Source organism: Sphingosinicella rhizophila, assembly GCF_032378825.1.
Lineage (GTDB): Bacteria > Pseudomonadota > Alphaproteobacteria > Sphingomonadales > Sphingomonadaceae > Allosphingosinicella > Allosphingosinicella rhizophila.
The window spans coordinates 338,822-396,492 of the sequence record NZ_JAVUPU010000003.1; the positions used below are offsets into that span (position 1 = coordinate 338,822).

The window sequence follows — 57,671 nt, forward strand, 5'->3', positions numbered from 1 at the left end:
CGATCATCAACATCACGACCGGGCAGCCGCATTTCGGGACTCCGGAGGAAGTGATCGAGGCGCGCCTCGCCGCACCGTTGAAGTTCGCGCCCGAAATGTGCTCGTTCAACATGGGTCCGATGAATCCGGCGCCATGGGTGCTTCAGCAAAGGCTGGAGGGCAAGATCAAGTTCGACTGGGAGCGGAGCTTCATGGCCGCTTCCAAACAGATGACCATGATCAACACTTATGCGCTGATGGAACGCATCGCCAAGGAATTGGGCGAGGAGCGCGGCATCGTGTTCGAATATGAATGTTTCGACATCGGCCATCTTTATGCTCTTGCGCTGATCGCGGACCGCGGCTGGGTGAAGCCCCCTTTCTTCGTGCAGTCGATTTTCGGCTTCCTGGGCGGTCTTGGCACGGAAGCGGACCATCTCGTGCACATGCGCCAGACGGCCGACCGCCTGTTCGGTGACGATTATGCCTGGTCGGTGCTCGCCGCCGGCAGGGAGCAGATCCGCATGACCACGTTGGGCGCCGCGATGGGAAGTCACGTCCGTGTCGGCATGGAGGACAGTCTCTGGGCGGGAAAGGGCGAACTCGCCCGCTCCAGCGCCGATCAGGTCGTCAGGATCCGGACGATCCTCGAACAGCTGAGCCTTGAGCCGGCCAGCCCGGACGAGGCCCGCGCGATCCTGGGTACCAAGGGCGCCCATAATGTCGGCTTTTGAGCGCGTCCGCGACGACTGAAGGAGTCCCCGTGCTGAAATTGTGCGCGAGCATGAATTTCCTGTTCACCGAATTGCCGCCGGGCGACAGGCCCGCGGCGGCCGCGGCGGCGGGCTTCGACGGCATCGAATTTCAGGATTTCTCCATCGAGGAGCCCGCAGTCCTCGCGGAGGCGGCCGGCGCAGCGGGCGTGAGGATCGTCCTGATCAATGTGCCGCTGGGCGACCTCCTGGACGGCGGCGCGGGCCTGTCCGGCGTGCCCGGCCGGCAGCGCGATTTCGCCGATGCCCTTGCGGCGACCCATGAGGCAGCGCTGATCCTGAAACCGGCCTTTATCAATGTCGGCGCGTTCCGGGCGGGCGCGGCCGGGACGCAGGCTTCGCTGCCTTTGTATCTGGAGAATATCGACAAGGCGGCGGCCATGTTTCGGGACATCGGCGCCGTCCCGCTGATCGAGCCGATGAACGGTCACGATATTCCGGGCATCTTTCCCGAGAATTTGGATCTGGCATGCCGGCTCGTCCGCGAACATTGTCCGCGCGGCGCCGGACTCCTGCTCGACACATATCATGCGGCAAGGCGAGGGGACGATGCCGCGAAAGCCTTCGCGTCCCACAGGGATGTCATCCGCCACATTCAGATATCCGACTTTCCGGCCCGCAACGAACCCGGAACGGGCGCGATCGATTTTCCCGAATTCTTTTCCGTCCTGAGGGACGCCGGATATTCCGGCTTCGTCAGCGCCGAATATCGTCCCTCTGCGTCGAGCGAGCAAAGCCTGGATTGGATGCAGCAGGCAGTCCCCGCCCGATAAAGGCGGGTCGCAACGCACGGCATCCAGGGTCCGGGCCCTGGTGGAAGCGGTGCATCCAGGCTTGGCTTTCCATTACCTCCGGGTCCTCAGATGGATTTCATCCGACTTGAAATCATTTTCATGGGTCCTGCCAGGGAGCGCCCAGAAGATTGTCGCTCCAGCCTTGCTTGGGCCCTTTCAATATGGTCGCCCGGAAGGGGTTGGATCCGGCCCTCAGCAAAATCTCCGCCTCGTAGGCATAGGCGTCGTTGCTGTACAATATCATGTTGCGCAGCATGTCTTTCAGTTCCACGACCAGAATGACGCTTGCGTCGGTCCCTCCGAATTTCTTGCGGGCGACATCTATGTCGGTGCTCCATGACGTCGCATCGGCGAACGTGTCGCGCTTGAGCACATGCGATTCGTAATCGTGTCCGGTTCCCATCGATTCGACCCATCCGTCGACACTTCTTCGGTAGATCTTGAGTTTTCGTTTGCTTCCCTCGTTCATATTCTCGGGTTTGCCGCCAGGCTTGTTGATGCCGCGGTAAAGCCAGATCGGCTGCCCCCCATTTTCCTCAAGCAGATCTTGGACGATATCGTCATATTCGTGGCCGAATTCCTTTCGTTTCCTCGCCGCTTCGGCCTCGACCATTCGGTCGAAAATCGCTTTCTTGAGCTTTTGGAGTTCCAGATTGTTGCCATGCGCAGCATTGCGGCGGTGGGCGGGCCTGTTGCCGCCCGGACGGCATTCGCTTCCCGAACTGCTATTGTGGACCCAAATGGCCGCCGCCTCGGCATTGGATCCGGCAGGCGCAGCGAAATAGCTGACCCAGTCATCGACGGAAAAATTATAGGCGGTAAAGCTTGAACCTGGAGCTGCCCGCTCGGTGCTGATCCGAACCACCTGGGCGGTATCACCGCGCGCCAGCAGCAGATTTTCCCCGGTACGAAGATCTTCCAGATCTACCCATGCTCGGCGATCTTCCGACCAGACGGGATGCGTGGGTGTTCCCACCAGTTTGAGCGGATCGCCGTCTTCGGTCTTTCCGTCGCCACCACCGCCATCGTGCCTGCCGCTTTCGCGAAGCCGGTAATAGAGGTGCGTGAACGTGACCGGCTTGGTCACGAATGTGCGGGTAACCTTCCGATACCCGGATGTTCCGGTTCGCTCGTCGCGCGAATAGACCAGATCCCCGACTTTGACCGTCTGGATGTCCTTCCAGCCGCCTTTGACGAGGATCCGGGTGTCGGCGGCAAAGCAGAGCGGGCAATGCTTGATCGACGATTCCTCAAAGCTTCCGCTGTCGTTTCGCTTGATGGCGGAACCGCCCGTGCCGGCGTCGGCAAATCTGGTTGCCGGCGGCGCGCGGTAGGTCGAATAGACGTTCATCGCCTTCGCGGCGACGCGCGAAATGGTGAAGCCCGCCGTCATGCCGATCGTGCCGAAGACGGCCGATTGCTTCATATTGTCGCCCAGCGCCTCCATGAAAGGCCGGTCGAACCAGGCATGATCGATCAATGTTCCGAAACCGACATCGGCTGCGTAGTCGGCGGCCAGCGACGTCCAGATGTTGCCGCCACCGACCGCGAGCCCCACGCGCGCGCCGGTCGCGGAGATCAGGAAGGTCGTCGCTGCCTGCTCCAGGTCATAGCCCGATTGGGTGTAGAGCGATGTCCCCCAATCCATGCCCAGGCCGATCGTGCCGAATGCCAGCGCCGGCCATGATGTGATGGTGAATGGCAGCGTTGCCATGCCCGCCATCAGGACGAACGAGCGGTTTTGGAAGCGCGTTATCGATTCACGATATTTGTCCTTCGATATATCGCGGTCGAGCACGTAATTGCGGTGGAAGTCGAAGATCGGCTGCCCCGTGGCCGCATCGAATTGAAGGCCGGCGAAGCCGTCGATGCGGATGCGATCGCTCCTGAAGGGCGCGCGCGTATTGGTCCCGGTGATCAGGATGGCGTCACCCGGGGGCGATTCCGATGCTCCGGGCCTGTCGCGTCCGGGCGGATCTTCCGATGCGATGCTGTGGGGATCGCCCTTGCCGTCCGTGAGGAGCGCGATCGATCCGCCGAAGCCTTCATGCAGATAATAAGTGTCCAAGGCCCCGCCGGGCGCCTCGTCGCGGCGTCGGTCCATTCTGATCAGGTCGTCGGCGCCGGTGCCATGATAATAGCGGGCAAGCAGGACTTCCGATGGGTTGTCGGGGTGACCGGTCAGCGTCTCGGCAATCGTGGCGGTGCCGTCGTAGATATAGCGGACGTCGGGAATATAGGTCGGACCCCATTGGACGAGGCCGCTGCTCCGTCCCGGCTGCCGGTTCTCGATCGCCACGCGACGGCCGAGCGGATCATAGGCGAATGTCGCCCATTGCTCGAAGCGATAGGGCTGCCAGCGGTCGCGGACCATCGTCAGCCGGTTGCGGTGGTCATAGGCGTAAAGGAAGCGGTCGTCCGCGAGCAGGTTTCCGTTCCGGTCGTAGTGGAATTCCTGCTTGTGGGCGTAGCGTCCTTGTTCGGCCAGCGCCTTGGCATCGGCAAGCGAGGGATCGATGTTGCCGGCAACATCCGCATTGACCCTCGAATAGGTGGAAGCGACGCGCCCCGCCCCGTTATAGGCGAGCGCGTCCGACTGCAGGTGCAGGATCTTCCCGGCATTGCGATCCTGGGGGGCAAGATCGTCGCGCAGATATTCGACGACGGTGGCTGGCCGGCCCGTCGCATCATAGTCGCGCAATACGCCGGACGTCATCGAAACGGCGGGCCTGCCCGGATGGGCCACGGCCGCCTGGCTGGTTATCGTGCTGATCGGGCGCTTTCTGGCATCGAGTTTCACCTGGGTCGTGAACAACTGTTCTGGCTCGTTCCTCAGGCTGAGAGTCTGGGTGATGGCTGTCGGCATCGCACCGTCGTAACTTGCCCGGCCGGTCCAATGGGTCCGGTAGCTACTCGGGCCCGCGCCATGCATCACGAAGATGTTGCTGAGCCTTTGTCTGGAGTCATAGACATAGCTGCTGGTGACGAAATTGCCGTAGTGGCGGGCGTTCAGATAGCCCTTGCCGGAATAGTCGAAGCGGGCGATCGAATCCCTGCCGCCGGCTCTGATCGCGACGACCCGGCCGGCTTCGTCCATTTCCCTCGTGATTGCGACGCGTCCCGCAATTTCGGGATAGGTCAGGGTCTGGCTGGCCTGGTCTGCGCTGACCCGGCTCTGCACGATCTGCGTGTTGCCCCGATAGGTCTGCCGATCCTCGACAATGTTGCCGAGTCCGTCATATTTGTGCTGCACGCTGATACCGCCGCTGGAAGCATGGGTCAGGCGTCCCAGCCCGTCATAGCGATATTCCTCCTGACTGAAGCCGCGATAGCCCGAATGGGTGGTGCCGCCCGCATTGATCCCGATTGTCGCCGGCTTGATCGAGATGGTCGTGGGATTGCCCCCGCCGTCGAAGTCGCGCTCGATTACCGTGCCGTTAGGATCCGTGGTCCTCACCTTGTAGCCGGCGGCGTTGAGCTGGTGGCGGATGGTCCGCCCGGCCTTGTTGTCGGTATAGGAAAGCAGCCCGCCCAGCGGGTCATATTGCCAGCTTTCATCCCGGAAGGGAGAGACTGCCCGAGCCAATAATCCCCCCGCCGTGTACGAATAGGTTTCGGTCTGGCCGCCGGCCTGGCTGGTCAGCCGCCTGCCATTGCCGTCGTAAGTCTGGCTGGTGAGTGCACCGGATTCGTCGATCGTGCCGCGAACATTGCCGAGACTGTCAAAGAGATGCTTGCTAGTTCCATCCGGCCCGGTCTGCTGGATCATGCGACCGAGCTGGTCGGTCATGAAAGTCCAGGTTCGCGTCACATTCTCTTCGGACCAGGCTGGGGCGCCGATCCGATAGCTCCGCGCCTTCCAGCTTTCGATGAGGCCGGACCTGCTGCCGGCGGCATCATATTGATGGCGGGTTATGGTGCCGGTGGGATCGGTCGTCGCCACCAGCCGGCCGGCGCCGTCATAGGCATAAGCGGCACTGCCCTTGCCCGGTCCATTTTTTTCCTCGAGATCCAGCGCCGAATTGTAGATCCATTGCTCCTCCACGGCGCCCGGGCTCGTCAGCAGGTGCCGGCGGCGGGATATCAATTGGCCCAGCTCGTCATAGGCGAGTTCGGTCTTCAGCAATGGCACATTGTCTTGCCGAGGCCCATCGCTCTGGCCGCTGTCGCCGCTGACATCGAGCCTGATGACATTGCCGGCTTTGTCCCTTTCGAACGTGACCAGGGCTCCTGCACCGGTGACCTTGCTCTTGGTTCGATCGAAGCCGTCATATTCATATTGTTCGTGCTGGGAATCGGGCCCGAAATAGGCCGTCATGTTCCCGTTGTCGTCGTAGCGATATTCCCTGGTGACCTGCCCCGCCGTCCCGGGCGCGTCGACCTGCTGCATGATCAGTCCGCGCGCATCATAGGTGATATTGCTGGTGACGGTTCCGGTCCCGCCGATTGCGGGCTGGGTGAGTGACACGATGTTGCCGAGCCCGTCATAGCTTCGCGTCAGGGAATGCTGGACGCCGGGACCCTGGCTGCGCGCGGTCGTCTGGCGATCCAATATATCGTAGGCGAAATTCTCCACCAGCACCGCCTCGCGGCCTGCGGCGGGTTTGGGGCCGTTCGCGACGCGGCTGTCGAAATTGTCCTTGATCTCGACGGTGCGCCGGGTGAGCTGTCCGTTTAGGTCATAATCATAAGTCGCCTTGTTGGCGAAGCCGGTGCTGTCCACGACCATCTCGGTCATCAAGTCGCGCAGATCGAAGGTGAAAGTATCGACGCGACCGCCCGGCATCGTCTTGCTCAGCACGTTCCCGCGCGTATCGACACTAAAGGTCGTGGTGCCCGCGGGCGTCGTCATCCGCGTCAGATAGCCGGCGCGATCATAGGCGTAGGTTGTGGTCCGGTTGCCGGGAGCCGTCTCCTCGATCAGAAGTCCATTGGAGGAAAAGGCGAAAACGCGCTTGAGCCCGGAGAGCGCCGGAGCGCCGGGGCGGCTGATGTCCGGCAGCTCGGTGGCATAGGCATTGCCATTGTAACCATTGCCCCTGTCATAGGCATAAGCGTAACCGGTCCTCGTACCGCGTTCGTCGATTTTCTGGTCGAGCTGGTTGTAAAGATCGTCATAGCCATAGCTTACCGACGCGGTCCCGCCGTCGCTCGAACGCCAGGTGATGCCGTTCAAATTCCCCTTCTGCAGATTGTTCATGTAGGTGACGTCGCGTTCCACCCAGTCGCGTATGGGACCGAGTGCCACTGGCCTGTTCCCCCCTTCGTAGGTGAAGGCGATGGCGTTGCCGCGCGGATATTGGATCCGGGTGATCTGTCCGTCCGGATTGTGATCGAACTTGTGGATCCAGGGTCCGGAGGAAAAGCGGTGCTGACCGGTTAGCGTCATCTCCTGGCGGACGGGGACGCCCGCCAGGCGCCTCAGCTTGAAGGCGATACGGTTCCCATTGGGGTCGACGACCTGCGCCTGGGAGACCTGGCGCCCGCCGGTATAGCTGAGGCGGTAAGTGCCGGTGCCCCATTGCTGGCTGGTCACTTGCTTGTTCTGTTCGTCCCAGCTGTTGACGAGATAGGGGCCGCCGCCGGCGGCCGCCTCCCTGGGCGCGGTCAGCGTTGCCAGCAGATAATCGCCGCCGCCGGTATAGCTATATTTGCGTTCGAGCCGCCGGCCATATCCAAGCGCAACGGATTGGAGCACGGGCTCCCGTCCGTTCTGGTAATTGAATTTCACCGTGCGTTTGGTTTCTTCCTCGGTGATGGACTCGAAGCGTGGGATGGGAAGCTCGCCATTGATCGTGGCACCGCGGATATTGGTGGCGATGGGTGCCTTGTCCCCCAGGTCGATGGTCTTGAACGTATATTTGCGGCCGGCCGTGTCGATCACCTCGGACAGCATCGGATTGTGGGTGAGCGGATTGAGATTGCCCAGGTATCGCAGCTCCATCCGGTTGTTGTGGCGATCGATCACGTAGATCATCTGCCCGTGGCAGTTGAAGACGTAGAGCATGCCGTTCTTTTCCCGCAGGACGTAGAAGATGCGCTGCGTGGAATCGACGTTCACATGCCTGCGGAACGGATGCTCCTCGCCGGGAAGCAGGATGTATCGCTGGATTTCATGGAAGGCGCCCGGAGGAGACAGATAGGCGGTTACCAGCGCCCGGAATTCGCCGCCATAATTGCGGACCTTGCGGGTGTCGGTGCTGAGGCCGGTATAGTCGTCCGCGCGTCCATGTCCGTCGTAGAAAACGAGGCGCGGCGTATCGACGTGGAGCCGTTCGAAGAGCAGATGTTCCGGCGTCTCGCCACTGCCATGCGCCACGATCCGCTTGTTGATGCCCAGATCCCATTTGTGGCCGATGATCCCGCCAGAAACCGTTTCCTCGACATTGCTGCGGTAATGCTGGCTGATCTGAACCGGGAAACCGACCGACTGCGTGTAGAGATCGGCCTCATCATGGGCAAAGGATCCGTCGTGGAGCAGCACGCCTTGCGCCGCCTTTGCCTCGTCCTGCAGCGCCGCCTGTTCCTTTGCCGGCTTCAGCCAGTCGAGCGGCTTGGGAAAGAAGACCAGTTCCCCTTCGATCCGGCAGCATAGCGCCGGTTCCTCGTCAATCTCCTCGCCGTAGATCGTCGGAGGCCTGGGCGTAGAGTGGATCGGATCGACGGGAAGATCGCGCGGATCATCCTCTTCCTCCCGTGCCTTGGTTTCGCCGAGCTCGCGGATCTGCGACGTCAAATCGGGTATGCGTGGCCCGCGCTCTCTGGTTGGAACGGCGATGACGCCGTCGGAAGGGGGCTCGGCCGCGTCCCGAACCTGGGTCCGGATGCGGTTGGCTTCCCAGCTGCTGGAAGGGCGATCACGCGGTGCCGGATTCGGACGGTCGCGCGGCGTGCTCGAAGGCGGTTGCTCCTCCTCCGGTGTCGAGGTTGGCTGCTCTTGCTCCGGAGTCGAGTGCGGCGGTTCCTCCTCGGGCACGGACCGGGGAGGCAGTTCTTCCTCCGTTGCCGAAGAAGGCGGCCCTTCTTCCCTGGGCATAGAGGCACGCGGTCGCTCCTCCTCGGGTTGCGAGGACGGCAAATCTTCCTTGGGTCCGGAGGCCCCGCCATGGTGCGGCGGCGACTTGGAAGATTTGGCCGGAGCAGGCTTGGATGGCGGCGGCGTCACGCTCCTCGGCGGCAATTCCTCGGCGGGGATGGTTTCCTCCGGCGGCATCACTTCGCTCGGCGGGAGCTGGGGAGGCACCACCTCTCGAGACCGGATCGCCTGCGTGGAGGGGTTCTCGGTCGACGATGTATCCGTCCGGAGAGGTATCTCCTCGGGGAGATATTCTTCCTCTTGAATGGTCTCGCGCGGCTGGCCGTTGGCAGGATGTAATGTGGTTGCGCTCCCCGCGACGAGTGCCAAAGCGAGTCCGGCGGAGAGGCCAGGCCGCATCATTTCGGTGCGCGCGTCATCGGGAGCGCGGCGCGCCTGCCGGAATCACGAGATCCCCGCGCGCCGCTGCGGCGCTGCCGTCGACGGAAGTGAAGTTCGCGCGTGCGATCCGCGCTTCGACGCCGGTTACTGTCAGGGTGCCGACCCGGTAGCGTTCCTCGCTCAGGATCTGACCAGTCGCGGGATCCGTAAGCACTTTCGCGACCCGTTCGACGTGAAGCCGATCCCCGGCGACTACACCCGCTTCCTGGCCAAGGTTTATGATCACCCCCGAACCCTCGGCTTCTACGACCCTTCCCTCCCACGACGTCGCTGCAAGCACCGTCGCGATCTGCACCACGGCGTCATGGAGCGCGCGCCGCGTCGCCTCGCCCAAAGGAGTCTTCGAGAATTGATCTCCCCCCAATGCAATGCCCTTATAGCCGCCGGAAAGGGCAATGCCGCTTTGGGTCACCTTCGAAGAGACCACGAAGGATTTCAGAATCTTCCCGGTGCGGCTGTCGACGATCCGCAGGTCCAGGCCCACTTTGCCCGTCTTGCGGGACGTCCCGAGGCCGCCGATCATGCCTTTCCTCGATCCCCCGATGCTGAACCCGCCGCCACTTCGGGGCGAGCCGAAGTCCGTCACCGATCCCACGATGATATAATGTGCGGGGGTCATCCGTTCGCGGCTCGGCGTGCCGCCGGCAACCTTCGAAGCTTGCAGCTGCTGTTCGTTGAGAATCCCGGTCAGCGTGCCTCGCTCGACCATCACGAACCGGTCCGTATTCGCGAGAGCGGTCGTCAGCATCGCGCTGACGCCGGCACCGACATTCCAATTTTCCGAAGCCTCGAACCCGCCATTCGCCTCGATTTCGCCTACGGCGACGGTGCGCTTCGGGCCAGGCACCACCGGGATCGGAGCAGCCGAAGCGGCGGGTTGGGCATAAACTGTTTGCGGAAGCAAGGGCGAGGCGAGGGCAATAACAATCCCGATCAGGGAAGTTCTCGCTCCGCATGCTGTGTGTCTCATCCCGCGTTTCCCGGTCGAGTGAAACGCATCACACGCCGGCGGCGAAGCCAGCCAGCAGCAGAGACATTTGCATGGAAAATCCGCACAATAGCAAGGAGATTATTTCGGGTTCGAAATGCCGGCTATTTCTCGAAATCCGCCCAGGCACTTAGCAGGAACTTGTTGGGAAATATTCGCTCGGCCCTTCCCACCCAATGGATCACCTCTTGCCAAGAAGTGCCGAGATCCGACGCCACGATCCAGGGAATCGCCACGCGTCGAAGGCCCGGGCGAGGGCATCCGCGAACCGCGCTCCTCATCTGTTTGTCGAGCGGGATATAGAAGTCCTCAGCCTCAGCCTTAGGTATTGCGCGTTGCGTTCCCCGTAATTGCCAGCACAATCTCCCTCGAGAAATCGACGCATTGGGGGATGACCACATGGATTTTCGCGACATCGACGGACCGACCCGCCGGGAAATGATCGGCGGGGCTGCGGCGCTGGGCGCGGGCGCGGCGCTGGTGCAGCCCGCGGCCTTGTTCGCCGAGGCCGGGTCGCTGGCCGACATCCGCAAGGCTGCGGAGGCGGGCAAGGAGGCCTCGATCAAGCGGATCAGGGACTGGATCGCCCTTCCTTCGATCGCCGCCGAAGACCGCAACATGCCCGAAGGCGCGGCATATTTCGCCCAGCTTGCCAGGGATGCGGGCTTTTCCAACGTCGAGGTCGTTCCCACCGATGGCCATCCCGGCGTTTTCGGCACGCTGGACGTCGGCGCGCCGCGTACGCTCGGCCTCTATTTCATGTACGACGTCAAGCAATATGACCCGGCTGAATGGTCCTCGCCACCGCTCGAAGGCAGGCTGGGCGAGCGCGAGGGGCTCGGCACCGTCATGCTTGGACGCGGCTCGGCCAACCATAAGGGGCCTGAAGCGACTTTCCTCGCCGCGCTTCATGCGATCCGCGCTGCCGGGCGCAAGCTTCCGGTCAACCTCGTCTTGATCTGCGAAGGCGAAGAGGAGATCGGATCGCCGCACATCCACCAGCTCGTCACCAAGCCGAACGTGCTAGCGGCGTTCCGCAAGTGCGACGGCGTCTTCATGCCCACCTGCCTGCAGGATCTGGAAGGCGGGGCGACGATCGAGCTGGGCGCCAAGGGCATAATCGAATTGGAACTGGTCGCCAGCGGCGAGAAATGGGGCCGCGGGCCGAAGAAGGATATCCATTCCAGCCTCAAGGCCATCGTCGATTCACCCGCCTGGCGCCTCGTGCAGGCCTTGCAGACCCTGGTGACGCCCGACGGCAACAAGCCCGCCATCGACGGCTGGTTCGAGAATGTCCGGCTTCTCACCGAAAACGAAAAGAAGATGATCCGGGAGGGCATCAAGCACACCAACGAAGCGCGGATGAAGGAGAATCTTGGCGTACCCCACTGGGTCGACGACCTTTCCCTTGAGGATGCGATGGTCCGTCTGATGCAGGATCCGACGGTCAATATCGAAGGGCTCGTCGCGGGCTATACGGGTCCCGGCGGGAAGACGATCCTGCCCGGCCGCGCGGTCGCCAAGCTCGATTTCCGGCTCGTTCCCAACCAGACGCGCGCCGAGGCCGTCAAGAAGCTGCGGGCGCATCTCGACAAGCGTGGTTTCAAGGACGTGGAGATGAACGTCAGCGGCGGCTATGACCCGACCGAAACGGACCCGAACAGCCGCTTGATCCGGGCCGAAATCGCCACCTACAAGAAATTGGGCGTGCGGCCGAACATCAGCGTCCGCCTGGCGGGCAGCTGGCCGGGTGGCAGCTTCACCCAGCCACCGGTGTCCCAGCCGGTCGGCCGCTTCGGACTGGGCACCGGCGGCAATGCCCATGCTCCGGACGAATATCTACTTATCGATTCGACCAATCCCAAGGTCGCCGGCATCGTCGATGCGACCATGGGCTATGCCGAATTCCTCTACACCTTCGCGTCCATAAAATAACGGAGGGGCCTTGTTCGCCGGTGCGGTTCGGCGTCGGCGACCCTCTTCATGACAGAGCCAATGGAAGGACGTAAAATAGTGCCGTTTTCACGCAGACAGATGCTTGGTGGCGCCTTGGCGGCGACGGCGGCGGCGCCCTTCATCAGCCGGCCGATCCGCGCCCAGACTTCCGCTTATCCGGCACGCACCTATCCCAGGCAGGTCGTCGATCTCGTCCAGGAATCGCTGGTGATCGATATGCTGGGCCCCATCAAGATCGATATCGGCCCGGCGCCGATGACGGAGAAGATGGCCGCTGATTTCCGCGCGAGCGGGATCTCCGCATTCAATCATGGGGTGGGGATTGCCGGCACCGACGCCCGCGACCAGGTGCTCAGCTTCTTCGCGCTTTGGCAGCATTATCTCCTGGTGAATTCGCACGTCTTCACCGGCGTCGACAAGATGGCGGACATCGTCCGCGCCAAGCGGGACGGCAAATGCGCCGTGATCATGGGGGTTCAGAATAGCGAGCATTTCCTGAAGGCCGACGACGTCAAATTCTTCTACGATCTCGGCCAGCGCTGCTCGCAGCTCACCTATAATTCGCAGACCCGGATCGGGTCGGGCTCGACCGAACGGGTCGATGGCGGCATCACCGATTTCGGGATTTCGATCGTCGAGGCAATGCACAAGGTCGGCATGCTCGTCGACGTCTCGCACTGCGGGGATCGCACTACGCTCGATGCGATCGCCATCTCGAAAAAGCCGATCGCGATCACCCACAGCAATTGCCGCGCGCTCAACGATCATCCGCGGCTGAAGACCGACGAGGCGATCAAGGCCCTTGCCGCCAAAGGCGGGGTGATGGGGATCAGCGGCGTACGCAATTTCGTCACCAGCAAGGACCCGACCACGGTGGCGAATATCGTCGACCATATCGATCATGCCGTGAAGCTGGCCGGTATCGATCATGTCGGCATTGGCAGCGACGCCGATTTGAACGGCTATGACGACATGCCGCCGGAAGTGCAGAAGGCGATGCGCGCCAGCCTGAAATCGAGCTATGCCTTCCGCGACAAACTGGACACGGACGGCTTCGATCATCCGCTGAAGATCTACGACCTCACCGAAGAGCTGCTGAGGCGCAATTATTCGAACGCGAACATCAAGGCGATCCTCGGCGGAAACTTCCAGCGATTGCTGACGTCCACCTGGGGCGGCTGATCGTCGGCCGCGCTGACGATGGCGGCTTCGGTCAGGCCGATTCGAGCGGCTGCCGGCGCGCGCGAGCGCGCAGGACGAAGAGCAGGGTCACGGGGATCAGCAGCAAGGCGGGCAGCACCAATATGCCCGTCTGGTAGCTGCCGGTCGCATCGTGCAGGGCGCCCCAGCCGATCGGCGCGAGGAACGATCCGAACATGCCAATGGTGATGATGGAAGCAAAGGCGACGCCGGCAAGACGGCCGCGGAAGAGATCGCCGGGGATGGCCCAGATCACGCCCTGGAGCGCGAAATTGGCGAGCGAAGCGAGGACATAGGCGGTCAGCGCCATCGCCGGCCCGTCGGCCATGGCAAGCAGGAGATATCCGGACGCACCGACGCCGATCAGCAACGCCGCCTGCCGGATACGATCCCGGCGCAGATCGGAATACCAGCTGCTTGCGAGCATGGCCGGCACGCCGAGCAAGGCGGTGGCACTGACGACATAGCCGATCCCCGTGGCGTCCAACCCGGTTTCCAGTTTCAGGATGGTCGGCGCCGAGAAATGAAAGGCATAATGTGAGCCGAGGAGGATGAAATTGGCCGCGCCGAGGATGAACACCCAAGGGTGGAGCATGGCGCCGAAGACCTCCTTCATCCGCAGCGCGTGCGTTTCAATGACAACCCGCGCCTCGAGCCAGTTGCGCTCGGCCTCGGTCAGCCAGTTCGCTTCGCGGGGTCGGTCGGTGAGGCGGAACCAGACGATGATGCCGAGCAAGATGGTCGGAAAGCCTTCCAGCAGGAACAGCCATTGCCAGCCGCCCAGGCCGCCCACTTCGTCCAGATTGTCCAGGATCAGTCCGGACATGCCGGCCATAACGGCGGTGGAGAGAGGCAGTGCGACGTAGAAGCCGCTGATTGCGCGGCCGCGATAGGCGCCGGGAAACCAGCGGCTGAGGAAATAGACCGCGCCAGGGAAGAAGCCCGCCTCGGCGGCACCGAGCAGCAGCCGCAATGCGTAAAATTGCCAAGGCTCCTCGACGAACATCATCGCGGTCGAGATCGCGCCCCAGCTAACGAGGATGCGGGCGATCCAGCGCCGGGCGCCGACCCGCATGAGGACCAGGTTCGACGGCACTTCGCACAAGGCGTAAGTGAGAAAGAACAAGCCTGCGCCCAGGCCGTAGACGGCCGCGCTGAACTGAAGATCCTCGTTCATCTGAAGCGCAGCGAAGCTGACGTTCAGGCGGTCGATATAAGCCAAAGCGTAGCCAAGGCCGAGCAGAGGGAGCAGCCGCCAGGCCGCTTTCCTCAGGGCGCTTCGTCCGACTTCGTCGGGAGCGCCATCCGCATTCTGGTCGATGGGATTCGCCGTCATGGCCGGACGGGCGCGGCAAGATGGATGCCTGCGCTGTTCGTGATGCTCACGAAGGGATCATCCCGGCCAGCAAAGATCCTATTTCCAGACCGCTGTTGCGACGCGGAGGAAATTCTCCCCCATGAGTCCGCGAAGCGCATCTTCCGAATATCCCTTGGCGATCAGCTGCTCGAGCAGTTCCGGCACCGCCGTCGGGCTGAGGAAGCCCCATGGCAGCTCGGGCATGCCGATTTTCTTGGAAACCTTGCCGTCGTAAAAGTCGAACAGCTGCTGACAATGGGCGGGCGTCATATAGTCCAGTCCGAAGGCGACGTGCTCCGGCCCGACCAGCTGGACGACATAGTCGATGTTTCGGACGACGGTTTCGACCGTCACCTGATGGGGCTCGCCTATGAACTGTCCCACGCCATTTATGCCGATGAAGCCGCCGGTTTCGGCGCAGGCCTTGATCTGGTCGTCCCGGATGTTGCGGGGATGGTCGAACAAGACGCGTGGATTGGAATGGGAGAAGATGCAGGGCTGCGTCGATGCCGCCATCGCGTCCATGGTCGTACGATAGCCGGAATGCGAACAATCGACGATCATGCCGACATGGTTCATCTCGGCAACGACGTCCCGGCCGAACGCCGACAGGCCGATGTCATTCTTCTGGGCCTCGATGCACCCGGTGCCGACATTGTTCTGGAAATTATACGCCATGAGCATCCAGCGCACGCCGAGCTGGTAATATGCGCCAATATTCGCAAGGTCGCGGCCGACCGGTTCGGTGCCCTGGAAATGGAAGCCGACGCCGATCTTGCCGGACGCCTTTGCCGCCCGGATATCGTCGACCCCGTCGACCAGCATGATGTCGTCGGAATAGCGGCCGATATTGTAGCGCATCTTGGCGAGGCCGGGATAGATCTGGGCTGGCGATGCTTCGTAATCCGTCGCCATAGTGAAGGAGACGAAGGAAAAGCCCGCTCGGTGGCGAGACAGGATCTCCGCTTCGAGGTCGGCCGGCGGCGCCGGCGCCAGCAGGTCGCACAATATCCCGTTCGCCAGCGACGGGATGTCGGCCAGGGTCGGGGGTTTCGATGCGGGGCTGGCAGTCATCATCTCTCCGCGCTTGCGCTTTTCATTCCCCGCCGGCGGTTGCGATGCCGGCACCTTACATTTCCTCATTTATGTTGAGGGCATCGCCGTCTGAGCAAACCAGTTTTGCTGGCTGTTGCCGTAGTTATTCTCACCAGCCCTGAACAAGATCTCCTGCGTCCGCCCCGTCGCCCACTTCGCCTGCATCGCTCTGATCATGGCGCGCGGCCGGAGCCGCGCCAGGCCCAGGTGCAGTAATTCTGGGTCTGGGCAGCAGGAATATTGATGTTGTGACTCGGGCAGGACCTTGTCATCACTTCATCTGATCGGTGGCGCAGAACCCGGCCGCAGGGCACGAAAAAGCATGCGCTCGAAATCGGCTTGAATGCCGGCGCCATCGGAGGGGAGGGCCTATGACGGAGCGACCGGCGCGATCGATTCTTCCCACCTTCTTCGCTCTGACGATCGCATTTTGTGCATTGCCCTGGGCGCTGATCATTTACAGCGGAGACGTGGGCGGCGGCGGTGCCGGCTATGTTTATGCATTGATGTGGGGTCCGGGATTGGCCGCCATCGCCACAATCTGGCTGAAGAAGCGCGACATCGGCCTGCTCGGCCTGGGCTGGGGCAGGAGCCGTTATCCCTTGCTGGGATATCTGATACCGATCGGATATTCGGCCGTCGCCTATATCCTGATCTGGCTGACCGGTCTGGGCGGTTTTCCCAATATGGAGAATATCGGCAAGCTTGCGGCGGGCCTGGGCTGGGGCATTACGGATCCGGCCCTGTTCATTCCTCTTTTCATCCTGTTCATCGGCACGACCTCGATGCTGACGGGTATCGCCTCCGGCCTTGGCGAAGAAATCGGCTGGCGCGGGTTCATGGCGCCGCAATTGGTGCAGCGCTTCGGCTTCACCAGCGCCGGCCTTCTCGGCGGACTCGTCTGGGCGGCTTGGCATTTTCCGCTGATTCTCTTCGCCAATTACAATTTCGGTGCGCCGGCCTGGTATTCCATTTTCTGCTTCACGATCATGGTGACCTTCGTCGGTTTCATCATGCAGTGGCTGCGCCTTGAGTCCGGAAGCGTGTGGCCGGCCGCGATCATGCATGGCAGCCACAACGTCTTCATCCAGACGATTTTCACGCCGCTCACTTTCGCGCGCGGCGATCAGACCGCCTATGCGATCGACGAATTCGGCTTCATGCTTCCGATCGTCACCGGCGTCGTCGCTTTCTATCTCTGGACCAAGCGCGACCATGCCGTCGCTGCCATGAACGAACGAATCGCGCGGACGGGAAATCCATGAACCGTTGCCGACCGCGATCGAACTGAACCCGATACCAAGATTTTCGCCGCGGGACGATCGGACCGGCGGACGTGACAGAGGAGAAGAGCCGTGAACGCAAGGCAGTTGAGACATTGGGTCATCGCCCTCCTGTTCGCTTTCTCTTCGGCAGGTGCGGGCGGCTTCGCTTTCGCGCAAACACGGTCTGCGCCGCCCGACGATACGGTCAGCCTCAAGGACATTCCCGAAAGTTTCGAGAATAAGGCGCCCGAAGCGGATTTCATCAAGCGCGTGGAAATGGTGCCGATGCGCGATGGCGTGAAGCTCTATACCGTCATTTTCATTCCGAAGGGTGCGCGCAACACGCCGATCATCCTGACCCGCACGCCTTATGATGCGGCCGGCCGTTCCAGCCGCTCCGTCAGTCCCTCGATGCTGGAAACGCTGCCGCTCGGTGACGAGGAGATCGTGGAACAAGGCTATATCCGCGTGTACCAGGACGTTCGCGGCAAATATGGGTCGGAGGGGGATTATGTCCTGACCTGGCCGTTGCGCGGCCCGCTCAATCCGACATCGAACGATCACAGCACCGACGCCTGGGACACGATCGACTGGCTGGTCAAGAACGTGCCGGAATCGAATGGCCGTGTCGGTATGATCGGCTCTTCCTACGAAGGATTCACCGCCATCATGGCGCTGTTCGATCCGCACCCGGCGCTGCGGGCGGTGGTTCCGGAAAGCCCGCTCGTCGATGCCTGGATGGGCGACGACTGGTTTCACTACGGCGCTTTCCGCAACATCATGCTGGGCTATATCCAGATGCAGACGGCGCAGCGCGGCCACGGCGCCGTGACGCCCAGCTACATCTACGACAAATATGAAGAGATGCTTCGTGCCGGATCGACCGGCGATTATCTGCGCGCGCATGGGCTCGACAAGCTGCCCTGGATCAAGCGGCTGCTCGCCCACCCGGCTTATGACGGCTTCTGGCAGGGCCAGGCGCTCGACAAATTGCTCGCCGCGCGTCCCTCGACGGTTCCGACGCTTTGGGAACAGGGCCTTTGGGACCAGGAGGATATGTGGGGCGCCAACCAGAGCTGGCGGGCGCTGACGGCGGCTGGCCATGGTGCCAACAACTGGCTGGTTCTTGGTCCATGGTCGCACAGCCAGATCAACGGCAAAGGCTATTCGCTCGGACCGCTCTCGTGGGAAGGCGACACCGCGAAACAGTATCGCCGCGATATGGTGATGCCGTTTTTCAACCAATTTCTGCGTGACGGGCCGCCGGCCAATCTCGCTCGGGTGACGGTCTACAATACTGGCAAGAACGAATGGGAGCATTTCGACGACTGGCCGGTGGCATGCCAGAGCGGCTGCGCCACGCCGATGACGCCCCTCTATCTCAAGGCCGATTACGCGCTGTCCTTCGATCGCCCGACGGAAGCCAAGGCCAGCGACAAATATGTGAGCGATCCCGCCAAGCCGGTGCCGTTCCTGCCGCGCCCGGTCCTCGATCCTTTCTTCGGATATGGCAGCACCGGGGAAGGCTATAAGCCCTGGAGCAAATGGCTCGTCGAGGACCAGAGGTTCGTCGACAGCCGCCCCGACGTGCTGGTCTATGAAACCCCGGTGCTGGACAAGGAGGTCCATGTGCAGGGCATTCCGATCGCGGACATTCTTGCGGCGACGACCGGCACCGACGGCGACTTCGTCGTCAAGCTGATCGATGTCTATCCCGCGCAATATCCGTCCAATCCGTCGATGGGCGGATATCAGCTGTCAATCTCTCAGGACATTTTCCGCGGCCGCTATCGGAAGAGCTTCGAACATCCGAGCGCCATTCCCGCCAATGTGGCGCAACGCTATCGCTTCGAACTGCCCAATGTGAACCACGTCTTCAAACCGGGCCACAGGATCATGGTCCATATCCAGTCGTCGCAATTCCCGCTTTATGATCGCAATCCGCAAACCTTCGTGCCCAACATTTTCAACGCGAAGCCCGGCGATTATCGTCCGGCGACCATTTCGATCCTTCGGTCCCGGGAGCAATCCTCGGCGGTCTGGCTGCCGGTGGTGAAGCCCTAAACATTTGAATGGAGCCTGATTCACGCCTCGGTGGAAGCGCGAAGCGCTTCCACCTCAAACGACCAGGCTCCAGCGGCTGGTCGTTAAGGTGGACCAGGCTCTATTGGAATGCCGGCGTTTCACAATTGGAGAAAAGGACCGGTTCGGACGATGGTCAGGCGGCCCGGCGCGCCTTTCCCTGACCGGCATCGTCGATCGAACCGATGCCGGGACCTTCATCGTCCCCGGCAGATGCCGTCTCGTCGCCATCGAGGGCGGCGCCCGCTTCCGCCGTCACCCAATCGACGAACGAAGCGGCCGCATCGGATAGCGGGACGGCCGATTTGGTGAGGAGATGGAACTGGTTCGGGGAGCGCACCCGGCACGGGGACAATAGCTGCAATTCTCCGCGGCGAAGATGGCCGTGGATCAGCGAACTGTGTCCGATCATGAAGCCACGGCCCTGGACGGTCGCATCGATCACCATCGAATAGAGGGAGAAGATTTCCGTCCTTAGTTCGGCGGGCCGAGATATGCCTGCCCCACCTAGCCAGTGATCCAGATCGTCGGCCCAGAACGAATCGACCATCTGCGCCGCACCCTCGATCAGGCCGTCGGGGCCCAGGCGCGACTCGGCAAGCAACGCCGGGCTGGCGACCGCGACGAGCTCGTCGACGAAAAGCTGCCGGCTCGTGCAGCCGGGATAAGGCGGCTTGCCGTGACGCAACGCGACGTCGAACTGCGAGGTTCGCAGGTCCACGATATTGCCGTCGGCCCAGATCTCGACCGAAATATGGGGGTGCAGCGCATAGAATGCGTTCATACGCGGACCCAGCCAAAGCTGGGCAAGCGCCGGCATGGCGGTCAATCGAACGATCTGGCTGCCGCCGGCCGACGCGACCTCCCGGGTCGCGCAGTTGAGAATGTCGAGTGCCGGGAGGACCTGTTGCGCATAGCGCCGGCCGATGGCCGTCAGTTCGACGCCCTGCGGATGGCGCGTGAACAGTTCCAGGCCGAAATAGGCTTCGAGCGACTTGATCCGCTGGCTGACCGCGCCCGGCGATACGCAAAGCCGCTCCGCAGCCATAGAGAAGCTCTCCGTGCTGGCGGTTTCAGCGAAGACCCGGATCCAGTCGAGGCTTGGTAGCGCCCGTCGCATCAGCCTCCATGTCCTCCCCGCCTGCAATCCGCCACGCCGATACTCCAATACGCTCGTGGCCGTCGACTCGCCGACGGCTGAAGTGGAAACTAACATAGGATCGCCGGATGCCAAAGGCATCGGGTGGCCGGGCCGTCCGCATCGGCAGGCTGGCGGCGGCTTCGGCAGGCCCTGACCATTAGAAGTTCTGCACCTTCCCCCCGAATAAGTGATTTGCACGGAAGGTGATTTTTCGGGCTTTGTCCGGCGCAGATTCGAAAGGCCTCCTCACGCTATGAAGACCGAAGACCACATATTCTCCAGCGCGCAGCGCAGCCCGGGGTCGGAAACGGCGCCGACCATAGCCGAACTCACCCGCAATCTGATCCGCTACGGCTCGAAATTCCTGCCCTGCATCGTCGAGCGCGCCTCCGGCGCGATGCTCTATGACGAACAGGGCAAGGCCTTCCTGGATTTCACCTCCGGCCAGATGAGCGCCATCCTCGGTCATGCCCATCCGGAAATCGTTGCGACGATGGCGGAGGCCGCGCGCGAGCCGGTCCATCTTTACTCCGGACTGCTCAGTCGCCCGGTGCTCGAGCTGGCGGAAGTGCTCGCGGAGTTGCTGGGCCCCAAGCTCACCAAGGCCCTGATGCTGAGCACCGGGGCGGAATCCAACGAGGCGGCATTGCGCCTCGCCAAACTCTATACTGGCGGGCATGAGGTCGTTGCCTTCGACCATGCGTGGCATGGCATGACTGGCGCCACCTTTCCGACCACCTTCTCGGCCAAGCGTCGCGGCTATGGCCCGCCGATGCCGGGCGTGATGGCGATCCCGACGCCCTACGTCTATCGTCGCCCCGAATGGGCCGGCGAGAATTTCGAGCTCGACATGCTGGATTTCGCCTTCGACCTCGTCGACCGGCAGAGCGTCGGCTCGCTCGCGGCGGTCCTGGTCGAGCCGATCCTCAGCTCGGGCGGCGTGATCGAACCGCCGCTCGGCTATCTCGCCCGATTGCAGGAAAAGTGCCGCGAACGCGGCATGCTGCTGATCGCCGATGAAGCCCAGACCGGGCTGGGGCGTACGGGGGCGATGTTCGCCTGCGAACATCATGGCATCGTTCCGGACATCATCACGCTGTCCAAGACGCTCGGCGCCGGGCTGCCGCTGGCGGCCACCATCACCACGCCGGAGATCGAGGAAAAATGCCATGAACGCGGCTTCCTCTTCTACACCACCCACGTTTCCGACCCGTTCCCTGCCCGGATCGGACTGAAGGCGGTCGAGATCATCCTGCGCGACCAATTGACGGATCATGCGGCGCGCATGGGCGAGCGCCTCGACGCGGGCCTGCGCGCCCTGCAGCAGAATCACGAATGTATCGGCGATGTCCGGGGCAGGGGATTGCTGGCGGGCATAGAATTCGTCGGCGACCGCCAGACCAAGCGCGCCGTGCCCGCTTTCGGTGCTGCGGTGTCGAGGCGCTGCTTCGAACTCGGGATGAACATCAATATCGTCCAATTGCCCGGAATGGGTGGGGTGATGCGGATGGCGCCACCGCTGACGATCACGCCGCAGGAGATCGATCTGGGCGTCGAGATTATCGGCCGTGCCATCGGTGACTGCCTGGACGCGGGGCTGCTGGACAAAAGATGAAGCCTCACAGGATCGAAGACCGGAGTCCAATTCCGAAGCACTGCGCCGATCTGTGCGTAGCGCGGGCGGATGGATTTGTCCTAATGCGGCGGTTTCGCAGCAGCGTGACCGCAACTCATCGGAGCCCCCATCATCATGTCTGACGGAAATATAGCAACGACTTCCGGTTCGAGCGTCTCTGGAACCGAAGCAGGCCCGCCCACCGCGATCAGGGTGCTCGTCGCCAAGCTCGGCCTGGATGGTCACGATCGCGGCGCGAAGGTCGTCGCGCGCGTCTTGCGGGATGCCGGCATGGAGGTGATCTATTCCGGGCTCTACAAATCGCCCGCTCAGGTAGTCAACGCCGCCATCCAGGAGGATGTCGACGTGATCGGGGTGAGCTTGCTTTCGGGATCGCACGTGCCGCTGTTTCGCGAGCTGTGCCGGTGCCTGCGCGAGCAGGACGCCGAGCATATATTCGTCGTGGCAGGGGGAGTGATTCCGGCCCAGGATTACGAAGCTCTGATGGAATGCGGGGTCGACGTGATCGTCCCGCAGGAAGCCAGGTCGGACCTGATCGTCACCACGATCACGGATCTGGTCGCCGCGCGCGGGCGCATATGACCGCGGTTGCGCGCATGAACAGGTCGGCACGCGCATCCTACAAGCCTTCGATGGACCTGGTCCCGGAGGTGCTGGCGGGATCGCGCAATGCCATCGCCAGGATGATCACCCGGGCCGAGGCCGGCTATGCGGAGGCTGTCGAGGCCCTGGCCCAACTCTACAAACATGCCGGCAAGGCCCATATCATCGGCATCACGGGCGTGCCCGGAGCCGGCAAGTCCACCCTGGTTTCGACCCTGATCAAGTCCTTCACTTCGGCCGGTCACAAGGTCGGTGTCATCGCGGTCGATCCCAGCAGCCCCTATTCGGGCGGTGCGATCCTGGGCGATCGCGTGCGGATGAACGATTCCGCCGAAGCCAATCATGCCTTCGTGCGCAGCATGGCGACGCGCGGGCATCTCGGCGGCCTTTCCCGCTCCACCCTGGAAGCGGTCGATATCCTCGACGCCGCCGGCTATTCGCCGATCATCATCGAAACGGTCGGCGTCGGTCAGGACGAAGTGGAGATCGTCACCGCCGCTCATACCGTGGTCGTCCTGTCCGCGCCCGGCCTGGGCGACGATATCCAGGCGATCAAGGCCGGTATCCTTGAGATTGCGGATATCCACGTGGTCAGCAAGTCGGACAAGCCGGAGGCCGCAGCGACGGTCTCGGCGTTGAAGGGCATGATGGCGCTCGGGGGTCATGCCGGGCACCAGGCCTGGGACCCGCCCATCATCCCCGTAAGCTCGGTGTCGGGCGAGCGGATGGAGGAGCTGAAGGCGGAAATCTTTCGGCATCGCGAGCATCTGGCGACCAGCGGCGAGCTGGCCGACCGGCTCCGCAAGACGTGCCGGACCCGGATATTGGGCGTCGCCAAACACCTGTTCCAGCAGAAATTCAACGCAGGTCCCGGCGGCGTGGAGAAGGAGCTTCAGTTGGTCGTGGAGCGTGTGCACGATCCGCGCACCGCGGCGATCGCATTGCTCGGGTGGGAAAGTGGAAACGAAGAATGAAGACGCCATATTCGGAAGAGGCAATTGCGGACATCCTGCGCAAGCAGGCGGAATGGGAGGAAAATGAGCTCGCCGCCGCCCTGAACGGCAGGCCTGAGGAGCGGGAGGTCTACGAAACCGAATCCGGGATAAAGCTCAAGCGCGTCTATACGGCCGCCGACGTCGCGGACATTCCGGCTGACGAGCTCGGCTTCCCCGGCGCCTTTCCCTTCACCCGCGGCGCCTATCCCACCATGTATCGCGGCCGGCCCTGGACGATCCGGCAGGTGGCCGGATTCGGCAATCCCGAAGCGACCAACAATCGTTACAAATATATGATCGCGACCGGCCAGACCGGCCTGTCGACCGACTTCGATCTCCCGACTTTGCTCGGCCTCGATTCCGACGATCCGATGGCATTTGGCGAAGTGGGCCGCGTCGGGGTCGCGATCGACACGATCGAAGATGTCGATCGGCTGTTCGACGGGATCGACCTCGAACAGATTTCCGTTTCGCTGACCATCAATCCCTCCGCCTGGGTCATTTACGCGATGTTCGTCGCCGTGGCCGAGCAGCGCGGCTGCGACCTCCATAAGCTCAACGGCACCCTCCAGGCCGATCCGCTCAAGGAATATGTCGCCCAGAAGGAGTGGATCTATCCGGTCAAGCCCGCCGTCAGGCTGCTCCGCGATCTCATCATGTACAGCACCGAGGCCACGCCGAAGATCAACCCGATCAGCCTCAGCGGCTATCATCTGTCCGATGTCGGCGGGAACGCGATCCAGGAAATCGCCTTCATCATGGCCTTCACCATCGCTTATTGCGAGCAGGTGATCGATGCCGGCATGGATATCGACGATTTCGCCCCGCGCCTGTCATTCTTCTTCATCAGCCACCAGGATTTCTTCGAACAGATCTGCAAGTTCCGGGCGGCGCGTCGCGTCTACGCCAAGATCATGTCGGAGCGGTTCGGTGCGAAGAAGCCGGAATCAATGCGGCTTCGCGTGCACGTCCAGACGGCAGCGATGAGCCTGACCAAGGTCGAACATCACAACAATCTGATGAGAACGGCGATCCAGGCGCTCGGCGCGGTCCTGGCCGGATGCCAGAGCATGCACACCAACGGCCTGGACGAAGCCTTCGCGATCCCGACGGAGGAGGCGATGAAGCTTGCCATCCGCACCCAGCAGATCATTCGCGACGAGATCAACGTGACCTCCGTGGTCGATCCGCTCGGCGGTTCCTATTTCGTCGAGAGCCTCACCCGCGACATGGAGAAGGAGATGCTCCGGGTACTCAAGGAAGTGGACGAAATGGGCGGCGCGATCAAGCTGGTGGAGGAAGGCTGGTTTCAGCAGAAGCTCGCCGACTCCGCTTACGCCATCTTCAAGAAGGTCGACAGCGGCGAGAAGATCTCCGTGGGGGTCAATCGCTATGTCGACGAGACTAGCGAAGCCGCGGAGGCGGAGATTCACCCCTATGACGAACAATGCACCCAGTTGCAGGTCGAGCGCCTGAACGCGGTTCGGGCCAATCGCGATTTCGCGCACATCCAGATGCTGCTGGAGGAGCTGAAGCAGCAGGCCCGGACCGAGGATTCGAACTTGCTTCCCAAGACGATCGAGCTGGTCAAGGCGCGCGCCACTTTGGGCGAGATTTGCGGCGCGTTGAGGGACGTCTGGGGCTCCTATGACGAACCGATGATCGTTTGAAGGATCGGCTCATGGCAGGAACGATCATCACCCGGACCGAAGGCGCCATCGCCTGGATCAAGCTCAATCGGCCCGAGCGGCTGAACGCGATGAACGGAGACCTTGTCGACGATCTCTCCGAGGCATTGGCGATGGTCGAAAGCGATCCCGTCGTGCGGGTGATCATCCTCCATGGTGAAGGACGGGCCTTCTGTTCGGGCGACGACCTCAAGGATCTCGACTCGCAGACCTTGTCGGAAGCGGCCACGCAAGCCTGGGTGGAGTCCATCCAGCAGGTGACCTCGCAGATCATGGATTCCCGGAAGATCGTCATCGCCGCGGTGCACGGATGGTGCGTCGGCGGCGCTCTCGAATGGGTCATCAATTGCGACTTCAGGCTGTTCGCCGACGATGCCCGCTGGTTCTTTCCGGAAGTCGGCTACGGCCTGTTCGTGACGGGCGGGGTGACGGCATTGCTGACGAAGCAGGTCGGACCGCAGATCACCAAGGAGCTCCTCATCCTGGGCGAACGCCACGATGCGAAGAAGGCGCTGGAGGTCGGGATCGCCTGGAAACTCGTGCCGCCGCCGGCGTTGCTCGATGAAGCGGAAAAGCTGGCCTTGGCCATTGCCGAACGTCCGCAAGTGGCCGTGGCCGACGTCAAGCGCGCCATCAATCGTGGCTTCCATTCGAATCTCCACGACGCCATGGCGCTGGAAACCGAAGCCACGGTGCGCGGCTTCCTCACGCCCGAAGCGCAGGCACGCGCCAAGGATTTTTGAAGTCGCGTATCGCGCGCGCTCGATGCGCGCTGCACCAGAATTACTATGTCTGATGCTCAGAGTTAATGCTTTGCCGATCGTGGACTGCCCTGTTTATCGTCTCCGATCATGGGGACGGGGCACTCAATCGGTCGCATCGGGCGGAGCACGCTCGGACATATGTTGGTCGGCGGTCTCGCCGCATTGCTGGCGGTCCCGTCCGCCGCAGCACAATCCACGCTCGAGGCGCGGGTCGATGCGGTTCTCAAGCGCACGCCGATCATCGACGGCCATAACGATTTGCCGTGGCAATTGCATGATCTGTACGGCGACAAGGCCCTCACCGTGGATTTGCGCGGCGACACGCGCAGGCTGGAAAAGCCGTTGCAGACCGATATTCCGCGGCTGCGCCAGGGTCGGGTCGGCGGACAATTCTGGTCGGTCTGGATCCCGGCCGAAGTCACCGGGCCTGCGGCGATCCGGCAGACGCTCGAGCAGATCGATCTCGCCCATGCGATCGTTGCCCGCTATTCGGACACGTTCGAAATGGCGCGGACGGCCGCCGATGTCCGCCGCATTCAGCGTGCCGGCAAGATCGCCTCCCTGCTGGGCGTGGAGGGCGGCCACCAGATCGACAACAGTCTGGCGGCCCTGCGGCAATATCGTCAGCTTGGCGTCGGCTATATGACGCTCACCCATTTGCTCAACGTCGATTGGGCGGACAGCGCGACGGATACGCCCAAACATGGCGGCCTGACCGCGTTCGGCAAGGATGTGGTCCGGGAAATGAACCGGATCGGCATGCTGGTCGATCTGAGCCATGTCGCGCCGACCGTCATGCGCGATACGCTTGCCATTGCCCGCGCCCCGGTGATCTTCTCTCATTCCGGCGCACGCGCGATCGTCGATCATCCCCGCAACGTGGACGACGAGACGCTCAAGCTGGTCGCTGCCAATGGCGGCGTCGTGATGGTGACGTTCGTGCCGTTCTACATGTCGGCGCCCTCCGCGAAATATTATGCGGACCTCGCGGCGGAACAGGCGCGGTTCAACGCCCCGCCTTATACCGGACTTTATATCGGGCAGCCCGAACGGGCCGAAGCGGCTATCGCGGCCTGGAAAGCCGCACATCCACAGCCGCGGGCGACGCTCGCCCAGATCGCCGACCATATCGATCATATCGCCAGGCTTGTCGGCCATGATCATGTCGGGATCGGCAGCGACTTCGACGGAATTCCGGAGGTCCCCGAAGGCCTGGAAGGCGTGGAAACCTATCCTGCCCTGTTGGTCGAACTGGCACGCCGCGGCTGGACCGACGCGCAACTCGCCAAGCTGGCCGGCGGCAACATATTGCGCGTCATGGAACGTGCCGAAGCCGTGGCTCGGGAGATGGGGGGTGAATCCCCGTCCGGATGATCGACGACATATATCTCGATCCCGCCGCGCGGGTGCGCATCTGGTGAGCGCTTTCCCGTCAGTCGCGAGCGGCCCTTCTCCCATGGGGCAACGTAGGAATGGGCCTCGTCGGCGGGCGGTGGCCCGGTTACGAAACCTTCTGCACTGGGCGCCGTGCGCCATGGCCAAGCGCGTCCATCGCCGCAGTCCTGATATGGTCGCGAAACTCCCGCTCCATCTTCATGGTCTTCGCAATCCGGGCGCTGAAGCTTATCCCGGCCAGTGCGCTGAATGCCCTTGTCATCCTTTCCAGGTCCGGCGCGTCGAAATCGATTCCGAACGAGCTGATCACTTCAAGCCCGAGCTGGACGAAGCGCGGCTCCTCGCTCAGCCCGTCTCGCACCATAAAATGTCCGAACTCGATCATGCCCGGCCATTTGAACGCCTGTTCGATCGAGCCCTCGATCATGCGGCGGTCACGCTCGAGCCCCGCGGGAAGACTTTCGAGCTCGGCTATCCGCTCCCGCGCTTTGGATTCATATTTGTCGAGAACGGCTTCGTAGAGCGCTTTCTTGCTGGGATAATGGTGAAGCAGTCCGGCCTTCGAATAATTGAGCGCCTCCGCGACCTGCTGGATCGAGGTGCGCGCAAATCCCTGCCGGCCGAACAGTCCCGCGGCGCAATCGAGGATTTCGTCATTGATTTCGGACTTGGTCTGTCTCGGCATGGCGCGACCCTAACATGGCTTTCTTCGCACTGGTCAATCTCCAATAAGGGGTTGCAACCGACCAGATCGGTCGGTAACAGACCATATTGGTCGGTGATGCTTTAAGCGGGTCGTGGTCCGCAGTCAAACGAGCTGGGGCGGTAGCGCCCACGACATTGAACATTTCAGGAGGTTGCCTTGCTGCAGTTGAACGGTGTGGAGCATGTCTATCCGAACGGCACGCGTGCTCTGGATGGGGTAACCATTTCGATCGGGAAGGGCATGTTCGGCCTGCTCGGGCCCAATGGCGCGGGCAAATCGTCGCTGATGCGGACGATCGCGACGCTGCAGACCCCGACGGCCGGCGATATCAGATTCGGTGATATCGACGTGCTGGCGGAACCCGGTCGCCTGCGCGCCACCCTGGGCTATCTGCCCCAGGATTTCGGCGTCTATCCGCGCGTCTCTGCCTATGAGCTGCTCGATCATATGGCATCGCTGAAGGGCGTCGTCTCCGCCGCCGACCGCAAGGCGACGGTCGAGACGTTGCTGGCCCAGACCAATTTATGGACTGTCCGCACGAAATCGGTCGCCGGCTTTTCCGGCGGCATGCGGCAGCGCTTCGGCATTGCCCAGGCACTGATCGGCAACCCGGAATTGATCATCGTCGACGAGCCGACCGCCGGCCTCGACCCCGAGGAGCGCAATCGCTTCTACAACCTGCTGGTGGAAATCGGCGAGAATGTCGTGGTCATCCTCTCGACGCACATCGTCGAGGATGTCGCCGACCTGTGCCCGCGCATGGCCGTCCTGGCTGCCGGAAGGATCCAGCTCGACGGAGCTCCGGCCGAGCTGATCGCGCGGAGCCGCGGCACCATCTGGGGCAAGACGATCGAGCGCGAACGGCTGGACGAGGTGAAGGGCGCGCATGAAGTGGTGTCGACGCGCCTCACGGCGGGCCGCACCATCGTACACATCCTGTCCGATCAGGATCCGGGCGACGGCTTTGCGCCGGTCGAGGGCGGGCTGGAGGACGTCTATCTGTCGACGCTGGTGCGCTCACGCCGTCCGGCCGCGCAGCAAGCCGCATAAGGGGCAGGACAATGTTTGCGACGATCGCGCGCTTCGAGCTGCGCTACCAGCTGCGCAACCCGGTCTTCTGGGTTGCCGCCATCATGTTCTTCCTGCTGACCTTCGCGGGGACGACGGTGGAATCGATCCGCCTCGGCAGCGGCGGCAACATCCATACGAACGCGCCCACGGCCGTCGCGCAGATCCAGTTGATGATGTCGATCTTCTTCATGTTCGTGACGACCGCATTCGTCGGTAATGTGGTGGTGCGCGACGACGAAACCGGCTTCGGCAGCATCATCCGATCGACCAAGGTCGGCAAGTTCCCTTACATGATCGGCCGGTTCAGCGGTGCTTTCCTGGGCGCCGCGGTCGCCTTCCTGGCGGTGCCGCTGGCGACCTGGATCGGCACCTACATGCCGTGGGTCGATCCCGAGCATCTCGGGCCGAACCAGCTTCGGGACTATGCCTATGGCTATCTGGTCCTGGCTCTGCCCAACATCTTCATTACCTCGGCGGTCTTCTTCGCGGTCGCCAGCTGGACCCGTTCGGTCACCTACAGTTACCTGACCGTGATCGTGTTCATGTTCGCATATTTCGCGCTCACTTCGGCGCTGCGGAAATTGCCGGACCTCACCATGGCCGCCTATTTCGAACCGTTCGGTACGGTCGCCTACGGCGTGGCGATCCGCTACCTCAGCCCGGTTCAGGCGAATTCACAGGCGGTGGAGCTGACCGGCTTGCTGCTCGGCAATCGCCTGTTGTGGGTGGCGGTTTCGGCGGCGATCGTCGCGATTGCGGTGTGGCGTTTCAGGTTCGCCGAGCGCGGCGCCTCGGGGCGCAAGGCAAAGCGTCAGCTGGCGCGGGAAAAGAAGCTGGCCCGGATCGAGCCGGTCCTGGTCGAACGGCTGCCGGACAACAGGCCGGGGCAGGCTGCGTGGCGTCAGCTCGTCGTGCGCACACTGCTCGAGATGAAGCTGGTTTTCAAAAGCCCCGCTTTCTGGGTGCTTGCGATCGTCGGGACGATCAACCTCTATCTGACGCTCAATCTCGCAGGTCTCTTTTACGGGGTTCCGATCTGGCCCCGGACTTTCGCGATCGTCGAGACTGTGACCGGGGCTTCGGCAATGATCACGCTGCTGATCGTGATCTATTTCTCGGGCGAGATCGTCTGGCGCGAGCGGGAACGTCGCATCAATGAGATCGTCGACGCGACGCCGCTGCCCAACTGGATCCTCCTCGTCTCGAAACTTGCCGGAGTCGCGGGCGTGCTGCTGGTGCTCGGCGTCGCGGTGATCATGGTCGAATCGATCCTCTACCAGCTCATGGGCGGTGTGAAGGATATCGAGCTCGGCCGGTGGCTGGCTTGGTTCGTTGCGCCCAGCATCCTCTACGTAATCCAGCTTTCCGTGCTCTCGATCGTGGTCCAGGCGCTCAGCCCGAACAAGTTCGTGGGCTGGGGCATCATGCTGCTCTATCTCATTTCGGGCATCGTCTTCGCCAGTATCGGGCTGGGGCATCCGCTGCTGAACTACGCGGCCGTGGCAATGCCGCTGTCGGACATGAACGGGTCGAACTATGGCGGCGCGGTCGGCTGGTGGCTCCGCTTCTACTGGCTGGCCTTCGCCTTGCTGCTGGTCGTGATCGGCCATCTGATGTGGCGGCGGGGAACCGCGGTCACGCTGAAGGGCCAGTGGCGTAGCTTGCCGGCAAGGCTGCGGGGCAAGCCGCTGGCATTCCTGGCGGTCGCGCTGACTCTCACTGTCGGCATGGGCAGCTTCCTGTTCTACAACATGAATGTCCTGAACCAATATCCTGACCGTGATGAGGCGGAGCGCCGGCTGGCCCGGTACGAGCAGCTTTATTCGCGCTATGTGGACCTGCCGCAGCCGACGCTGACCGACGTCAGGATGAAAGTCGATCTCTATCCGTCACGCGGCGCGATGTATGTCGACGGCACTTATCGCTTCGCGAACCGGACATCGGCGCCGATCGAGACCTTGCACATCCGCATGATCCCCGGTCTGCCCACGCCGCTCCGCGTTGAATCGGTGGCCGGGGCCAAGCTGGTGCAAGCAGACAAGGAAAATAATCACTTCATCTATCGCTTCGACCGGCCGCTGCTGCCGGGCGCGAGCGGAACCGTATCGTTCCGGACGGCCGTCGAGAAACAGGGTCTGGCTGCCTTGCCCGATTCCCAGAATTACGAGGTCGACGCCCAGCCGGCGGCGAATGGAACCTATATCATCAATCACCAGATCCTGCCGATCCTGGGGATGAGCCGGCTCGGCTTCCTCGACGACAAGAGAAAGCGTGAGCAATATGGCCTTTCGCCCGCTCCCGAAGCGCCGAAGCTGCAAGATCGTTCGGCGCAGGCGAAGAATTATGCGGGCCTGGAACGTGTCAACACCGACATCACCGTGACGACCGACGCCGATCAGACGCTGGTCGCGACCGGTGCGCGGGTGTCCGACACCGTCGTCGACGGACGCCGTATCGCCCGGTTCGTGTCGCCAATTCCCTCGATCAACTTCATCATGATCCAGTCGGCGCGCTATGCCGTCAAAAGGGCAAATTCCGATGGCGTGAAGCTGGAGGTTTACTACCATCCGGAGCATCCGAAGAATATCGACCGAATGCTGAGCGTCATGGACGACGCGCTCGATTATTTCCGCACCAATTTCGGACCTTATCAATATCCCTATGCGCGGATCATCGAACGGCCGAGCTATGGAGGCGGCGCGAACTCGGCCGCCGGCACCATCGGTTTTTCCGAGAAAGTCGGCTTCAACATGGATCTCAGCAACCCGAAGCGGCTCGATTTCCTCGCCTACATCACCACCCATGAACTGGCGCACCAATATTGGTTCCACCAGTTGATGCCAGCGGATATGGAGGGCGCCGAGTTGCTGACGGAAGGGCTGGCGCAATATTCGGCGCTGATGGTGATGAAGCATCGCTACGGCCCGGATCAGATCCGCCAGTTCCTGAAATATGAACTCGATCAGTATCTCCAGGGGCGCCGGCTGGAGAAGGGGGAAGAGAACCCGCTCGGCCGGACGCGCGATCAGGGCTATATTCACTATAACAAGGCATCGATCGTGATGTACCTCATCCAGGAACGCCTGGGTGAGGAGCGCGTGAACGCCGTGCTCCGCGAGCTTCTTTCCAAATATCGTTTCAAACCCGCGCCTTATGCCAGGTCGAGCGATTTGATCGATGGCTTGCTGGCAGTCGCCCGCACGCCGCAGGAGCGCGAGCTGATCCTCGACCAATTCTACCGCATCACGCTCTACGACCTGCGGATGAAGGAGGCGAATGTTCGCCGATTGCCGAATGGCCAGTTCGAAACGACGATGATCATCGCTGCCGCAAAGACTCACGCAGATCGCAAGGGCAACGAACGGGAGGCGAAATTCGACCAGCAGGTCGATGTCGGCCTGTTCACCGCACTGCCCGGCGATCTCGGTTTCGGCCGCGAAAACGTCTTGTCGATGCAGCGGCTGCCGCTCCGCTCGGGCGAGCAGCAGGTCCGTTTGGTCACGCAGAACAGGCCGGCCTACGCGGGGGTCGATCCGTACCTCACCTTCATAGATCGCAACTCGAACGACAATATCGTTCAGATATCGGAGCTCGGCCAGTAAGCGAAAGGTGGCCGGCCTATAGACCTTCGCAGTGCTGGTGCGTAGCCGTCGCGCCAGCCAATGGGCGGAGGGGGGTCTCGCGCCTTGTCTTGCGCAACGCGCTCCAAGCGGGGCGTAATGAACCTGTTGAGGCGATTTCCATCTCGACTTGGCTCGTTCAGGCCAGCCTGCCAAGCCGCCCGAGCGCGCACAAAGGTTCAGAGTCAATAATTCTTACTGTTAGACTTAGTTTTACTACGCTTTACCTTCATAGGCATCAAGAAACCTGAGCCTTAGCCTCAGCATTAGTGAATTGCGGCGCATTGCCCACTTACATAAGCTTTGCAAGCAGCTTGAGGTGGGAGAACCGCGGAAATCGATCCGCGAGCTGCGAATGCCCGAAAAAAATGGGCTTGTGGGGGGAAAGAATATGCGCAATCGACTTTCAGGTGCCGGTGTCTGGCTTGCGGGCGTTTCCGGTTTATCAATGGCTTTGTGCACACCGGCAATGGCGCAGACGGAGCCGGTAGAGGCGCAGGCCGAACAGGCGGGGCCGCGCGACTCGAACGACATCATCGTCACGGCCAGCCGTCGCGAGGAATCGGCGCTCGACGTCCCGATCAGCATCGTGGCCTATTCGCAGGAAAAGCTCGATCAGAAGGGCGTGCGTAATATCGAGGACCTCGTCCGCTACACGCCGGGCGTGACCCTGACCCAGGGTTTCTCCAACATCAAATATATTGCGATTCGCGGGCTGCAATCGTCGGTCGGCGCAACCATGACCGGCCTCTATATCGACGATACGCCGGTCCATATCCGCAACCTCGTGCTGATGAACAATTTCTATCCGGCGCTTTACGATCTCGAGCGCGTCGAAGTGCTGCGCGGCCCGCAGGGCACCTTGTTCGGCGCCAGCGCGATGGGCGGCGCGATTCGCTTCATCACCGCCAAGCCGAACCTGACCGAATTTGTCGGCAATGCGCGGGCGGAACTGGCTTTCACCGAGCATGGCGATCCCAGTTACGAAGCCGGCGCCGCGATCGGCGGTCCGCTGATCCAGGACAAGCTGGGCTTCCGCATCAACGCCAATTATCGCCGCGACGGCGGCTATATCGATCGGGTTCCCTACCGGCCCGGCCGCGGCACCGCCGAGGAGAATTCGAACTCGGCCCGCACTTTCGTCGCCAACGCGTCACTGATGTTCAAGCCGATCGATACGCTGACGATCACGCCATCGGTCTTCTACCAGAAGGCCCTCAAGGACGATTCCAGCACCTATTGGACGTTCAAGGAAGGCTCGACGCGGCCTCAGCCGCCGCTCTTCCAATCCGGCCAGGGCGTCGCCTCGACCGGCAGGGACAGGACGATTCTCGCTCAGAACAAGATCGAATGGGACGTCGGCCCGGTCAGCCTGATCAGCAACACCGCCTATATCAATCGCAAGATCAGGTCGTCGGACGACGGCACTGCATTCCTGCTCGACGTGCTGGGCCCTGGCTTTGCTCCGTTCTACAATCCTCTTCTGCCGTTCGCGGGCGGGAGCGGTCCGCTCGATATCGATCTCACTCTGCCGGGTAACGCGAACAATCCGAATTGCGGCGAGTGCGTGACGATCGAACTGGATATGGTTCAAAAAGGATTTACCCAGGAATTCCGGGTCCAGTCCAATGATCCTGACGCGCGCCTGAGATATGTGGTTGGGGCGTTCTATCAAAAGACGAGACAAGCCTCGCACGAATTCGACACGGCGCGCAATGCGCTGGGCGGCGCTCTTTATCTCCCGGCTGATCTCCTCATCGCGGCGTACGGGCCTGTACTCGGACCCCTCCTTACGCTTCCGGTCGGCGCCAACGGGAATTGGGCGGATTCCTTCTCCCGGATCGTCGACAAGCAATATGCCTTGTTCGGCCAGGTCGATTTCGAATTGTTCGAGAATCTGACGCTGACCGCAGGCCTTCGCTATTCGGTTCTCGAGTTCGAATCCCAGCAGATCGACACCGACGTGGTGACGGGAACGCCGTCCATTAGCCCGATCCGCCGCAGCAAGGAAAAGCCGCTGACGCCGAAATTCGGCATTCAATACGACTTCAGCGACGATTTCATGGTCTACGCCACGGCCGCCAAGGGCTTCCGCTCCGGCGGGGTGAACACCTCCTCCGAAGTCGATCCGACAAACTATACCCCTGCCTGTCTGGCGGGTCTCGAACTGCTCGGCTTGACGGAGATCCCGGCAACCTACACGTCGGACAGCACCTGGTCCTACGAGGTCGGCGCCAAGGGCCGTATTGGCAGGACCCTGTCCGTGGCGGCAGACGTCTTCTATACCGAGTGGACCGACGTTCAGCGAAGCCGCTCGGTCCCGGCAGGCTGCCTCAGCGTTTTCACCGATAATTTCGGCAAGGCGCGCAGCCAGGGTATCGAAGCGCAGGTCACCTTCACGCCGGTCGCCGGGCTGACGCTCGACGCCAATCTCGCTTATATCGATGCGACCCAGCGTGAAACGATCTACGTATTCGGCACGACGAACACGATCACACGCAAGGGCGACCGTTTCGCGACCCCGTGGACCATCAACCTCACCGCGGATTATGAAACGCCGATCGGTTGGGACGACGCCCGGGTATATGGGACGGTCCAATACACTTACAGGAGCGAGTGGAACGCGAAGCCGGGCAATGTCGGGTTCAATCCGCTGACCCTGAATACCGACAGTCAGAATCAGGTGAACGCCCGCTTGGGCATCCGCCGCGACGGCTTCGACATTTCGGCATTCGTCAACAACCTCACCAACTCGCGGGACATTATCGGACGATTGAACTTTCAGCCGGCCGACCGCGTCGAGATTCAAACCTGGCGTCCGCGCACCTTTGGTTTGACGGGCCGCTACAACTTCTAAACCCGGAGTGTCATGATGGGTCGTGGGGGGTTTCGGGTCTAACGCTCGAAGCTCCCCGTGTCCGTGTCCCTCGTGGCGCCTCGCAGGCCGCTTCCGGTTGCGATCATATGGTGGGGGCATTCCGGCCAGACTGGCGGACGGAAAAGCATTAGCGTTCACTTTGGATGGACAGATCACAGGATTTCCGATGCTAAAGATTGAAAATCTCACACACGTTTATCCGAACGGGACGCGCGCCCTCGACAATGTGTCACTCGAGGTGCCCGCCGGGATGTTCGGGCTGCTCGGGCCTAACGGCGCCGGCAAATCGACGCTGATGCGCACCATTGCGACGCTGCAGGTGCCGACCTCCGGCGCCATCCGCTTCGACGAGATCGACGTGCTGGCCCAGCCTGATGCGCTGCGCCGGACGCTCGGCTATCTGCCGCAGGATTTTGGTGTCTATCCGCGCGTTTCGGCCTACGACATGCTCAATCATCTCGCCGTCCTGAAAGGCTATAGCGACGGGCGGGAGCGGAAGGAGGCGGTCGATGCCTTGCTCAACCAGGTCAATCTCTGGGCCGTTCGAAACAAGGCTATTGCGGGCTTTTCGGGCGGCATGCGGCAGCGCTTCGGCATTGCCCAGGCACTGATCGGCCAGCCGCGGCTGCTGATCGTCGACGAGCCGACCGCCGGCCTCGATCCAGAGGAAAGCAACCGCTTCCTCAACCTCCTTTCGGAGGTCGCGGAAGACATCGTGGTCATCCTGTCGACCCATATCGTCCAGGACATTTCCAACCTCTGTCAGCGCACCGCGATCATCGCCGGCGGACGCATCGTCCAGGTCGGCGCGCCGCAGGACCTGATCCGGGATATGCGCGGGCGCGTCTGGAAGAAGGCGATCGACAAGCAGGAGCTCGACGCACATCGCGAGGCCTATGACGTCATCGCCACCCGCCTCTCCGGCGGACGGACCGTCATCCATGTGCTCGCCGACAGCGATCCGGGGAACGGTTTCAGCGCGGTCGAAGGCGACCTCGAGGATGTCTATTTCTCGACCCTGTCATCGCTTCGCCGCGCGGCCTGAGGGGCTTCAACATGTTTCGTCACGTCGTCGGGTTTGAACTTCGCTACCAGCTCAAATCACCCATTTTCTGGGGCACGAGCATCATCTTCTTCCTGCTGACGTTCGCGTCGGTGGTCTCGGACGATATCAGGATCGGCTGGGGCGGCCAGGTTTTCCGCAACTCGCCTTTCGCGATCGCGATGATGAGCATGATATGGAGCATCTTCGCGATGTTCATCGTCACCGCATTCGTGTCGAACGTCGTGCTGCGCGATGACGAAACCGGCTTCGGTCCGATCATCCAGGCCACCCGTCTTTCGAAATTCGACTATCTGTTCGGCCGCTTCACGGGCGGGTTCCTCGCCGCCTCATTTGCCTTCCTCAGCGTCCCGCTGGGGGCGCTGATGGCGGTGGTCATACCGGGTCCCGATCCCGAGACTATCGGTCCGATCCGCCTCTATGACTATCTCTACGTCTATTTGCTGTTCTGCGTGCCGACCTTGTTCGTCATGAGCGCAGGCTTCTTCGCCTTGGCGACGGCGACCCGTTCGATGATCGCGACCTATGTCGGCGCACTGGTCGTGCTGGCCATATATCTGTTCACCAGCGTCTATCTGCGGCGGCCGGAATTCGGCGCGGCCTCGACGCTCAGCGATCCGTTCGGCCTCGCGACGCTTGCTCATGTGACTAGATATTGGACGGCGCATGACCGCAACACGATGCTCCCGCCATTCCTTGGCCTGATGCTGCAGAGCCGCGCGATCTGGGGCGCCGTGGCCTTGGGGCTGCTGGCGCTCGCCTGGCGCGCCTTCACCCGCCAGCGGGTTTCGACCCGCGCCGACCGCAAATCCGCGCGGCGCGAAGCCCGGGAAGCGCAGGTCGCGGCGCCTGCCTCCGGCGCAGTTCCGCCGCCGCCCACCAATCGCGGTCTCGGCTGGAGCCCGCTGGCGGCGCTGACCCGATTCGAAGTGCAGGGCGTGCTGCGCGGGCCGGTCTTCATCGTCCTGCTCGGCTTTGCCTTCATCAACACCGTCGTCGGGCTCTGGCTGGCAGGCGACGACAGCGTCACGATCATCTATCCGGTCACGCGCGTGATGATCCAGACGCTTCTGGCCCAGTTCACGACCATTCCCTTGTTCATTGCCGCTTTCTATGCGGGCGAACTGGTCTGGCGCGACCGCGAGCGCCGAATTCATGAAATCGTCGACGCGACGCCGTCGCCCGACTGGGCGTTCCTGGTTCCCAAGATCCTGGCCATCAGCTTCGTCCTGCTGGCGATGGGCGTGATAAGCATAATTGCCGCGGTCGCGGTGCAATTGCTCAAGGGCTTCACCGACATCGAGATCGGCCATTATCTATCCTGGTACCTCGCCCCCTGGTTCGTCACCATGGTGCTATATTCGGTGCTGGCGGTGTTCGTGCAGACCCTGGCGCCGCACAAGTTCGTCGGCCTGCTGATCATGCTGCTCTATTTCATCGCCGAGACGATCCTGCCGACGATGGGATTCGAGAGCCACCTCTACCTTTATGCGACCACGCCGCCGACGCCGCTTTCCGACATGAACGGCCTAGGCAAGTTCGCCGAAATAGCCGCCTGGTACCGCGCTTATTGGGCCTGCGGCGCGGTGATACTCGCGGTGCTTTCCTATGCTTTGTGGCGGCGCGGTGCGTCGGCGCCGCTGGCGATGCGGATCAGGAAGCTCCCCCAGCGCCTCGCTGGGACGCCCGCCATCATCGCCGGCGCCGCGGCAGTATTGATGGCCGGCCTCGGCGGCTGGATCTACAACAACAATTATATCCTGAACGATTTTCCGACCTTCAACGAGAGCCAGCGCTGGGCCGCGGATTACGAAAAGACTTTGCTGCCCTACGAGGACGATCCGCAGCCCAAGATCACCGACATGAGGCTGCACGTGGATATCTATCCCGATGCGCCGCGTGCCGTCACGCGCGGCAGCTATGTGATCGAGAACAAGACCGGTGCGCCGATCGCCCAGCTTTACGTGTCGTGGGCGCATCCGTCCGTGACCAAGTCCTTCATCGGAACCATGATCGAGCCGGGCATCAAGATGCGCTCGCTCGAAGTGCCCGGTGCGCGGCTGACCAAGGAATTGAGCGACTTCAACTTCCGCATCTATACGTTCGATACGCCGATGGCGCCGGGCGAGCGCCGGGAGATCCATTTCGAGACGGTGCGCGAACAGCACGGATTCCGCAATTCGGGCAATGAGGACCGCATCGTCTCCAACGGCACCTTCCTCAACAATTTCGCGCTGACGCCAAATCTCGGCGTGTCGCGCTGGCCGCTGCTGCAGGATCGCGCGACCCGAAGCAAATACGGTCTCCAGCCCGATCTTAAGCTCAGCAAGCTCGAGGATCAGAGTGCCCGTGCCTTCACCTATCTCAGGCACGACAGCGATTATGTGCACGCGGATGTCACGCTGACCGGCCCGGCCGACCAGGTCCTGATCGCGCCCGGCCAGCGGATCTCGCACCAGGTCAAGGGCGATCGGCAGATCGCGCACTTCCGCACCGAAGCCCCGATCCTGAACTTCTTCTCGATGCAGGCCGCCAGGTACAAGGTGCGCAAGGATCGATGGAACGACATCGGGATCGAGGTCTATTACCACCCCGAGCATCATTATAATGTCGACCGGTTCGTGGACATCGCAAAGGACGGCTTGGCTTATTTTTCGAAGAATTTCAGCCCGTATCAGTTCAAGCAGTTCCGCATCATCGAATTCCCGGTCTACAACAATTTCGCTCAGGCGTTCCCGGGTACCGTTCCTTATTCGGAAGGGGCCGGTTTCATCGCCAAGATCGATGAAAGCGAGGGCGTCGACTTCATTGCCTATGTCACCGCGCACGAACTCGCGCACCAATGGTGGTTCCACCAACTGACCGGCGCCGACATGGAAGGCAGCACCGTGCTCAGCGAAACGCTGGCACAATATTCGGCGATCATGGTGATGGAGAAACGTTATGGCGAGGCGATGATCCGGCGCTTCCTGAAGCGGGGGATGGAAGGCTATCTCGGGGCGCGCGGCAAGGAGAATGTCGCCGAACCGCCGCTGGAGCGCGTGCAGGAACAAGCCTATGTCCGCTACCAGAAGGGCGGGAACGTCATGTACCTGCTCAAGGATCGCATGGGCGAGGCCGCGGTCAACCGTGCGCTGCAATCCCTGCTCGTAAAGTTCGCCTTCAAGGGAGCGCCCTATCCGTCTTCGAGCGATCTGGTCGCTGCTCTTCGCGCCGAGGCGAAACCGGAGCATCAGCAGCTCATCACTGATTTGTTCCAGCACATCACGCTCTACGATCTGAAGACGAATGACGCACAGGCGACCCGTCGTGCCGACGGCAAATGGGATGTGACCTTCACCGTCGAAGCCCATAAGCGTTACGCGGACGGCAAGGGGATCGAGACCGAGGCGCCGCTCGACGAGATCATCGATGTCGGCATCTTCACCGCGGATCCCGCTGCGAACGACTTCCGGCGCGAAAATGTCATGATGCTGAAGCCGCAGCGCCTGCGCACCGGCAAGCAGCGGCTGACGGCCGTCGTTGACCGGAAGCCAAGCTTCGTCGGCATCGATCCCTATATCAAATATATCGACCGGAATGCGCAGGACAATGTCAGGAAGGTGGATTGAGATCGCAGCCGAAGCGTGTCGGATGTGAACGCAGTCCAACCTTCCGCCCCCGCCCGGAAGCGCGAGGACCGGCCTGAAAGGTCGTCACGCAATTCTAATCTGGTGGCAATCAAAAGACATTGAGGGCAGATCTGTCAGCGACAGGAGAAGCTGGGCGAAAAAGGCCTGTCCGGGGTGTGGGATTGCGAGGAACGGGATGAGACAAGGGGCAATGCGCTGGATTTTGACGGTCGTGGCGGCACTGTCGGTCGCCGCCTGCGGATCCGGTGCCGATCGGGATGATGGCACCGCCTGGCAACAGGAAACGGCGCACTTCTACACCGCAGCTCAAATCGACGGATCCAATGCGGCCGAGCTTGGCGTGGCTTGGGAGTTTGACGATTTCGTCGTGCGCGGCGGCCGCACCCATCACGGCATCGAGGCGACCCCGGTCGTCGTCGATGGAATCATGTATCTGAGCGGCCCTTGGAGCATCGTCTATGCGCTCGATGCCAAGACCGGCGCACCGCTTTGGCAATATGATCCTGAAACCAACGGCCAGGCTGCGCGCATCACCTGCTGCGGCGTAGTCAATCGCGGCGTCGCCGTGGCGGACGGTACAGTCTATGTCGCGACGCTCGACGGTTATCTTGCCGCGGTCGACGCCAAGACCGGCAAGCAGATCTGGAAGGTGGACACGATCACCGACCGGAGCCGCAGCTATGCGATCACCGGCGCGCCGCGCGTCGCCGGCCGGAATGTGGTGATCGGCAATGGCGGCGGCGAGATGGGCGCGCGCGGCTATGCCAGCGCTTTCGACCGCAAGACCGGCAAGCTCGCCTGGCGCTTCTTCATCGTTCCGGGCGATCCTGCCGCCGGGCCCGACGAGCATCCGGAGGTGACCGAGGCGCGCAAGACCTGGGATCCGAAATCTGCGTGGAACAAGGGCGGTGGCGGCACCGCCTGGGATTCGATCGTCTACGATCCGGACACCAACATCGTCTATGTCGGCACCGGCAATGGCAGCCCGCATCCGATTTACGAGCGCAGCCCGGCGGGCGGAGACAATCTCTATCTTTCTTCGATTCTGGCACTCGACGCCAACACGGGACGCAAGAAGTGGCATTACCAGACCACACCCAAGGAAAATTGGGATTATACCGCCACCCAAAACATGATCCTTGCCGACATCAAGATCGGGGACAAGATCCGCAAGGTCATTATGCAGGCGCCCAAGAACGGTTTCTTCTATGTGCTTGACCGGGTGACGGGCGAATTGCTGTCGGCAGAGAAATACACGATCGTCACCTGGGCCGATCGGGTCGATCTGAAGACGGGGCGGCCGGTCTTCAACGCCAGCGCCGATTATAAGGATGGCGAAAAGACGGTTTGGCCGTCCGAGGCCGGGGGCCACAATTGGCAGCCCATGGCCTACAATCCGACGACCGGCCTGGTTTATATTCCCGTTCTCGAGACGTCGATGACCTTCAAGCGGGCGCCGCAACCCTATCGGCCCTATTCGGTGGTGCAGGGCGTCGAGAATACAATTCCCGCTATGGGTCCCCTTTTCGGCGGGGACGCGCCACCGGTCGAGCCTGGGCAGCCCAAGCCGCGCTTCGAACAGGTGCTCAAGGCCTGGGACCCGGTGCGCCAGAAAATGGTCTGGAGTTCGAAGGTCATGCCGTTCTGGAGCGGCGGGGTCATGACCACGGGCAACGGTCTTGTCGTTCAGGGCTCGGCCGATGGTTATCTCAACATCTATGACGGACGGGATGGCAAGGTCCTGCATCGGATCAATATCGGGACTGGCATCATGTCGGCGCCGATGACCTACGAGATCGACGGAACCCAATATCTCGCCGTCGCCGCGGGCTTCGGCGGCGCTTTGGCTCCCACCTATCTGCCGGGCTGGGCGGCGCTGGAGCGCGAAAACAAGGCCCGGTTGCTGGTCTTCAAGCTCGGCGCTGCGGCTCAGCCCAAATTGCCGCCGTTGCGGACAGCGACGCCGCTCGTGCCGGCGCCGGCCAGATATCGCGGCACGGCCGCCCAGGCGGCGCGAGGCGAAATGCTGTTCGGCGAAAATTGTGCGCGCTGCCATGGTGCGGCGGGCATGCCGGGCACCTATCCCGATTTGTGGAAGATGCCTTCCGAACGGCATGACGCCTTCGAACAGATCGTGCTGGGCGGTGCGTTTGTCGATGCCGGCATGGCTTCGTTCGCCGACGTGCTGACCCAAAGGGACGTGAAGGATATTCATGCCTATCTGGCTCGGCCGGCGGCACCGCCCGAAAAGAATGTCAAATGAGAGGATCGTGAGAATGATAAGCCCGGTGTGTCGCAACCTGATTCTGGCTGGCTTTTTCGCCGCCGTCTCCGTCATGCCCGCGGCGGCGCAGTCGGAGCATGATCGGCAAGTCCGGTTGGCCGATGCCCAGAAGATCGCCGGCAAGGTGGTGGAACTTGCGGCGGCCAAGGGGAACATGGTCTCCGTCGTCATCGTGAACCGGGAAGGACGCGTGATCCTGTCCCAGCGGATGGACGACGCTTCCTTCATCAGTCTCAAGGTGGCCGAAAGCAAAGCGGTGACCGCGGCGGTGGTCGGTGCGCCGACCCAGTTGCTGGGCCAGCTTCCCGACAAGGAGAAACTCTCTCTTCTCGCCATATCCGAGATCGTGACGATCGCGGGCGGCGTGCCGGTCGTCAGCGGCGGCAAGACCATTGCCGGGATCGGCGTCAGCGGCGCGGCTGCGGAGGACGATCATGCGATGGCCGAGGCCGCGCTGAAATTCGCGCTGCCGGATAAGGATCGCGCGCCGCAATGAAGCTGCGCCTCTCCTCGGCCAAAGCCTGATCGGTTTGCACCTGGCGGGGCGCAGGTGGAAGGGGGAGGTCCCGAGCCGACAGCGAGGCCATGATCCAGAATTCCGACCGATCGACGCAGCGCCCACGCGGATTTGCATTGACTCGCGCCCACCACAGAATACCGTGTTTAGTATACGAACATGGTGACAGCCGCTGCGTCAACGGAGCCGGAAGGTTACCGGCAGCGGTCATCGAATTGGGGCCCCGGCCGAAATGACTGAAGTGAAGAGGAGAATAGGATGACCGGTTGGATTTCCCGACTGATGCTTGCGGCCGCTTTGATCGCTACGCCCGCATTGGCGCAGGACCAAGGTCCGGAGGCCCGCCCTCTCCACAAGCGTGACAAGTGGCTGCCGCCATCGGTTCCGACGTCGGACGATGTGCTGCGCATCCCCGCCCCTGCGGGGTATAATGCGCCGAAGGGATCGTTCGTGCTGGTCGGCGGCCGGCTGTTTGACGGCACTGGCGCGGCGGCACGGCCGGCGACCATCGTGGTCGAGGGCAAGACGATCACCGCCGTGCTGAAGCCGGACGACCGCAACTGGCCGAAGGACGCGATCGTCTATGACGTCACCGGCAAGACGGTGATGCCGGGCCTGATCGATCTTCACTCTCACCTCACCTTCCTGAATTCGGAGGATGGCGCGAACATTTATTCGTCCGCGAATCTGAGTGGCGTGGAATCGGTCATGCGCGGTGTGAAACGCATGGCGGTCTATCTGGAATCTGGTGTCACCAGCGTGCGCGATGTCGGCTCGCATGGCGATGCGCCGTTCGTGCTGAAGCGGCTCCAGGCTTCCGGCGAACTTCCCGGCCCGCGCATCTTCGCGGCCGGCCAGCTCATCACCATGACCGGCGGCCATGGCGGGGTTCATGCTTTCGGGCCGGGCTATCCGGAGCTCGGCAATGGCAACCCCAATGCGATGGTGCGGATCGCCTCCGGTCCGGACGAATGGCGCGAGGCGGTGCGCATCCAGTTCGCCAAGGGCGCGGACCTGATCAAGCTGGCCAGCGAATATAGCCAGGCCGAGATCAGCGCCGCGGTCGACGAAGCCCACTCGCTGGGCCTGCCGGTCACGGTCGATTCGGAGACCGACTATATCGACATGGCGATCAAGGCCGGCGTCGACTCGATCGAGCATCCGCTGCCGCGCAGCGACGCCGCGATCGCGCTGATGGCCAAAAAGGGCATCGCATCGGTGCCGACATTGGTCGCCTATCGCGTGATCATGCGGGGCAGCGGCGGCTATTTCGGCTCCACCTCGCGCCGTTTCGAACTTAACGAGCGAACCATCGAGAATATGGCGGCCAAATTGCGCCGCGCGGGCGTGAAGATGGGCATCGGCCTGGATGTCGTCGCGCTGGCCGGGACGGGCTATTTGCCCGGATCCTATATCGACGAGCTCGAAACGTTCAATCGGATCGGCTTCACCAAGACCGAGGCGCTGGTCGCGGCGACCAAGACGGGCGCAGAGATCATCCACATGGGCGATCGCCTGGGCACCATCGAGCGTGGGAAGCTCGCCGACATCATCGTCGTCGACGGCAATCCCGACGAGGATTTCAACGCACTGCGCAAGGTGACCACGGCCTTCGTCAACGGCCGGCTGATGCTGCAGGATGGCCGCATCTACAGGCCGGCCCATGAAGAGGTGCCATTGCCGACCAGGAAATGATGTCCGGGATGCTCCGTCCGCGCCAATGGCGCGGCGGGAAGAAGGGCCGGGCGGCGCGCGCCACCCGGCAGCGTGAAGCGCTCTTCGCTCGCACCTGATTGCAGAAGCCCGGCGCGCCAATGATTTTAGCGCGCCGGGTTGCAGCGCTTCGGCCGCGCGCGATTATTCACTCAATCTCCGATATAGACGGTCTTGGTCTGGGTGTAGAATTCGATGGCGGCGAAGCCTTGTTCGCGCGGCCCGTAGCTGGAACTTCGAGTGCCGCCGAAGGGGACGTGATAGTCGACCCCGGCGGTCGGCAGGTTGACCATCACCATGCCTGCGCGAACGTTACGGCGGAAGTGGCGCGCATGGGCGAGGCTGGTGGTGACGATGCCGGCCGAGAGGCCGAACGCGCCGTGATTGGCGACCGCCAGCGCTTCGTCATAATCCTTCACCCTGATCGTCGAGACGACCGGCCCGAACACCTCTTCATTATTGATCCGCATGTCGGGCGCGGTGTCGGCGATCACGGCGGGGCTCATGAAATAGCCTGGCGTGTCGAGGCGCAACTGCGCGCCGCCGGTCATCAGCCGCCCGCCCTCGGCGGTGGCGACGCCGATATAGCGCAGGTTCTGCTCGAACTGGCTCTGGCTCGACGCCGGGCCGATCTGGGTGGTCTGGTGGAGCGCAGGCCCGACCTTGAGGGCCTTCGCACGCTCCGCGAGCGCCGCCACGAAGCGGTCGTGGATCGCATCCTCGACGATGACCCGGCTGGATGCCGTGCAGCGCTGGCCGGTCTGGAAGAAGCCGCCGTCTATGGCGATCGAGACCGCGCGTTCGAGGTCGGCATCGGCGAGGATGACGAGCGGATTCTTGCCCCCCATTTCGAGCTGCACCCGCGCGCCGCGCGCGACCGCGGCCTGGGCGACCTTGTTGCCGACGGCCTGTGAGCCGGTGAAGGAAACCGCGTCTATGCCCGGGTGCGCGACGATCGCCGCGCCGGCTTCGCTTTGGCCGAGCACCATGTTGAATATGCCGGCCGGTGCGCCGCATTCCTGGATGATCCTTGCCAGTTCATGGGCTACCGCAGGTGTCAGATTGGCTGGCTTCAGCACCACCGTATTGCCGAAGGCCAGCGCCGGCGCCGCCTTCCATGCCGGAATCGCGATCGGGAAATTCCACGGCGTGATCAGCCCCACTACGCCCAGTGCCTCGCGCCAGGTCTCGACATCGATGCCGGGACGCGTCGATTCCAGCGTCCGCCCGTGGCGCCGCAATGCTTCGCCCGCGAAATATCGGAAGATGCGTGCGGCCCGCATGACCTCGCCGGTCGCCTCCGCGCGGGTCTTGCCTTCCTCGCGCGCCAGCAATTCCCCCAAGTCGGCCGCGCGCGCGGTCAATGTGCCGGCCACCCGGTCGAGCAGGTCCGAACGCACTTCCGGCGATGCCGACGACCAGCCGTCGAATGCGCGCCGTGCCGCCGTCACCGCCGCATCCACCTCGGTAGCGCCTCCCTTCGGACAATGAGCGACGATCTCGTCGGTGTCCGAGGGGTTCAGGCTCGCAAAGGAATCATCCGCGCCGATCCATTCCCCGTCAATCAGATGCGAAAGTTTCATGCGCCTCTTTCCATTTTGGCTGGCATCGGCCCCTGCGGGGACCAAAGCCGTTTGCAAGGACCAAGATATACCGTATACGATCCATTGAAGGGAGATTCCGGTGACAGGTCAAGTCAATTTATGGAAAGGCGTCTATCCGGCAGCGACGACACAGTTCGCCGCCGACGGTTCGGTCGACATCGACGCGACCCAAAGGGTGTTGACGGCGTTGGTCGATGATGGCGTCGATGGCCTGATCCTGCTCGGCACATGCGGGGAGAATAATTCGCTCGACCCGGACGAAAAGCTCGCCGTGCTGCGCGCGGGGGTCGAGGCGGTCGGTGGACGCGTGCCGCTCGTCACGGGCGTTTCGGAATTCACCACTCGTCGCGCCGCCGCTTATGCGCAGGCTGCGGAAAAGATCGGTATCGACGCGCTGATGGTGTTGCCCGCCATGGTCTATGTCCCGACCGCGGATGAATTGACGGCGCATTTCCGCACCATCGCCGAAGCAACCGGCCTGCCGATCATGCTTTACAACAACCCCCCCGCTTATCGCGTCAGCGTCGGCTTTGCGACGCTCGATGCGCTCCGGCCGCTTGCCAATATCGTGGCGGTCAAGGAAAGCGCACCGGACACGCGCCGCTTCACCGATCTTCTGAATCGCTATGGCGATCGCTACACGGTGATGGCCGGGCTGGACGATGTCGCCCTCGAAGGCCTGATGCTCGGCGCCTCCGGCTGGGTGTCGGGTCTGACCAGCGCATTCCCGCGTGAATCGGTCGCGCTGATCGCCGCGGCCGATCGCGGCGACTGGATCGAGGCACGGCGTATCTACCGTTGGTTCATGCCGCTTCTTCACCTGGACGCCGATCACGATCTGGTTCAGTCCATCAAGCTCGCCGAAGAGATTATGGGGCGCGGGTCCGAACGGGTGCGCCCGCCGCGCCTGCCGCTCGCCGGCGAACGCCGTGCCGAAGTCGTCGCGATGGTCGAGGAAGCGGCGCGCACCCGGCCGCTGGCCAACTAAGCCGTGACAACCTAAGCTTCACGGCGGGGGGCGATCATGCGTCACAGCTTCTTCTGCATCGATGGCCATACCGCGGGCAATCCGGTGCGCCTGGTGGCGGGGGGCGCGCCGCTGTTGCGCGGCGTCTCGATGGCCGAGCGGCGGCTCGATTTCCTGGACCGGTTCGACTGGATCCGCACCGGCCTGTGTTTCGAGCCGCGCGGACATGACATGATGTCCGGGGGATTTCTCTACCCGCCCTGCGGCGACGCCGACGTCGCGATCCTCTTCATCGAAACCAGCGGCTGCCTGCCGATGTGCGGCCACGGCACGATCGGCATGGTGACCTTCGGGCTCGAACAGGGGCTGATCCAGCCGCGCGAGCCGGGCAAGTTGGTCGTCGAAGTGCCCGCCGGCACGCTGGCCATCAGCTATGATGCGGAGGGCGATCGCGTTCGTTCGGTCCGGATCCGGAACGTGCCGGCTTTCGTCGCGGCGCGCGGGATCGCGATCGACGTGCCCGGTTTCGGCCCGCTGACCATAGACGTCGCCTATGGCGGCAATTTCTATGCGATCGTCGAGCCGCAGGGCCCCTATGCCGGCCTGGACGAATTGGGCGCATCGCGGATCATCGAACTCAGCCGCACCATCCGTGCCATGCTCCGTGAGATCTACGAACCCGTCCATCCGATCGAGCCGAGCATCCGTGGCGTGACCCATCTCCTCTGGGCCGATCGGCCAAAAGGGGATGGCGCCGATGGCCGCAACGCGGTCTTCTATGGCGAACGTGCGATCGACAGAAGTCCTTGCGGCACCGGCACGTCGGCGCGGCTGGCGCATCTCGTTGCGACCGGACGGCTGAATGTCGGCGACCGTTTCGTTCACGAAAGCTATATCGGCAGCCGCTTCATCGGCCGTGTGGAGGCGTCGGCGAAGGTCGGCGACCTGGACGGGATCGTGCCCTCGATCGAAGGATCGGCGATCGCCACCGGATTCAACACCATCTGGATCGATCGCGAGGACCCGTTCTGGGCCGGCTTCAGCGTCGTTTGAGGGATCCCATCGCTGATCCGGCGAACAGGCGCCCGACGGGCATGGTCGCCGCCGCGGTCGATCCGTCGCGCTTCCATCTCGCGCGCTTTGCGTGAGTTGCGCTTGTCCCTTGGCTGCGGCAGATACGGGAGCCGCTGCTTCACGCGGATCGTCGAAACGAAGCCTATGAACAATCTTGTCATCCGCAATCTTTCCGACCAGTTGGTCGATCTCGTGCGCGATCGGATCCTCAACGGGACCGTCGCCGCCGACCAGGCGATCCGGCAGGATGCGCTGGCCGCCGAACTCGGCGTCAGCAAGATACCGCTTCGCGAGGCGCTGACGCGGCTGGAACAGGAAGGCCTGGTGCGCAACCACGTCAACCGCGGCTATTTCGTGCGGTCGCTTGGCGCGGCCGAGGCGGAGGAGGTGTTTGCGCTCCGGCTGAAGCTCGAACCGGAGGTCGTCGCCTTGGCCGCCAGGCGCGCGACCGATGCCGAGCGGCAGCATGCGACCATGGCGCACGACGCGCTGGATGAGGAGACCGAAGCGCATGGCGATGGTGTCGGCGCGCTCAACCGGGCGTTCCACCTGGCGCTGATCCGCCCGTCCGGCCAGGCGATCACCACCATGTTGCTCGAGCGGCTGCACGTGCTGAGCCAGCGCTATGTGCGCAAGCATCTGGAACCCTTTGGCCGCGATCAGCGTGCGAATGACGAGCATCGCACGATCCTGCAATTGTGGCTCGATCGCGACGCCAAGGCAGTTGCGAAGGCCACCCACGCCCATATCCGGAGCACGATCGTCGACTTGCGCCGCCAGTTCACCGCTCAAGGCGATTGAGCGTTATTTCAAGGCAGATGGAATCATCTGACGACTCGGAAATAACAGAAAACAAAGAGAAAGCTGGGCCGATTTCGGTTCGATATAGCCGTGAGCGAGCGGAGCGCGGCCCCGGTGAGGGGCCGATTCTCTCAATCCTCGGCGCGTCCCTGAAATCTGCCGGCCATGGATCTTCTTCGGGAGGGCAGGGTCGATATGATTTGCTGCCTTCGCGAAGGGTTGGCCATCGACCATTCCGCGATCTCGCCAAGCGTCCTGGCGCAGCCCAGGCAATAGCCCGAATGCTCGTCCATCACGCAAATGCCGATGCAGGGTGAAGTCATGCGGTTCATTGCCCGACCGAAAGGTCGGCCTCGCTTGTGGTCGCCGCCGGAGAACTGGCATGTCTTCGCCAGCCTGCCTAACCAGAAATGCTCGCCCTCAGGATCAACAATCCTGCACGATGTCCCTCCCGGCGAGCAGCCGGATCGGCAGCAGAAATACTGCTGCACCGGCTTAATATTATTGGTTTGCGGTTCCGGCTGCGCGGACTAACCAGCGCTGTCGAACCGATCGGTCGCGGGCGCAAATCGGAAAAAAAGGGATTCCTTCGATGCAGATTTTGGGTGTGATCGGCGCAGGGCAGATGGGCGCGGGAATCGCTCAGGTGTCGGCGCAAGCCGGCTATCGCGTGATGCTCTCGGATGTGTCGAAGGATCGTGCGGAGGCGGGAAAGGCGGGAATCGCCAAGGCGCTCGATCGACTGGTCGCGAAGGAGAAGATCGGCGCCGAGGATCGTGATGCGGCGCTGGGCAATATCGAAGCCGTCGACGGTTTCGTGGCGATGAGCGACGCGTTCCTGGTCATCGAGGCGGCGACCGAGCGTGAGGACGTCAAGCGCTCGATCTTCAAGGAAGTGGGCGCAGTCCTTGGCTCCGAGGCGGTCCTCGCGTCGAATACCTCGTCGATCCCGATAACCCGGCTGGGTCAGGCGGCACCCGATCCGGCCCGCTTCGTCGGCGTGCACTTCTTCAATCCGGTGCCGGTCATGGGCCTGATCGAGCTGATCCGCGGGCTTGCCACCAGTGAAGCTACCGTCGAAATGGTGGAGGCCTATGCGGCCAGGCTCGGCAAGAAGGTGGTTCGCGCCAATGATGCGCCGGGGTTCATCGTCAATCGCATATTGATGCCGATGATCAACGAGGCGTGTTTCGCCCTCGGCGAAGGCGTGGCGACCGTGGCGGACATCGACTGCGCCTGTCGGCTAGGCCTCAATCACCCGATGGGGCCGCTGACGCTCGCCGATTTTATCGGGCTCGACACGTGCCTCGAAATCACCCGCGTCATGCTCGCGGGCACGGGCGATCCCAAGTTCCGGCCGGCGCCGCTGCTGGTCAAATATGTCGAGGCCGGCTGGTATGGCCGCAAGACGGGCCGCGGCTTTTACGACTATTCCGGTCCGGAACCCGTGCCGACGCGCTGAAGGCTTGACGTCGGGCAGGTGATCCGACGGAGGGGGAAAGCGCCGGGCGGCCTCTATCCGAACGCCGCCAGGCGCGACGCTCAGGTCTCGTCCGTGTCGTCCATGTCGTCCGTTTCGTCGAGGTCGGCGCGCAGCGACTTCCGGGCCTGCGACCTGCTCTGCATGGACAGGCGCTTATTGTACAAGTGGCGCTGTACGATCTGCGTCTCCGACGGCGCTGCCTGCTCGAGGATCCAGTTCACGAAGGTTTCGGCTCCGTCCGAAAGGGGAACGGCCGTCTTGGTCAGCAGATAGAATTGATTCTGGGCGGTGACCTTGTTGTCGGACAGGATTTGCAGCTTTCCTTCGTCCAGCAGGCTCCCGATCAAGGCGGTGTGGCCGATCATGAACCCTCTGCCATGCACCGTCGCTTCGACGGTCATGGAGTAAAGCGAGAAGGTCTGCGTCATCAGATTCGCCGGCCGCCTCTGGCCGGAGCTTGCGAGCCAATCGTCGAAATCGCTCTGCCAATATGTGTCCATCATCAAGGGAGCGCCGATCGGAAGGCCCTGATCGTCCAGTTCCGATGTCGCGATAAGCTCCGGGCTTGCGACGGGCACGAGCTGATCGAAGAAGAGCTCGCGGTAGTCGCAGCCTGGAAAAGGCGGCCTGCCATATCGAATGGCGACGTCGAAATTCGATGTCCGCAGATCGACGACAGCCGCATCGGCCCAGATCTCTATGGTCGCATTGGTGTGAAGCTTGTGGAAATGATCCATGCGCGAGCCAAGCCACAGCTGGGCCAAAGCCGGCAATATGGTCAGGCGAACCGCGCGCGTATTCTGGTTCGAGGTCATCTCCCGCGTCGCCATTGCGAGCTGTTCCAGCGACGGAAGCACGCGCTGTGCGTAGCGCTTGCCCGCTTCGGTCAGTTTGACGCCCTGCGGATAACGCTGGAAAAGGCTGATATCGAGGAACGATTCAAGCGCCTTGATCCTCTGGCTGATGGCGCCGGGCGTGACGCCCAGTTCCGCTGCAGCCAGGGCAAAACTCTCCGTCGCGGCGGTTGCCGAGAAGACCCGCAGCCAGTCAAGATTGGGTAGCTCCCTGGGCATTAGCTGATCTCCGCCTGAGGATTAAGATTAGTCATTTGCACGCACCCCTGGTTGGCGTGCCATATCCGGCGCGTACTTAGCGGGGCAGATGAATGTTCGAACTTCATAAGGCGGACGACGGAATTGACAAGTCGGATTGTCGGTCAGCCGATAGATTTTCTATGTGTGCTGAGGGCGGCGCCGGCAAGTTGGCGTTCGGTGCCGGTTTGGCGCATGGACGCGGCATCTGCCATGGATCAATTCGATCCTCCCGGGACTTCAGGCGAACCGGCTTTGTGCAAATCCAGAGGCAGGCTGCCTCGACGTTACAGCGCATTCAGGCGTAGCGGAAATCACCCTTTCAAGGACGATCGTGATGTCACCCACCGTCGTCGGAACACTCCCAGCATTCGAGGCTCTTCATGACCGATTCAACGCCGCAATATAAAACGTCCGCCAATCCCTCCGAGTGGGAAGCGAAGACGCTCGCCGCCAGCCTCGAAAAGATGCCCCGGCGCCAGGAAGAGTTTCCGACGCTTTCCGGCCTCCCCATCAAGGATCTCTATACGCCGGAGGACGTGAAGGACATCGACCCGCTGAAGGATATCGGCTTTCCGGGCGAATACCCTTTCACGCGTGGCGTTCATGCCACCATGCATCGGGCGCGGCCCTGGACCATTCGCCAGGTCGCCGGTTTCGGCACTGCCGAGGATACGAACGGCCGCTATAAATATCTGCTGGCCCATGGCGAAACCGGGCTGTCGACCGACTTCGATCTTCCCACCTTGCTCGGGCGCGATTCGGATCATCCGGTCGCCATTCCGGAAATCGGCCGCATCGGCGTTGCGGTCGACACGCTGGAGGACGTCCGCCTTCTGATGAAGGACATCCCTCTCGATCAGGTTTCCACTTCCTACACCATCAACGCATCCGCGTTCGTGCTGATCGGCATGTACGAAGCGGTGGCGAAGGAACAGGGCGTAGCCGACAATCTGATCACCGGCACATGCCAGAACGATATCCTCAAGGAATATACGGCCCAGAACGAATATATCTATCCGCCGCGCCAATCCGTCCGCCTGGTCGTCGACACGATGGAATATGCGGCCAGGACCATGCCGCGCTACAATCCGGTCAGCGTCTCCGGCTATCATATCCGGGAGGCCGGGGCGACGGCGGTCCAGGAACTCGCCTTCACGCTCGGTGCTGCGCATTGCTATGTGACGGAAGCCGCCAAGCGCGGCATCCCGATCGATCAGGTCGCGCCGCGCGTCTCCTTCTTCTGGGATATTCACAACGATTTCTTCGAAGAGATCTGCAAGCTGCGCGCGGCCCGTCGCCTCTGGGCCCGGATGATGCGCGACTGGGTCGGCGCCAAGGATCCCCGCTCCTGGATGATGCGCGCCCACAGCCAGACCGCAGGGGTGAGCCTCACCGCGCAGCAGCCCGACAACAATATCGCCCGGACCGCCATCCAGGCACTGGCGGCCGTCCTGGGCGGCACCCAGTCGCTGCATACCAATTCGAAGGATGAGGCGTTCCAGATCCCGTCCGAAGGCGCGATCAAGATCGCCGTGCGGACGCAGCAGATCCTGGCGCTGGAAAACCGCGTCGCCGACATCGTCGATCCGCTGGCGGGTTCCTATTATGTCGAAAACCTGACCCAGCGCCTGGAGGAGGAAGCGGAAGCGCTCCTGCGGCGCGTACTCGACCGGGGCGGGATGGTGGAATCCATCGAAGACGGGTTCATCCAGCGCGAGATTTCGGACTCCGCGGCCGCCTATCAAAAGGCGCTCGAGGACAAGAGCGAGTTCATCGTCGGCGTCAATGTCCATGTCGATCCGGAAGAGGATCTTCCCTTCGAGGAGTTCGAGCTGGATCCCGGCCTGGGCGAGCGGCAGATCAAGCGCACGCAATCGATCCGCCGCATGCGCAACGCAACCGAACATGCGGAAGCATTGAAGGAAGTGGAACGCGCGGCGCGCGGCAATGAAAATACCATGCCCGCGGTTTGCCGCGCGATCCGCGCCGATGCGACCGTGGGAGAGATCTGCGACGTGATGCGCGGCGCGTTCGGCGACTTCAGTCCGCCGGTCGTCTACTAATTCAGTATTGGAGGAATAAATGAAAGCGCCGCTACGAGTTGTCGTTGCTAAGCCCGGACTCGACGGTCACGACCGCGGGGCGAAGATCATTGCCCGGGCTTTTCGTGATGCCGGTTTCGAAGTCATCTATACGGGGATTTTCCAGACGGCCGAGATGATCGTCCGTACGGTCCTGGAAGAGGATGCGGACGTCCTCGGCCTCAGCATATTGTCCGGATCGCATCTCCACTTTGCAGAAGAAATCTGCAAGGCGCTGAAGGAGCAGGCGGCCAAAGAGGTGCTGGTGATCATGGGCGGAATCCTGCCGCCGCGCGATATTCCGAAAGTGAAGGATTCGGGTGTGGCCGAAGTCTTCGGGCCGGGCACGCCAACCACCGCGATCATCGACTATGTCAGACAATGGGATGGTGGTCGGTGACACTCCGCACGCATGGATCCGGGCTGCGTCTGGACGGGATCCTGTCTCATGCCGCGGCGTCCGATCCGGAACGCACGGCGATCATCTTCGGCGATCTGACCCGCACCTATGCGCAGGTCAGCGACCGCGCGCGCCGGTTCGCCACCGTCCTCGCCGGTCTCGGCGTGGTCAAGGGCGACCGGGTCGCATTATGGGCTCCCAACCGACCTGAATTCCTCGAGATCATCTTTGGCATTCCGTTGCTCGGGGCGATCGCGGTACCGCTCGATCATTGGTGGGAGAAGAAGGATGCACTGGCCGCGCTCGGCCAGATGCGTCCGAAGGTCCTGGTCGTCGCTGCCGCGCTTGCAAGCCACCTCGCCGGATCGGATGCGGAACTGGAAGCGTCGGGGATCGAGCACATCCTGTCGCTCGACGAAGCTTCCGATAGCGGCCATCTTTCCTATGCGCGCCGGCTTGCCGATGCTGAACCCTTGGTCCAGCCCGTCTCCGTCGCCGAAGACGATCCTGCCCTGATTCTGTTCACGTCGGGATCGACCGGCCGATCGAAGGGAGCGGTGCACACGCATCGCGGCCTTTGCACCACGGCCATGGTCATGGGGCTGGAGCTCGGACTTCGCGACGGCGAACGGACTTTGCATTTCCTTCCCTTATTCTCGTCCTGCCTCGAACATCTGATCCCGCTCACATTGGTGCGCGGCACCCATGTCATCATGCCGCATTTCGATGCGCGCGGCGCCTGGGAGGCGATCGAGGCGCACGGCATCACCCATGTCGACGCCGTGCCGACGACGCTCCGGCGCTTGATCGAACATATTCCCGCGAAAGTGCCGGCCTCGCTTCGTCTCATCTCCTACGCGTCCGAGCCGATGCCGCCGCAACTGATCACGCAATTGGCCGGGCTTCTCCCCGACACCGAATTCGTCCAGTTTTACGGAATGATCGAGCAATTGTGCCTGACGGTGCAAGGGCCGTCGCGCCAGATACCGAAACTCGGCACGGTGGGACGTCCCATGATCGGTGCCGAATTGCGCATATTGGGAGAAGACGGGGAGCCTGGCAGCGGTGACGAGCCGGGTGAAATCATCGCGCGGTCGCCGACTCTCTTTGCCGGCTACTGGCAGGATCCGAACACCACGGCGCAAGTGATGCGGGATGGCTGGATGAGAACCGGCGACATCGGCCGGATCGACGAAGACGGCTTCCTCGTCCTTTCGGGACGCGTCAAGGAAGTGATCAAGTCGGGCGGCGTGACCGTGATCCCGAGCGAGGTCGAAGCGGCTCTGCTCAGCCATGAATCCGTGCGCGAAGCCGCCGTTGTCGGCGTGCCCGACGACAATTGGGGCGAGGCCGTCCATGCCTTCGTCGTCCTCCATCTGGGTGCGGAAATGCCGGAAAAGGAATTGCTTGCCTTCTGCCGCCAGCAGCTGGCCGGGTACAAGACCCCGAAATCGGTCCACTTCGTCGGGGATCTGCCGCGCACCGGGATCGGCAAGATCGCACGGCGGGAAGTGCGGGATCAGTTCTTGCGGGCCCAGACGAGCGAGGTGGCGGCATGATCGAGAATGTCATCCGGCTGCGCATGTCCACGGCTGACGGCCATTATGCAGGCGGCCTGGTCGATGGCGCCAGGATCCTGCAGCTGTTCAGCGATGCGGTGACCGAGGGTCTGATCAGGCATGATGGCGATGAAGGTCTCATGCGCGCCATGAATGCCGAGTTCCTGGGGCCGGTCTGGAGCGGCGATTATATCGAGATCCGTGCCACGCTCGTCAAAACGGGGAATACGTCGCGCACGTTCGAATGCACCGCCCACAAGCTGATCCAGCTCGATGGGCCGCACGATTCCTCCGCGCGCGTGCTGGCGGAGCCCGAGCTGGTGACCAAGGCCATCGCCGTGGCGGTGGTGCCGCTGGACAAGCGGCGGCCGGCCTCATGAGCAGGATTTCCGACCTCATCGCCAGGGCCAGGAAGGGCGAAGTCGCACCGACCGCTCGGCTTCTGTCCATCGTCGAGAATGACGAACCCGAAGCGGCGGAGGTGGTGCGTTCGACCCACGGCGATACCGGGCACGCGAAGGTCATCGGGATCACCGGGCCGCCGGGCGCCGGAAAGAGCTCGCTCGTGGCCGCGCTATTGGCTGGCTTTCGGGCATCCTATGATCGCGTCGCGGTGGTGGCGGTCGATCCGTCCAGTCCATTTACGGGCGGCGCGATCCTGGGTGACCGCGTCCGCATGCGGGAGCGGTTTCTCGACGAAGGCGTCTACATCCGGAGCATGGCCAATCGCGGCAATTCGGGCGGCCTTGCGCGGGCGACCAACCGCGTCGTCAACATCCTCGACGCGCTCGGCTTCGACATCATCCTGGTGGAAACCGTCGGCGTCGGGCAGGAAGAGGTGGAGGTCGTGCGCATCGTCGACACTGTCTGCCTCGTCACCATTCCCGGTGCAGGCGACGATATCCAGGCGATCAAATCGGGTATCATCGAGATCGCCGACATCCTCGTCGTCAACAAGGCCGATCGGCCGGGCGCCGACCGCGCGGTCAAGGATTTCGCGCAGATGATGACCCTCGGGACGCCGCGCCTAGCCTGGCGTATCCCGATCGTGAAGACGTCGGCGACCGAGAATAGCGGGATCGATGAGCTGATCGCCGCTATCGAGGAGCATGGTGTCTGGGCGGCGGAGAGCGGCGACGCCGACCGCCGGGATCTCGAAGCGATCAGGAATGAGGTCGAAGCACTGCTGCGCGACCGGGTGCTTCGGCAACTCGCGGAGCGCACCGGCAACGGACGATTGGACGCCACGGTGGCGAAGGTCGCCGCGCGCCGGCTGGATCCCTATGGCGCCGTCGACGAACTGCTGGGAAGCGATCCACTGGTGGCAGCGGATCCCGCCGCACCGACCGACGAAGGCGTCGACGGTCGCAAGGGAAACGCCGCCGCCTGAGCATTGCCATGCAGCAGCCCGCCAAACAGAAGAAGGTGCTGAAAGCGGCTTTGCGGAGTCACGATCCGGATGCCGCGAGGCAATTGCTGGCGCACAGCATGGCCCTTGGTCACGAGCGGCTGGCAGTGGGCCGCTATCTGGCTGCGCATTATCTGGGGTGCCGAGATCTCGCACCGTTCCAGCCATATTGCAGGACGGCCGTTCGCCGGTTCAAGCCCCAGGCCCTCTTGACCCTGGCGGCGAAGGTCGCTCGCGAACTCCATCTCGACGTCGACATCCATTGCGCGCTCGGCGACCTCCTGGTTGCCGAGCTGCCCCATATATCGGCTTATGGCGATACCGCTCCCAGCCTCGAATCGGCGCCGCGATATTGCGGCCCGCGCGTAAGCTTGCTGGGCAGCCTCACGATCGGCCCGGATCCCTGGTTCGGGCCAGGCGCCGTCATTCGCGCCGAGGGGAATTTCGCGCGGATCGGCGAGGATTTCCGGCTCGGCGAGGGGTCGATTGTGCATATCGCTCATGAACCCTGCCCGGTGCAGATCGGCA

39 protein-coding genes (2 of these 39 running past the window's edge) are annotated in these 57,671 nt (G+C 62.5%); 30 read left to right on the forward strand and 9 right to left on the reverse strand.

The window, feature by feature from the left end; genetic code table 11:
- Together RQX22_RS07635 and RQX22_RS07640 are read left to right on the forward strand one after the other, a co-directional pair.
- Window positions 1-713 carry the 3' portion of a beta-keto acid cleavage family enzyme gene (locus RQX22_RS07635; RefSeq protein WP_315725186.1) on the forward strand. The gene continues 238 nt to the left of window position 1, outside the view, so 713 of the gene's 951 nt are visible here — the last part of the coding sequence; its start codon lies beyond the left edge, outside the window; its stop codon occupies window positions 711-713.
- Between the two features lie 29 nt (window positions 714-742).
- Entirely contained in the window at window positions 743-1,525 is a 783-nt protein-coding gene (locus RQX22_RS07640; protein WP_315725188.1) for a TIM barrel protein, read from the forward strand.
- A gap of 118 nt (window positions 1,526-1,643) precedes the next feature.
- Here the strand turns inward: RQX22_RS07640 and RQX22_RS07645 are convergent, their stop codons facing one another.
- Together RQX22_RS07645 and RQX22_RS07650 are read right to left on the reverse strand one after the other, a co-directional pair.
- The gene (locus RQX22_RS07645) at window positions 1,644-8,984 is read right to left on the reverse strand and encodes a polymorphic toxin-type HINT domain-containing protein (protein ID WP_315725190.1); all 7,341 of its coding nucleotides are present in this window, start codon (window positions 8,982-8,984) and stop codon (window positions 1,644-1,646) included.
- Window positions 8,985-8,997: 13 nt separating this feature from the next.
- Entirely contained in the window at window positions 8,998-9,927 is a 930-nt protein-coding gene (locus RQX22_RS07650; RefSeq protein WP_315725191.1) for a CsgG/HfaB family protein, read from the reverse strand.
- 483 nt (window positions 9,928-10,410) lie between these two features.
- Here RQX22_RS07650 and RQX22_RS07655 point away from each other — a divergent pair, with 483 nt between their 5' ends.
- A complete protein-coding gene (locus RQX22_RS07655; RefSeq protein WP_315725193.1) occupies window positions 10,411-11,946 on the forward strand; it encodes a M20/M25/M40 family metallo-hydrolase in 1,536 nt (511 codons plus the stop codon).
- Between the two features lie 78 nt (window positions 11,947-12,024).
- Window positions 12,025-13,149 carry a dipeptidase gene (locus tag RQX22_RS07660; protein WP_315725195.1) on the forward strand — a complete coding sequence of 375 codons (1,125 nt, stop codon included), beginning with the start codon at window positions 12,025-12,027 and terminating at the stop codon, window positions 13,147-13,149.
- A gap of 31 nt (window positions 13,150-13,180) precedes the next feature.
- Here the strand turns inward: RQX22_RS07660 and RQX22_RS07665 are convergent, their stop codons facing one another.
- Window positions 13,181-14,503 carry an MFS transporter gene (locus RQX22_RS07665; protein ID WP_315725197.1) on the reverse strand — a complete coding sequence of 441 codons (1,323 nt, stop codon included), beginning with the start codon at window positions 14,501-14,503 and terminating at the stop codon, window positions 13,181-13,183.
- Between the two features lie 78 nt (window positions 14,504-14,581).
- Window positions 14,582-15,652 carry a dipeptidase gene (locus tag RQX22_RS07670; protein WP_315725199.1) on the reverse strand — a complete coding sequence of 357 codons (1,071 nt, stop codon included), beginning with the start codon at window positions 15,650-15,652 and terminating at the stop codon, window positions 14,582-14,584.
- A gap of 338 nt (window positions 15,653-15,990) precedes the next feature.
- Here RQX22_RS07670 and RQX22_RS07675 point away from each other — a divergent pair, with 338 nt between their 5' ends.
- Window positions 15,991-16,884: a CPBP family glutamic-type intramembrane protease gene (locus RQX22_RS07675; RefSeq protein WP_315725201.1), complete on the forward strand. Its 894-nt coding sequence runs from the start codon at window positions 15,991-15,993 to the stop codon at window positions 16,882-16,884.
- Window positions 16,885-16,974: 90 nt separating this feature from the next.
- A complete protein-coding gene (locus tag RQX22_RS07680) occupies window positions 16,975-18,948 on the forward strand; it encodes a CocE/NonD family hydrolase (RefSeq protein WP_315725202.1) in 1,974 nt (657 codons plus the stop codon).
- A 154-nt stretch (window positions 18,949-19,102) separates the two neighbouring features.
- Here RQX22_RS07680 and RQX22_RS07685 read toward each other — a convergent pair whose 3' ends face one another.
- Window positions 19,103-20,086, reverse strand: coding sequence for a LysR substrate-binding domain-containing protein (locus RQX22_RS07685; protein ID WP_315725204.1), 984 nt, complete (start codon window positions 20,084-20,086; stop codon window positions 19,103-19,105).
- Window positions 20,087-20,360: 274 nt separating this feature from the next.
- Here RQX22_RS07685 and RQX22_RS07690 point away from each other — a divergent pair, with 274 nt between their 5' ends.
- The 6 genes from RQX22_RS07690 (at window position 20,361) to RQX22_RS07715 (ending at window position 27,167) form a co-directional block, all read left to right on the forward strand.
- The gene (locus tag RQX22_RS07690; RefSeq protein ID WP_315725206.1) at window positions 20,361-21,722 is read left to right on the forward strand and encodes an aspartate aminotransferase family protein; all 1,362 of its coding nucleotides are present in this window, start codon (window positions 20,361-20,363) and stop codon (window positions 21,720-21,722) included.
- A gap of 135 nt (window positions 21,723-21,857) precedes the next feature.
- Complete coding sequence (locus tag RQX22_RS07695) at window positions 21,858-22,325, forward strand: cobalamin B12-binding domain-containing protein (protein ID WP_315725208.1); 468 nt, start codon at window positions 21,858-21,860, stop codon at window positions 22,323-22,325.
- Window positions 22,326-22,339: 14 nt separating this feature from the next.
- Entirely contained in the window at window positions 22,340-23,320 is a 981-nt protein-coding gene (gene meaB / locus RQX22_RS07700) for a methylmalonyl Co-A mutase-associated GTPase MeaB (RefSeq protein WP_315725210.1), read from the forward strand.
- Window positions 23,317-25,011: a methylmalonyl-CoA mutase family protein gene (locus tag RQX22_RS07705; protein ID WP_315725211.1), complete on the forward strand. Its 1,695-nt coding sequence runs from the start codon at window positions 23,317-23,319 to the stop codon at window positions 25,009-25,011. Before meaB (RQX22_RS07700) ends, RQX22_RS07705 begins: the two co-directional genes overlap by 4 nt.
- A gap of 11 nt (window positions 25,012-25,022) precedes the next feature.
- On the forward strand, window positions 25,023-25,772 hold the full coding sequence (locus tag RQX22_RS07710) for an enoyl-CoA hydratase/isomerase family protein (RefSeq protein ID WP_315725213.1): 750 nt from the start codon (window positions 25,023-25,025) through the stop codon (window positions 25,770-25,772).
- A gap of 159 nt (window positions 25,773-25,931) precedes the next feature.
- Window positions 25,932-27,167: a dipeptidase gene (locus tag RQX22_RS07715; protein WP_315725215.1), complete on the forward strand. Its 1,236-nt coding sequence runs from the start codon at window positions 25,932-25,934 to the stop codon at window positions 27,165-27,167.
- Between the two features lie 127 nt (window positions 27,168-27,294).
- Here RQX22_RS07715 and RQX22_RS07720 read toward each other — a convergent pair whose 3' ends face one another.
- A complete protein-coding gene (locus RQX22_RS07720) occupies window positions 27,295-27,873 on the reverse strand; it encodes a TetR/AcrR family transcriptional regulator (protein ID WP_315725216.1) in 579 nt (192 codons plus the stop codon).
- 177 nt (window positions 27,874-28,050) lie between these two features.
- Between RQX22_RS07720 and RQX22_RS07725 the strand changes: the two genes are divergently transcribed.
- From RQX22_RS07725 to RQX22_RS07760, 8 genes are all read left to right on the forward strand, one after another.
- On the forward strand, window positions 28,051-28,944 hold the full coding sequence (locus RQX22_RS07725) for an ABC transporter ATP-binding protein (protein ID WP_315725218.1): 894 nt from the start codon (window positions 28,051-28,053) through the stop codon (window positions 28,942-28,944).
- A gap of 11 nt (window positions 28,945-28,955) precedes the next feature.
- Window positions 28,956-32,567, forward strand: coding sequence for an ABC transporter permease/M1 family aminopeptidase (locus RQX22_RS07730; RefSeq protein ID WP_315725220.1), 3,612 nt, complete (start codon window positions 28,956-28,958; stop codon window positions 32,565-32,567).
- Window positions 32,568-33,054: 487 nt separating this feature from the next.
- The gene (locus RQX22_RS07735; protein WP_315725221.1) at window positions 33,055-35,442 is read left to right on the forward strand and encodes a TonB-dependent receptor; all 2,388 of its coding nucleotides are present in this window, start codon (window positions 33,055-33,057) and stop codon (window positions 35,440-35,442) included.
- 187 nt (window positions 35,443-35,629) lie between these two features.
- Window positions 35,630-36,508: an ABC transporter ATP-binding protein gene (locus RQX22_RS07740; RefSeq protein WP_315725223.1), complete on the forward strand. Its 879-nt coding sequence runs from the start codon at window positions 35,630-35,632 to the stop codon at window positions 36,506-36,508.
- A gap of 11 nt (window positions 36,509-36,519) precedes the next feature.
- Window positions 36,520-40,137: an ABC transporter permease/M1 family aminopeptidase gene (locus RQX22_RS07745; RefSeq protein WP_315725225.1), complete on the forward strand. Its 3,618-nt coding sequence runs from the start codon at window positions 36,520-36,522 to the stop codon at window positions 40,135-40,137.
- A gap of 211 nt (window positions 40,138-40,348) precedes the next feature.
- Window positions 40,349-42,421 carry a PQQ-dependent dehydrogenase, methanol/ethanol family gene (locus RQX22_RS07750; protein ID WP_315725227.1) on the forward strand — a complete coding sequence of 691 codons (2,073 nt, stop codon included), beginning with the start codon at window positions 40,349-40,351 and terminating at the stop codon, window positions 42,419-42,421.
- A 13-nt stretch (window positions 42,422-42,434) separates the two neighbouring features.
- Complete coding sequence (locus RQX22_RS07755) at window positions 42,435-42,938, forward strand: GlcG/HbpS family heme-binding protein (protein WP_315725229.1); 504 nt, start codon at window positions 42,435-42,437, stop codon at window positions 42,936-42,938.
- A gap of 279 nt (window positions 42,939-43,217) precedes the next feature.
- Window positions 43,218-44,654 (forward strand): amidohydrolase family protein, encoded by a 1,437-nt coding sequence (locus RQX22_RS07760; RefSeq protein WP_315725231.1) that lies wholly within the window; start codon window positions 43,218-43,220, stop codon window positions 44,652-44,654.
- A 170-nt stretch (window positions 44,655-44,824) separates the two neighbouring features.
- Here RQX22_RS07760 and RQX22_RS07765 read toward each other — a convergent pair whose 3' ends face one another.
- A complete protein-coding gene (locus RQX22_RS07765) occupies window positions 44,825-46,255 on the reverse strand; it encodes an aldehyde dehydrogenase family protein (RefSeq protein WP_315725233.1) in 1,431 nt (476 codons plus the stop codon).
- 100 nt (window positions 46,256-46,355) lie between these two features.
- On the opposite strand from RQX22_RS07765, the gene RQX22_RS07770 reads away from it, so the two are divergent.
- From RQX22_RS07770 to RQX22_RS07780, 3 genes are all read left to right on the forward strand, one after another.
- The gene (locus RQX22_RS07770; RefSeq protein WP_315725235.1) at window positions 46,356-47,264 is read left to right on the forward strand and encodes a dihydrodipicolinate synthase family protein; all 909 of its coding nucleotides are present in this window, start codon (window positions 46,356-46,358) and stop codon (window positions 47,262-47,264) included.
- Window positions 47,265-47,300: 36 nt separating this feature from the next.
- Window positions 47,301-48,296: a 4-hydroxyproline epimerase gene (locus RQX22_RS07775; protein WP_315725237.1), complete on the forward strand. Its 996-nt coding sequence runs from the start codon at window positions 47,301-47,303 to the stop codon at window positions 48,294-48,296.
- Between the two features lie 165 nt (window positions 48,297-48,461).
- Window positions 48,462-49,118 (forward strand): GntR family transcriptional regulator, encoded by a 657-nt coding sequence (locus tag RQX22_RS07780; protein ID WP_315725238.1) that lies wholly within the window; start codon window positions 48,462-48,464, stop codon window positions 49,116-49,118.
- 131 nt (window positions 49,119-49,249) lie between these two features.
- On the opposite strand, the gene RQX22_RS07785 is transcribed toward RQX22_RS07780, so the two are convergent.
- A complete protein-coding gene (locus RQX22_RS07785; protein ID WP_315725240.1) occupies window positions 49,250-49,450 on the reverse strand; it encodes a DUF1289 domain-containing protein in 201 nt (66 codons plus the stop codon).
- Between the two features lie 260 nt (window positions 49,451-49,710).
- Here RQX22_RS07785 and RQX22_RS07790 point away from each other — a divergent pair, with 260 nt between their 5' ends.
- Complete coding sequence (locus RQX22_RS07790; RefSeq protein ID WP_315725242.1) at window positions 49,711-50,580, forward strand: 3-hydroxyacyl-CoA dehydrogenase NAD-binding domain-containing protein; 870 nt, start codon at window positions 49,711-49,713, stop codon at window positions 50,578-50,580.
- 80 nt (window positions 50,581-50,660) lie between these two features.
- Here the strand turns inward: RQX22_RS07790 and RQX22_RS07795 are convergent, their stop codons facing one another.
- Entirely contained in the window at window positions 50,661-51,674 is a 1,014-nt protein-coding gene (locus RQX22_RS07795) for a LysR substrate-binding domain-containing protein (RefSeq protein WP_315725244.1), read from the reverse strand.
- 401 nt (window positions 51,675-52,075) lie between these two features.
- On the opposite strand from RQX22_RS07795, the gene RQX22_RS07800 reads away from it, so the two are divergent.
- The 6 genes in view from RQX22_RS07800 to RQX22_RS07825 are tightly spaced (at most 19 nt apart) and all read left to right on the forward strand, a layout consistent with a single transcriptional unit that may run on beyond the window.
- Entirely contained in the window at window positions 52,076-53,758 is a 1,683-nt protein-coding gene (locus RQX22_RS07800; protein WP_315725246.1) for an acyl-CoA mutase large subunit family protein, read from the forward strand.
- Between the two features lie 19 nt (window positions 53,759-53,777).
- A complete protein-coding gene (locus tag RQX22_RS07805) occupies window positions 53,778-54,176 on the forward strand; it encodes a cobalamin B12-binding domain-containing protein (RefSeq protein WP_315725248.1) in 399 nt (132 codons plus the stop codon).
- Window positions 54,173-55,735: a class I adenylate-forming enzyme family protein gene (locus RQX22_RS07810; protein WP_315725249.1), complete on the forward strand. Its 1,563-nt coding sequence runs from the start codon at window positions 54,173-54,175 to the stop codon at window positions 55,733-55,735. The genes RQX22_RS07805 and RQX22_RS07810 overlap by 4 nt, the downstream gene beginning before the upstream one ends.
- Window positions 55,732-56,115: a hotdog domain-containing protein gene (locus RQX22_RS07815; RefSeq protein WP_315725251.1), complete on the forward strand. Its 384-nt coding sequence runs from the start codon at window positions 55,732-55,734 to the stop codon at window positions 56,113-56,115. Before RQX22_RS07810 ends, RQX22_RS07815 begins: the two co-directional genes overlap by 4 nt.
- The gene (meaB, locus tag RQX22_RS07820; protein ID WP_315725253.1) at window positions 56,112-57,125 is read left to right on the forward strand and encodes a methylmalonyl Co-A mutase-associated GTPase MeaB; all 1,014 of its coding nucleotides are present in this window, start codon (window positions 56,112-56,114) and stop codon (window positions 57,123-57,125) included. The genes RQX22_RS07815 and meaB (RQX22_RS07820) overlap by 4 nt, the downstream gene beginning before the upstream one ends.
- An 8-nt stretch (window positions 57,126-57,133) precedes the next feature.
- Window positions 57,134-57,671, forward strand: partial view of a gamma carbonic anhydrase family protein gene (locus RQX22_RS07825; RefSeq protein ID WP_315725255.1) — the 5' portion only. The gene runs 425 nt beyond the window's last position; the window shows 538 of its 963 coding nt (coding positions 1-538); the start codon lies at window positions 57,134-57,136; its stop codon lies beyond the right edge, outside the window.

Bases quoted from the DNA above. Each gene is read 5' to 3' on its own strand.
- RQX22_RS07805 (WP_315725248.1), top strand. From the start codon at position 53,778: ATGAAAGCGCCGCTACGAGTTGTCGTTGCTAAGCCCGGACTCGACGGT.
- RQX22_RS07750 (WP_315725227.1), top strand. From the start codon at position 40,349: ATGCGCTGGATTTTGACGGTCGTGGCGGCACTGTCGGTCGCCGCCTGC.
- meaB (WP_315725253.1), top strand. From the start codon at position 56,112: ATGAGCAGGATTTCCGACCTCATCGCCAGGGCCAGGAAGGGCGAAGTC.
- RQX22_RS07665 (WP_315725197.1), bottom strand. From the start codon at position 14,503: ATGACGGCGAATCCCATCGACCAGAATGCGGATGGCGCTCCCGACGAA.
- RQX22_RS07815 (WP_315725251.1), top strand. From the start codon at position 55,732: ATGATCGAGAATGTCATCCGGCTGCGCATGTCCACGGCTGACGGCCAT.
- RQX22_RS07740 (WP_315725223.1), top strand. From the start codon at position 35,630: ATGCTAAAGATTGAAAATCTCACACACGTTTATCCGAACGGGACGCGC.
- RQX22_RS07765 (WP_315725233.1), bottom strand. From the start codon at position 46,255: ATGAAACTTTCGCATCTGATTGACGGGGAATGGATCGGCGCGGATGAT.
- RQX22_RS07760 (WP_315725231.1), top strand. From the start codon at position 43,218: ATGACCGGTTGGATTTCCCGACTGATGCTTGCGGCCGCTTTGATCGCT.
- RQX22_RS07675 (WP_315725201.1), top strand. From the start codon at position 15,991: ATGACGGAGCGACCGGCGCGATCGATTCTTCCCACCTTCTTCGCTCTG.
- RQX22_RS07690 (WP_315725206.1), top strand. From the start codon at position 20,361: ATGAAGACCGAAGACCACATATTCTCCAGCGCGCAGCGCAGCCCGGGG.
- RQX22_RS07775 (WP_315725237.1), top strand. From the start codon at position 47,301: ATGCGTCACAGCTTCTTCTGCATCGATGGCCATACCGCGGGCAATCCG.
- RQX22_RS07645 (WP_315725190.1), bottom strand. From the start codon at position 8,984: ATGATGCGGCCTGGCCTCTCCGCCGGACTCGCTTTGGCACTCGTCGCG.
- meaB (WP_315725210.1), top strand. From the start codon at position 22,340: ATGAACAGGTCGGCACGCGCATCCTACAAGCCTTCGATGGACCTGGTC.
- RQX22_RS07705 (WP_315725211.1), top strand. From the start codon at position 23,317: ATGAAGACGCCATATTCGGAAGAGGCAATTGCGGACATCCTGCGCAAG.
- RQX22_RS07755 (WP_315725229.1), top strand. From the start codon at position 42,435: ATGATAAGCCCGGTGTGTCGCAACCTGATTCTGGCTGGCTTTTTCGCC.
- RQX22_RS07785 (WP_315725240.1), bottom strand. From the start codon at position 49,450: ATGAACCGCATGACTTCACCCTGCATCGGCATTTGCGTGATGGACGAG.
- RQX22_RS07730 (WP_315725220.1), top strand. From the start codon at position 28,956: ATGTTTGCGACGATCGCGCGCTTCGAGCTGCGCTACCAGCTGCGCAAC.
- RQX22_RS07715 (WP_315725215.1), top strand. From the start codon at position 25,932: ATGTTGGTCGGCGGTCTCGCCGCATTGCTGGCGGTCCCGTCCGCCGCA.
- RQX22_RS07790 (WP_315725242.1), top strand. From the start codon at position 49,711: ATGCAGATTTTGGGTGTGATCGGCGCAGGGCAGATGGGCGCGGGAATC.
- RQX22_RS07685 (WP_315725204.1), bottom strand. From the start codon at position 20,086: ATGCGACGGGCGCTACCAAGCCTCGACTGGATCCGGGTCTTCGCTGAA.
- RQX22_RS07710 (WP_315725213.1), top strand. From the start codon at position 25,023: ATGGCAGGAACGATCATCACCCGGACCGAAGGCGCCATCGCCTGGATC.
- RQX22_RS07780 (WP_315725238.1), top strand. From the start codon at position 48,462: ATGAACAATCTTGTCATCCGCAATCTTTCCGACCAGTTGGTCGATCTC.
- RQX22_RS07800 (WP_315725246.1), top strand. From the start codon at position 52,076: ATGACCGATTCAACGCCGCAATATAAAACGTCCGCCAATCCCTCCGAG.
- RQX22_RS07735 (WP_315725221.1), top strand. From the start codon at position 33,055: ATGGCGCAGACGGAGCCGGTAGAGGCGCAGGCCGAACAGGCGGGGCCG.
- RQX22_RS07695 (WP_315725208.1), top strand. From the start codon at position 21,858: ATGTCTGACGGAAATATAGCAACGACTTCCGGTTCGAGCGTCTCTGGA.
- RQX22_RS07655 (WP_315725193.1), top strand. From the start codon at position 10,411: ATGGATTTTCGCGACATCGACGGACCGACCCGCCGGGAAATGATCGGC.
- RQX22_RS07795 (WP_315725244.1), bottom strand. From the start codon at position 51,674: ATGCCCAGGGAGCTACCCAATCTTGACTGGCTGCGGGTCTTCTCGGCA.
- RQX22_RS07720 (WP_315725216.1), bottom strand. From the start codon at position 27,873: ATGCCGAGACAGACCAAGTCCGAAATCAATGACGAAATCCTCGATTGC.
- RQX22_RS07745 (WP_315725225.1), top strand. From the start codon at position 36,520: ATGTTTCGTCACGTCGTCGGGTTTGAACTTCGCTACCAGCTCAAATCA.